Annotated in this window: 59 protein-coding genes and 1 tRNA gene (1 of these 60 running past the window's edge); 35 read left to right on the forward strand and 25 right to left on the reverse strand. The window is 42.2% G+C overall.

Annotated features, from left to right (window positions below):
• Positions 1 to 389 precede the first annotated feature (389 nt).
• Complete coding sequence (locus tag SKC37_RS05440) at positions 390 to 1115, forward strand: RluA family pseudouridine synthase (protein WP_377980516.1); 726 nt, start codon at positions 390 to 392, stop codon at positions 1113 to 1115.
• A 10-nt stretch (positions 1116 to 1125) separates the two neighbouring features.
• Here SKC37_RS05440 and SKC37_RS05445 read toward each other — a convergent pair whose 3' ends face one another.
• From SKC37_RS05445 to SKC37_RS05465, 5 genes are all read right to left on the reverse strand, one after another.
• Complete coding sequence (locus SKC37_RS05445) at positions 1126 to 1533, reverse strand: RrF2 family transcriptional regulator (RefSeq protein WP_130895317.1); 408 nt, start codon at positions 1531 to 1533, stop codon at positions 1126 to 1128.
• A 144-nt stretch (positions 1534 to 1677) separates the two neighbouring features.
• Positions 1678 to 2145: a 30S ribosomal protein S7 gene (gene rpsG, locus SKC37_RS05450; RefSeq protein WP_130895318.1), complete on the reverse strand. Its 468-nt coding sequence runs from the start codon at positions 2143 to 2145 to the stop codon at positions 1678 to 1680.
• Between the two features lie 70 nt (positions 2146 to 2215).
• The gene (gene rpsL / locus SKC37_RS05455) at positions 2216 to 2620 is read right to left on the reverse strand and encodes a 30S ribosomal protein S12 (protein ID WP_377980517.1); all 405 of its coding nucleotides are present in this window, start codon (positions 2618 to 2620) and stop codon (positions 2216 to 2218) included.
• Positions 2621 to 2760: 140 nt separating this feature from the next.
• Positions 2761 to 3951 carry a mannonate dehydratase gene (gene uxuA / locus SKC37_RS05460; protein WP_377980519.1) on the reverse strand — a complete coding sequence of 397 codons (1191 nt, stop codon included), beginning with the start codon at positions 3949 to 3951 and terminating at the stop codon, positions 2761 to 2763.
• Between the two features lie 184 nt (positions 3952 to 4135).
• Entirely contained in the window at positions 4136 to 5599 is a 1464-nt protein-coding gene (locus SKC37_RS05465; protein ID WP_377980521.1) for a DUF4301 family protein, read from the reverse strand.
• A 99-nt stretch (positions 5600 to 5698) separates the two neighbouring features.
• Between SKC37_RS05465 and SKC37_RS05470 the strand changes: the two genes are divergently transcribed.
• Positions 5699 to 7621, forward strand: a complete 1923-nt coding sequence (locus SKC37_RS05470) for a RecQ family ATP-dependent DNA helicase (protein WP_377980523.1) — start codon at positions 5699 to 5701, stop codon at positions 7619 to 7621.
• Here the strand turns inward: SKC37_RS05470 and lon are convergent.
• From lon to SKC37_RS05505, 7 genes are all read right to left on the reverse strand, one after another.
• A complete protein-coding gene (gene lon / locus SKC37_RS05475; protein WP_130895322.1) occupies positions 7582 to 10077 on the reverse strand; it encodes an endopeptidase La in 2496 nt (831 codons plus the stop codon). The two genes, SKC37_RS05470 and lon, sit on opposite strands and share 40 nt — an antisense overlap.
• A 79-nt stretch (positions 10078 to 10156) precedes the next feature.
• On the reverse strand, positions 10157 to 10636 hold the full coding sequence (locus SKC37_RS05480; protein ID WP_377980525.1) for a DUF6702 family protein: 480 nt from the start codon (positions 10634 to 10636) through the stop codon (positions 10157 to 10159).
• Positions 10637 to 12028: an RIP metalloprotease RseP gene (rseP, locus tag SKC37_RS05485; protein WP_377980526.1), complete on the reverse strand. Its 1392-nt coding sequence runs from the start codon at positions 12026 to 12028 to the stop codon at positions 10637 to 10639. It lies immediately after the preceding gene.
• A 6-nt stretch (positions 12029 to 12034) separates the two neighbouring features.
• A complete protein-coding gene (locus SKC37_RS05490) occupies positions 12035 to 13195 on the reverse strand; it encodes a 1-deoxy-D-xylulose-5-phosphate reductoisomerase (RefSeq protein WP_377980527.1) in 1161 nt (386 codons plus the stop codon).
• The gene (locus SKC37_RS05495) at positions 13192 to 13806 is read right to left on the reverse strand and encodes a rhomboid family intramembrane serine protease (RefSeq protein ID WP_377980528.1); all 615 of its coding nucleotides are present in this window, start codon (positions 13804 to 13806) and stop codon (positions 13192 to 13194) included. The genes SKC37_RS05490 and SKC37_RS05495 overlap by 4 nt, the downstream gene beginning before the upstream one ends.
• 17 nt (positions 13807 to 13823) lie before the next feature.
• Positions 13824 to 14801 (reverse strand): polyprenyl synthetase family protein, encoded by a 978-nt coding sequence (locus SKC37_RS05500; protein ID WP_377980529.1) that lies wholly within the window; start codon positions 14799 to 14801, stop codon positions 13824 to 13826.
• A 1-nt stretch (position 14802) separates the two neighbouring features.
• On the reverse strand, positions 14803 to 16017 hold the full coding sequence (locus SKC37_RS05505) for an NADH-quinone oxidoreductase subunit D (RefSeq protein ID WP_377980530.1): 1215 nt from the start codon (positions 16015 to 16017) through the stop codon (positions 14803 to 14805).
• Positions 16018 to 16151: 134 nt separating this feature from the next.
• Between SKC37_RS05505 and rpmG the strand changes: the two genes are divergently transcribed.
• From rpmG to ftsY, 3 genes are all read left to right on the forward strand, one after another.
• Positions 16152 to 16334, forward strand: a complete 183-nt coding sequence (gene rpmG / locus SKC37_RS05510; RefSeq protein WP_130895329.1) for a 50S ribosomal protein L33 — start codon at positions 16152 to 16154, stop codon at positions 16332 to 16334.
• A gap of 8 nt (positions 16335 to 16342) precedes the next feature.
• Positions 16343 to 16495, forward strand: coding sequence for a DUF4295 domain-containing protein (locus tag SKC37_RS05515; protein ID WP_109324168.1), 153 nt, complete (start codon positions 16343 to 16345; stop codon positions 16493 to 16495).
• Positions 16496 to 16595: 100 nt separating this feature from the next.
• On the forward strand, positions 16596 to 17573 hold the full coding sequence (gene ftsY, locus SKC37_RS05520) for a signal recognition particle-docking protein FtsY (RefSeq protein ID WP_377980531.1): 978 nt from the start codon (positions 16596 to 16598) through the stop codon (positions 17571 to 17573).
• Here the strand turns inward: ftsY and SKC37_RS05525 are convergent, their stop codons facing one another.
• Complete coding sequence (locus tag SKC37_RS05525) at positions 17574 to 19244, reverse strand: glutamine--tRNA ligase/YqeY domain fusion protein (RefSeq protein WP_377980532.1); 1671 nt, start codon at positions 19242 to 19244, stop codon at positions 17574 to 17576.
• Between the two features lie 92 nt (positions 19245 to 19336).
• Here SKC37_RS05525 and SKC37_RS05530 point away from each other — a divergent pair, with 92 nt between their 5' ends.
• A complete protein-coding gene (locus tag SKC37_RS05530; RefSeq protein ID WP_377980533.1) occupies positions 19337 to 20374 on the forward strand; it encodes a WD40/YVTN/BNR-like repeat-containing protein in 1038 nt (345 codons plus the stop codon).
• Here SKC37_RS05530 and der read toward each other — a convergent pair.
• Both der and era read right to left on the reverse strand, forming a co-directional pair.
• Complete coding sequence (gene der, locus SKC37_RS05535) at positions 20354 to 21676, reverse strand: ribosome biogenesis GTPase Der (RefSeq protein WP_377980534.1); 1323 nt, start codon at positions 21674 to 21676, stop codon at positions 20354 to 20356. The two genes, SKC37_RS05530 and der, sit on opposite strands and share 21 nt — an antisense overlap.
• A gap of 11 nt (positions 21677 to 21687) precedes the next feature.
• Positions 21688 to 22590, reverse strand: coding sequence for a GTPase Era (gene era, locus SKC37_RS05540; RefSeq protein WP_377981073.1), 903 nt, complete (start codon positions 22588 to 22590; stop codon positions 21688 to 21690).
• A gap of 107 nt (positions 22591 to 22697) precedes the next feature.
• On the opposite strand from era, the gene SKC37_RS05545 reads away from it, so the two are divergent.
• The 3 genes from SKC37_RS05545 (at position 22698) to SKC37_RS05555 (ending at position 23949) form a co-directional block, all read left to right on the forward strand.
• A tRNA-Met gene (locus SKC37_RS05545) sits at positions 22698 to 22770 on the forward strand.
• Between the two features lie 236 nt (positions 22771 to 23006).
• The gene (locus SKC37_RS05550; protein WP_377980535.1) at positions 23007 to 23462 is read left to right on the forward strand and encodes a hypothetical protein; all 456 of its coding nucleotides are present in this window, start codon (positions 23007 to 23009) and stop codon (positions 23460 to 23462) included.
• A 172-nt stretch (positions 23463 to 23634) separates the two neighbouring features.
• A complete protein-coding gene (locus SKC37_RS05555; RefSeq protein WP_377980537.1) occupies positions 23635 to 23949 on the forward strand; it encodes a LytR/AlgR family response regulator transcription factor in 315 nt (104 codons plus the stop codon).
• Positions 23950 to 23971: 22 nt separating this feature from the next.
• Here SKC37_RS05555 and SKC37_RS05560 read toward each other — a convergent pair whose 3' ends face one another.
• From SKC37_RS05560 to atpD, 6 genes are all read right to left on the reverse strand, one after another.
• Positions 23972 to 24568, reverse strand: coding sequence for a DUF5715 family protein (locus SKC37_RS05560; RefSeq protein ID WP_377980539.1), 597 nt, complete (start codon positions 24566 to 24568; stop codon positions 23972 to 23974).
• A gap of 101 nt (positions 24569 to 24669) precedes the next feature.
• The gene (locus SKC37_RS05565) at positions 24670 to 25569 is read right to left on the reverse strand and encodes an OmpA family protein (RefSeq protein WP_377980541.1); all 900 of its coding nucleotides are present in this window, start codon (positions 25567 to 25569) and stop codon (positions 24670 to 24672) included.
• Between the two features lie 75 nt (positions 25570 to 25644).
• Entirely contained in the window at positions 25645 to 26091 is a 447-nt protein-coding gene (locus tag SKC37_RS05570; RefSeq protein ID WP_377980543.1) for a MarR family winged helix-turn-helix transcriptional regulator, read from the reverse strand.
• A 100-nt stretch (positions 26092 to 26191) separates the two neighbouring features.
• A complete protein-coding gene (locus SKC37_RS05575; RefSeq protein WP_377980545.1) occupies positions 26192 to 26764 on the reverse strand; it encodes a hypothetical protein in 573 nt (190 codons plus the stop codon).
• Between the two features lie 7 nt (positions 26765 to 26771).
• A complete protein-coding gene (locus SKC37_RS05580; protein WP_130895339.1) occupies positions 26772 to 27002 on the reverse strand; it encodes a F0F1 ATP synthase subunit delta/epsilon in 231 nt (76 codons plus the stop codon).
• 8 nt (positions 27003 to 27010) lie between these two features.
• A complete protein-coding gene (atpD, locus tag SKC37_RS05585) occupies positions 27011 to 28528 on the reverse strand; it encodes a F0F1 ATP synthase subunit beta (protein ID WP_377980547.1) in 1518 nt (505 codons plus the stop codon).
• Between the two features lie 206 nt (positions 28529 to 28734).
• Here atpD and SKC37_RS05590 point away from each other — a divergent pair, with 206 nt between their 5' ends.
• From SKC37_RS05590 to SKC37_RS05625, 8 genes are all read left to right on the forward strand, one after another.
• On the forward strand, positions 28735 to 30837 hold the full coding sequence (locus SKC37_RS05590; RefSeq protein ID WP_377980548.1) for a tetratricopeptide repeat protein: 2103 nt from the start codon (positions 28735 to 28737) through the stop codon (positions 30835 to 30837).
• Between the two features lie 105 nt (positions 30838 to 30942).
• Positions 30943 to 31248, forward strand: coding sequence for a 30S ribosomal protein S10 (rpsJ, locus tag SKC37_RS05595; RefSeq protein WP_130895342.1), 306 nt, complete (start codon positions 30943 to 30945; stop codon positions 31246 to 31248).
• A 107-nt stretch (positions 31249 to 31355) separates the two neighbouring features.
• Positions 31356 to 31511: a 50S ribosomal protein L34 gene (rpmH, locus tag SKC37_RS05600; RefSeq protein WP_130895343.1), complete on the forward strand. Its 156-nt coding sequence runs from the start codon at positions 31356 to 31358 to the stop codon at positions 31509 to 31511.
• 62 nt (positions 31512 to 31573) lie between these two features.
• Positions 31574 to 31978 (forward strand): ribonuclease P protein component, encoded by a 405-nt coding sequence (locus SKC37_RS05605; RefSeq protein WP_377980550.1) that lies wholly within the window; start codon positions 31574 to 31576, stop codon positions 31976 to 31978.
• Positions 31962 to 33539, forward strand: a complete 1578-nt coding sequence (locus tag SKC37_RS05610; protein WP_377980552.1) for a S41 family peptidase — start codon at positions 31962 to 31964, stop codon at positions 33537 to 33539. The genes SKC37_RS05605 and SKC37_RS05610 overlap by 17 nt, the downstream gene beginning before the upstream one ends.
• Complete coding sequence (gene tsaB / locus SKC37_RS05615; RefSeq protein WP_377980553.1) at positions 33536 to 34210, forward strand: tRNA (adenosine(37)-N6)-threonylcarbamoyltransferase complex dimerization subunit type 1 TsaB; 675 nt, start codon at positions 33536 to 33538, stop codon at positions 34208 to 34210. Before SKC37_RS05610 ends, tsaB begins: the two co-directional genes overlap by 4 nt.
• A gap of 1 nt (position 34211) precedes the next feature.
• Positions 34212 to 34718, forward strand: coding sequence for a DUF2480 family protein (locus tag SKC37_RS05620; protein WP_377980554.1), 507 nt, complete (start codon positions 34212 to 34214; stop codon positions 34716 to 34718).
• Between the two features lie 14 nt (positions 34719 to 34732).
• Positions 34733 to 35620, forward strand: coding sequence for a fructosamine kinase family protein (locus tag SKC37_RS05625; protein WP_377980555.1), 888 nt, complete (start codon positions 34733 to 34735; stop codon positions 35618 to 35620).
• Here SKC37_RS05625 and SKC37_RS05630 read toward each other — a convergent pair.
• Complete coding sequence (locus SKC37_RS05630) at positions 35595 to 36896, reverse strand: 4-hydroxy-3-methylbut-2-enyl diphosphate reductase (RefSeq protein WP_377980556.1); 1302 nt, start codon at positions 36894 to 36896, stop codon at positions 35595 to 35597. The genes SKC37_RS05625 and SKC37_RS05630 overlap by 26 nt on opposite strands.
• A gap of 103 nt (positions 36897 to 36999) precedes the next feature.
• Here SKC37_RS05630 and SKC37_RS05635 point away from each other — a divergent pair, with 103 nt between their 5' ends.
• Genes SKC37_RS05635 through SKC37_RS05650 form a run of 4 tightly spaced genes read left to right on the forward strand, consistent with a single transcriptional unit; the run spans position 37000 to position 39055 of the window.
• Positions 37000 to 37365, forward strand: a complete 366-nt coding sequence (locus SKC37_RS05635) for a hypothetical protein (RefSeq protein ID WP_377980557.1) — start codon at positions 37000 to 37002, stop codon at positions 37363 to 37365.
• Complete coding sequence (locus SKC37_RS05640) at positions 37352 to 38116, forward strand: exodeoxyribonuclease III (RefSeq protein ID WP_377980558.1); 765 nt, start codon at positions 37352 to 37354, stop codon at positions 38114 to 38116. The genes SKC37_RS05635 and SKC37_RS05640 overlap by 14 nt, the downstream gene beginning before the upstream one ends.
• Before the next feature lie 4 nt (positions 38117 to 38120).
• On the forward strand, positions 38121 to 38423 hold the full coding sequence (locus tag SKC37_RS05645) for a (2Fe-2S) ferredoxin domain-containing protein (protein WP_377978433.1): 303 nt from the start codon (positions 38121 to 38123) through the stop codon (positions 38421 to 38423).
• Between the two features lie 8 nt (positions 38424 to 38431).
• A complete protein-coding gene (locus tag SKC37_RS05650; RefSeq protein ID WP_377980559.1) occupies positions 38432 to 39055 on the forward strand; it encodes a hypothetical protein in 624 nt (207 codons plus the stop codon).
• Here the strand turns inward: SKC37_RS05650 and SKC37_RS05655 are convergent.
• Positions 39038 to 39721 (reverse strand): YjjG family noncanonical pyrimidine nucleotidase, encoded by a 684-nt coding sequence (locus tag SKC37_RS05655; RefSeq protein WP_377980560.1) that lies wholly within the window; start codon positions 39719 to 39721, stop codon positions 39038 to 39040. The genes SKC37_RS05650 and SKC37_RS05655 overlap by 18 nt on opposite strands.
• 53 nt (positions 39722 to 39774) lie before the next feature.
• Between SKC37_RS05655 and SKC37_RS05660 the strand changes: the two genes are divergently transcribed.
• The 11 genes from SKC37_RS05660 (at position 39775) to SKC37_RS05710 (ending at position 52907) form a co-directional block, all read left to right on the forward strand.
• Complete coding sequence (locus SKC37_RS05660; RefSeq protein ID WP_377978436.1) at positions 39775 to 40584, forward strand: exonuclease domain-containing protein; 810 nt, start codon at positions 39775 to 39777, stop codon at positions 40582 to 40584.
• A gap of 105 nt (positions 40585 to 40689) precedes the next feature.
• Positions 40690 to 41019 (forward strand): NADH-quinone oxidoreductase subunit NuoK, encoded by a 330-nt coding sequence (nuoK, locus tag SKC37_RS05665; RefSeq protein ID WP_130895356.1) that lies wholly within the window; start codon positions 40690 to 40692, stop codon positions 41017 to 41019.
• Positions 41020 to 41046: 27 nt separating this feature from the next.
• A complete protein-coding gene (gene nuoL, locus SKC37_RS05670; RefSeq protein ID WP_377980561.1) occupies positions 41047 to 42930 on the forward strand; it encodes an NADH-quinone oxidoreductase subunit L in 1884 nt (627 codons plus the stop codon).
• Between the two features lie 18 nt (positions 42931 to 42948).
• Positions 42949 to 44394 carry a complex I subunit 4 family protein gene (locus tag SKC37_RS05675; protein WP_377980562.1) on the forward strand — a complete coding sequence of 482 codons (1446 nt, stop codon included), beginning with the start codon at positions 42949 to 42951 and terminating at the stop codon, positions 44392 to 44394.
• Positions 44395 to 44413: 19 nt separating this feature from the next.
• Positions 44414 to 45811, forward strand: coding sequence for an NADH-quinone oxidoreductase subunit N (locus SKC37_RS05680; protein ID WP_377980563.1), 1398 nt, complete (start codon positions 44414 to 44416; stop codon positions 45809 to 45811).
• A gap of 9 nt (positions 45812 to 45820) precedes the next feature.
• Positions 45821 to 46315: a GtrA family protein gene (locus tag SKC37_RS05685; RefSeq protein ID WP_377980564.1), complete on the forward strand. Its 495-nt coding sequence runs from the start codon at positions 45821 to 45823 to the stop codon at positions 46313 to 46315.
• 191 nt (positions 46316 to 46506) lie between these two features.
• A complete protein-coding gene (locus SKC37_RS05690) occupies positions 46507 to 46689 on the forward strand; it encodes a hypothetical protein (protein ID WP_377980565.1) in 183 nt (60 codons plus the stop codon).
• Positions 46690 to 46755: 66 nt separating this feature from the next.
• Entirely contained in the window at positions 46756 to 47370 is a 615-nt protein-coding gene (locus SKC37_RS05695) for a SprT-like domain-containing protein (RefSeq protein ID WP_377980566.1), read from the forward strand.
• Positions 47357 to 50485, forward strand: coding sequence for a type IX secretion system sortase PorU (gene porU, locus SKC37_RS05700; RefSeq protein WP_377980567.1), 3129 nt, complete (start codon positions 47357 to 47359; stop codon positions 50483 to 50485). The genes SKC37_RS05695 and porU overlap by 14 nt, the downstream gene beginning before the upstream one ends.
• Positions 50486 to 50488: 3 nt before the next feature.
• On the forward strand, positions 50489 to 51640 hold the full coding sequence (gene porV, locus SKC37_RS05705; RefSeq protein WP_377980568.1) for a type IX secretion system outer membrane channel protein PorV: 1152 nt from the start codon (positions 50489 to 50491) through the stop codon (positions 51638 to 51640).
• A 1-nt stretch (position 51641) separates the two neighbouring features.
• Positions 51642 to 52907 carry a M16 family metallopeptidase gene (locus tag SKC37_RS05710; RefSeq protein WP_377980569.1) on the forward strand — a complete coding sequence of 422 codons (1266 nt, stop codon included), beginning with the start codon at positions 51642 to 51644 and terminating at the stop codon, positions 52905 to 52907.
• 3 nt (positions 52908 to 52910) lie between these two features.
• Here SKC37_RS05710 and SKC37_RS05715 read toward each other — a convergent pair whose 3' ends face one another.
• A complete protein-coding gene (locus SKC37_RS05715; protein ID WP_377980570.1) occupies positions 52911 to 53819 on the reverse strand; it encodes a PfkB family carbohydrate kinase in 909 nt (302 codons plus the stop codon).
• 10 nt (positions 53820 to 53829) lie between these two features.
• A complete protein-coding gene (locus tag SKC37_RS05720) occupies positions 53830 to 55005 on the reverse strand; it encodes a hypothetical protein (RefSeq protein WP_377980571.1) in 1176 nt (391 codons plus the stop codon).
• Between the two features lie 128 nt (positions 55006 to 55133).
• On the opposite strand from SKC37_RS05720, the gene cysS reads away from it, so the two are divergent.
• The 3 genes in view from cysS to SKC37_RS05735 are tightly spaced (at most 4 nt apart) and all read left to right on the forward strand, a layout consistent with a single transcriptional unit that may run on beyond the window.
• Entirely contained in the window at positions 55134 to 56624 is a 1491-nt protein-coding gene (gene cysS / locus SKC37_RS05725; RefSeq protein WP_377980572.1) for a cysteine--tRNA ligase, read from the forward strand.
• Positions 56625 to 56628: 4 nt separating this feature from the next.
• Positions 56629 to 57375 carry a rhomboid family intramembrane serine protease gene (locus SKC37_RS05730; protein WP_377980573.1) on the forward strand — a complete coding sequence of 249 codons (747 nt, stop codon included), beginning with the start codon at positions 56629 to 56631 and terminating at the stop codon, positions 57373 to 57375.
• 1 nt (position 57376) lies between these two features.
• Positions 57377 to 57671, forward strand: the start of a protein-coding gene (locus tag SKC37_RS05735; protein WP_377980574.1) for a rhomboid family intramembrane serine protease. 560 nt of this gene lie beyond the right edge of the window; 295 of the gene's 855 nt are visible here — the first part of the coding sequence; its start codon is at positions 57377 to 57379; its stop codon lies beyond the right edge, outside the window.

The following is a 57671-nucleotide window of genomic DNA, read 5'->3' on the forward strand; positions in this document are numbered from 1 at the left end:
TTGTCATTATCCTTGTCTTGAATGCTACTATTTCGACACTGTGATTTAAACACAGTATCTCTTCTTTATTTCTATCAACACGTCAAAGAACTCTTGTACCTCCAATAAATCAAACAAAGCAACCCGCTCTGTCGTGAACTTAATCACCTGATCTACTCTCAGTCTTGCCCTAGAAACCTTTTGTTCCTAGCGATTGGGAGTGCAAAGATGTAGGATTATTTTATTATTAACAAATCATGAACAAAACTTTTTCAAGTATTTCTCGTAAATGACTGAAAATCAAGCGAGGAATTTTTAAAATATTTTGGCGTCATTCGCATATCGCGAAATAATCCTACCTTTGTGCGAGAATTAGGCGGAGATATTTTGGCCTATATAATTAACAGAACATGAAAGACTATCATATCGTATACGAAGACAATCACCTCCTGATCGTGAATAAACGGGCAGGAATTCTCGTACAGGGCGATAGTACTGGAGATGTGACGCTGACAGATGTCTTAAAAGACTATATCAAGGAAAAATACCAAAAACCTGGAGCAGTATTCTTACACCCCGTGCATCGCCTAGATCGTCCGGTCAGTGGTTTGGTGATTTTCGCCCGCACTTCGAAAGCCTTAGAACGAATGATGGAAATGTTCCGTAAACGGGATATCCAGAAAACGTATTGGGCAGTGACGCGCAAGAAGCCTTATCCAGAAAAAGGAAAGTTAACACATTGGTTGCTGAAGAACGAGGCAAAGAATACGACTACAGCCTATGATTACCCAGAGCACAAAGCCTTGAAGGCGGAGTTGAATTATAAGATTTTGGGAAAAATCAATCTGCATTATTTAGTAGAGGTAGAGCCTATAACGGGAAGACCACACCAAATTCGCGTACAATTAGCTTCCTTAAATTGCCCCATTCGAGGCGATATCAAATATGGTTACGATAAACCAAACGTAGATGCGAGCATTAATCTACATGCACGCCGTTTGTATTTCATCCATCCAATTAAGAAAACGCCGATTATCTGCAAAGCGTCTGTTCCGGAGAATCCATTCTGGGAAGAGTTTTTGGAATTAGATAACGACGAGTTCAAGATGAAAAACTTGGATCACTTATACGAATAAAAAAAGGAGCTTACATAAGCTCCTCTAGTGTCGTATTTTCTAAAACGGATAAGTTCGCATCTCGCCATTTTGTCAAGACCGTTCTCAGCTGACACGTTTCCTCGTCAGCACAGTCATCACATTTGCCATAGAAGTGAAGTGAAACACACAAAGCTGGTGCAATTGGGCCATCCACAATCCGAATGATTTTTGCAAAAGTAACTTCCGCTGGAGGAATGCGTAGGTAATAACCGCCGCCTTTCCCTTTTTGGGACTGTAAAATTCCGTGATTACGTAATTCCAATAAAATCGCTTCGAGGAATTTCTTCGGTATCTTCTCCGATTCCGCGATATGCGAAATCAATAAGGGGCCTTTCTCATAGGATTGCGCCAATACTTTTAAAGCCTTTAAAGCATATTTTGCCTTCTTCGAAATCATAGTGTTGTTGATTGTGAATCAAAGCTAAACAAAATTCAGGAATACTCCATTAGTCCGCTCGATTAAGTACTAGTTCCAGGACAAGTTTTCGGGCAAAAAAAAAGGCTAACTCGAGAGCTAGCCTTTTTACGTAATTCAAATGAATTAGAAACGGAAGTGAGAGAACGCTTTGTTCGCTTCTGCCATTCTGTGTGTATCATCTTTCTTCTTCACTGCTGCTCCCTCACCTTTCGATGCTGCAATGATTTCGTTCGCTAAGCGATCCATCATTGTTTTGTCACCACGCTTACGCGCGTAACCGATTAACCACTTCATTCCCAATGAAACTTTACGTTCAGCTCGTACTTCTGTTGGTACTTGGAAGTTTGCTCCACCTACGCGACGGCTCTTAACCTCCACGGATGGCATCACATTATTCAATGCTTTTTTCCAAGTTTCTAAACCGTTTTCTTTTGTACGCTCCTCTACTTTATCTAACGCATCATAAAAGATGGTAAATGCTGTAGATTTCTTTCCATCGTACATTAAGTTGTTTACAAACTTAGTTACTAATACATCCTTAAATTTAGGATCTGGCAATACGTAGCGCTTTTTTGGTTTCGCCTTTCTCATGTTGTTAGTTTTTTAAAATCGACCCAACCTTCTGCTTTAACGAAGCATACTGGATCTTTCTGTTAATAAATTATTTCTTTTTACCTGTTGGAGCTGCTTGACCTGGTTTAGGACGTTTAGCACCATACTTCGAACGAGACTGTAAACGACCAGTAACACCGGCTGTGTCTAAAGCTCCACGAATGATGTGATAACGTACACCTGGTAAGTCTTTTACACGACCACCACGGATCAATACGATCGAGTGCTCTTGTAAGTTGTGACCTTCACCTGGAATGTAGGCATTCACCTCTTTTTGGTTTGTTAAGCGAACACGAGCTACTTTACGCATCGCTGAGTTTGGTTTTTTAGGAGTAGTCGTGTATACACGAGTACAAACCCCTCTTCTTTGTGGACAAGAATCCAAAGCTGGTGACTTAGATTTCCAAGTCATTTGCTCACGTCCCTTGCGCACTAATTGCTGAATAGTTGGCATTTTGGAATAATTACCGTTTAAATTTTAAAATTCTTTTAATCCCTGCAAGCGCGTTAAACTCAATAAGATAGAGTTATCCCACACTAATGGGGGTGCAAAGTTAGCAATAAGATATAGAAATCAAAAGGGGAAAATGAAAATTATTTCAAAAACCCGCGGATTCCCATTTCCAAACCACGTAACTCCGCTAAACCGCGTAAACGACCGATGGCCGTGTAGCCTGGATTCGTCTTCTTTCCTTCTTGTAAATCATCTAGCATTCGATGCCCGTGATCTGGGCGGAATGGCAATCGGAAATCTCGGCGACCAGACGCAATGCGCTTGTCCTGCTCATTCACTAATCCTTTCATTACCCCGAACATATCCACATCCCCATCTAGATGGTCTGCTTCATGGAAATTGCCGTATTGATCGCGGCGCGTAGCCCGCAAGTGAATGAAGTTAATGCGGTGACCTAATCGCTCCACCATGCCCACTAAATCGTTGTCTTCTCTAACTCCGTAACTTCCCGTGCAGAAACACAATCCATTCACGTTGCTTTCGTAGGCATTTAATAATTGAACTGCATCGCTTTCTGTACTCACCACGCGTGGCAAGCCCAAAATTGGATACGGAGGATCATCTGGGTGAATCGATAAATTGACACCAGCCTCCTCGGCTTCTGGCGTGATCTCCCGAATGAAATCGTATAGATTTTCTCGCAATTCCTTCTCCCCTACTTCGGAATAAGTATCTAAAGCTTCTTGGAAAGACTTCAACGTGAAGCTCTCTTCAGAACCGGGTAAGCCGGCGATAATATTGCGGATTAATTTCTCTTGTTGTGCTTGAGTGGATGCATCGAACCATTTTTGAGCTCTTGCGATTTGCTCGACTGTGTAATGCTGCTCTGCACCTGGACGTTTTAATAAGAACAATTCAAAGGCACAGAATTCAGCTGCATCGAAGCGCAATCCTGTACTTCCATCTGGAAAACGAAAATCTAAATCCGTTCTTGTCCAGTCTAAAATGGGCATAAAATTATAACAAACCACGTCTAAACCCGCCTCGCCTACATTACGCAAAGACGTTTTGTAGTTTTCGATGTATTGCTTATAGTTACCTGAACGCGTTTTGATATCCTCGTGTACTGGAATACTTTCGATCACGGACCAGCTCAATCCAGCCGCTTCGATGATGGCTTTACGCTCTAAAATATCGGGCAACTCCCACACTTTTCCATTTGGAATTTGGTGTAGAGCACTCACAATACCCGTTGCGCCAGCTTGACGTACATCAGATAATTTCACGGGGTCATTTGGTCCAAACCACCTCCACGTTTGTTCTAAAGCCATAGTTTTTTTGTTTACTACCTAATTAAAGGCTTTGCACCCTCAATTTTACCTATTATAAGGCCAAATAAAAAACCTTGCCTGGAAACCGGGCAAGGTTTTTGTAATCAAGCATTTATATACTTCCTTTAAAATCTCTTTCTCAGGGGCGACAAAAATAGGGAGTTTTTTACAAACAAAAAATAGCCTAACCGTTTTGGTGTGCGGGCCTAACTAAATCTGTCACCGTTTTCACCGGGTTGAATGTTTCTAAAGGCACTTCCACAAAAAGGGTGTTCCAATCTGACATCGCTCCGTTCCAAAGTCCCGGCAATTCCATCGCCTTTAATTCTTTCCCGTCTTTGGTCTTATCTGTGATAAAACCCGTATTCATATCGCGATAGTTCAATAAGTTCAAACCGCGCGTAGCGCACACTAAATCCACTGGATTGAAGTGAGAGGCTTGGTGGAATTTGGCTTTTTGAGCTTCCTCTTTCATATCAATCTGTGCGGATTCCACGAGCTGCAGTGTGAAATTTCCTTTCGCATCTTGGCACCAGAATGGGCCTCCTCCCGGCTCTCCCGTATTTTTCACCACCCCACAAACGCGTGTAGGACGGGCTAAAATGGTGCGAATTATTGCTACTTTATCTGTTAGCGGTAAAGACGCAAAATCTGCCGCCGGCACAAAACCGAGATAGGTGGCCATCTCTTGTAAGGCCTCATTGATCGTAGTCTCTGACGGATTCTCTTGCAATTGCTTATCTAGGTGTTCGATTCCCTCCAAAATCCACAACAACAATCCCCCCAAAGCCTTTTTATATTCTATGGTCGGCTGTTTCAAGGTATCGGGCACCACATTATCAATATTTTTAATGAAGATCACATCAGCTTTCAGGTCATTCAAATTCTCCAATAGCGCTCCATGGCCAGCTGGTCTAAAGAGCAAGGATCCATCGGCTTCGCGGAACAGGGTATTGTCCGGATTTACGGCAATGGTATCTGTGGCAGGCTTTTGTTCCGAGAAAGTGATCTCGAATTGGATGCCGGTTTTCGCCTCCCATTTGGGAACGAGATTCTTCACTAAATCCTCGAAACCGCTGCGGTGTTCTGGGGAGACGGTGAAATGCAAGCGGGCTTTTTGACCGTTGGATGCATAAGCCGCTGCCTCCACCATGTGTTCCTCTAACGGGGTTCTAGCTCCATCTGGATAGGAATGAAAAGAAAGCAAGCCTTTGGGTTTTTGGCCATAATTCATTCCTGCGGAACCAAGTAACTTTTTAAGTATTTCCGCTGAGTCATCATTTGATTCTAGCAACTCTTTCAGCTCTGGATAAAAAGCAAAGTGATCCAGCTCATCGAAAAACTTGGTGCATTCTTTGTTTTCCTCGCCGGTTGACAAGCATTCGAATAGTGATTTAAACATCCGAGTAGCCGCTCCGGAGGCAGGAACCATCTTCAAAATGGAAAGCGCTGATTTTTGCTGATCAAAACGTACGATGAATTCCTGGAGTTGCTCTTCTGAAAACTGAAAAATTCCATTCCCGATCGAGGCGGATTTTTCCAAATTCATCCAAGGGAAGCCGGATTTAAAAAAATCAACTTGTTGATTCATTTCCGCAGGCGTAATTCCTCGTTTCGATAATTGAGCTAAATCCTTGTCTGATAACATATGCGCTTTCTTTTGTGTCTAAAAATAAGGATTTCTTCTCAGGAATTCCTAAAAATCCGGTGGAGGAGTTCATTCTTTTTTGGTAGATTTGTTTAGACGATGGCGGACATTCAGGACATATTGCAAAAATACTGGGGGCATTCGGCTTTCAGGCCCCTGCAAGAGGAGATTATTCACTCGGTGCTGGATGGCAAGGATACGCTGGCCTTACTGCCCACCGGTGGAGGAAAGTCCATTTGTTTTCAGGTGCCAGCCATCGCTTTGCCGGGAATTTGCATCGTCATCACGCCTTTGATTGCTTTGATGCAAGATCAGGTAGCGCAATTAAACCGCCGAGGTATTCCCGCGACAGCCCTTTTTTCTGGCCTGCGCAAACGTCAAATCGACATTTTATTAGATAACTGTATTTACGGCAATACGAAATTCCTCTATGTTTCTCCCGAACGCTTAAAAACGGATTTGTTCATCGAGCGAGCGAAGCAGATGAACATTAGTCTCTTGGTCATCGATGAGGCCCACTGTATTTCGCAATGGGGCCACGATTTTAGACCGCCTTATTTAGAGATTGCTGAGTTTCGCGCCTTAATTCCGAGCGTTCCGTGCATCGCGTTGACGGCCTCCGCGAACGAGGAAGTAAAACAAGAAATTCAAGAAAAGCTGCAATTCAAGAACGCAGCCGTATTCCAAAAAAGTTTCAGCCGCGCTAACCTCTCCTATTCCGTCCTCTATGAAGCGGACAAAGAAAAGAAGCTATGCACTATGTTGCAACGCGTTCCGGGTTCTTCGATCGTGTATGTACGAAATAGAAGACGGACGCAGGAAATCTCCGATATGCTTTCTAAAGCCGGCATTTCCAGCACTTTTTACCACGCCGGTCTTCCAAGTGAGGTCAGAAGCACGCGCCAAAAAGACTGGATCGAGGGTAAAATCGATTGCATCGTGGCGACCAATGCTTTCGGGATGGGAATCGACAAACCAGATGTTCGCCTGGTGGTTCACCTGGATTTACCCGATACCATCGAGGCGTATTACCAAGAAGCAGGCCGAGCGGGTCGAGACGAGAAAAAGGCCTACGCGGCCATTTTATACGAAGAAAAAGACATATTGGATTTAACCGCTCAATGGGAAAAATCATTTCCGACGGCGGAAACTATCAAACGCACTTACCAAGCCGTTTCTAATTATTTACAGGTTGCAGAAGGAAGTGGCGAATTACAAAGCTATGATTTCGATTGGATGGATTTGTGCAAGCGCTTTAACTTGCCTAGCTCTCAGACCTATTTTGCCTTAAAGACATTAGAAGCAGAAGGTTTACTTTTATTAAACGAGGCCTTTCAAAATCCCTCCAAAATTCGCTTCATCGTCAGCTCCACCGAACTATACGACTTTCAAATTAGAAACGAGAAATTCGAATCTTTCCTAAAAGGGCTGCTTCGTATTTATGGTGGCAATTTATATACCCAATTCGTCAGTATCTCTGAGGCGGACTTTGCTCACCAGATAAAGATTCCTCCCGCAGAGGTAGAACGCAATTTAGCTTTATTGGAGAAGTTCGAATTAATCGAATACGATAAACAGAATGGCCTGCCTAAATTGGTCTTTTTGACGCCCCGGGCGAACATCGAAAACCTACCCATCATCTGGGCTGAATACCTACGAAAAAAGGAACGGTCCAAGAAAAAGATTGATGCGATGATTCATTATGTGAAACATCCGGAGGCGTGTAGAACGCTTTTGATTACCTCGTATTTTGGAGAGTCTTTAAAGACCTCTTGCGGGGTATGCGACCATTGTTTGCAGCGGAAAAAAGAAGCCTCCGGGAAAAATATCCCCGAAGGCCTCGAAACAGAACGCAAATTGATTCTGACTTATTTAAAAAACGGACCCTTATCCGTTCAAGATCTAGTGGAATGCCTCCGACCTTTGGCTTCGACTGAGGCGCTTCGCATTATTCAATTCAGTCTTGAATTAGGCGAAATTCATTATAATGCCGCGGACGAACTTGCTATGGGTTCTGCCTGAAAAACAAATTTCACTGGATTCTTCACCTGCTCTTTTAAAAGTGCTAAAGCCAATACTTCTTTCGCGTCGTCCACGTAATGGAAGCTCAAATCCGAAATATAATGGGCCTCGATTTCTTCCACATCTTTGCGGTTCTTCGAGCACATGATAATCTCTCTTATCCCCGCTCTTTTCGCCGCTAAAATTTTCTCCTTGATTCCACCGACAGGCAAAACTTTACCGCGAAGCGTAATCTCGCCTGTCATCGCTAGTTTCGATTTCACCTTGCGCTGTGTTAAAGCTGAAGCGATCGCCGTTAACATCGTGATACCCGCAGATGGACCATCCTTGGGTACCGCTCCAGCTGGAACGTGAATGTGTAAATTGTATTGGTCAAAAATACGGTAATCAATGCCGTATTCATCCGAATGTGCCTTTAAGAAACTTAATGCCGCCATAGCGGATTCCTTCATCACATCACCTAATTGACCCGAAAGTGTCAAGACGCCTTTCCCTCGGTTCAATAAGGTTTCAATAAATAAGATATCTCCACCAACCGGTGTCCAGGCTAGCCCAGTTACGACTCCAGCGTATTCGTTGTTTTCATACGTATCCTTATCAAAGTGCTCTTGACCCAATAATTTCACGACATCCGTCGCCGTTATTTTATGAGGATAGTCTTGATCCATCGCAATGGATTTCGTGATCTTGCGCACCACGCGACCGATTTCTTGTTCTAATTTACGAACACCTGACTCGCGGGTATATCCCTCGATGACTTTTTGGATAGCACCATCATTCATCGCAAATTCCGCTTTCTCTAAACCATGCTCTTTCTTCTGCTTAGGCAATAAGTGCTTCTTCGCGATTTGGACTTTCTCCTCCATCGTGTAGCCACTCACTTCGATAATCTCCATCCGATCGCGCAAAGCAGGATGAATCGTATCTAAATTATTCGCCGTTGCAATGAACATCACGCGAGATAGATCGTAATCACACTCCAAGTAATTATCCATGAAGCTACTGTTTTGTTCAGGATCTAACACCTCTAATAAGGCAGACGACGGATCGCCACGGTGGTCCGAACCTACTTTATCAATCTCATCTAAAATGAAAACGGGATTAGAAGACCCAGCTTTTTTAATGCTTTGTATCACCTTTCCCGGCATAGCGCCCACATAGGTTTTTCTGTGACCTCTGATTTCGGCCTCATCCCGCAGTCCTCCTAAGGCCATACGGACGTATTTACGTCCCAAAGCTTTGGCAATCGAACGACCCAAAGACGTCTTACCCACACCTGGAGGGCCATAAAGGCATAAAATAGGCGCTTTCATATCCCCTTTCATCTTCAATACCGCTAAGTATTCGATGATCCGTTCTTTTACTTTTTCTAAGCCAAAATGATCCGCATCCAACACCTTCTTCGCCTTCACCAGATCGAAATTATCTTTTGTGTATTCACCCCAAGGCAAATCAGCAATCAATTCCACGTAATTCATCAACATCGGATATTCCCCTGACATCGAATTCGTACGTTGTAATTTCGAGAGTTCTTTTTGGAAGAAATCATTTACTTCTTTCGACCATTTCTTCTTCGCTCCTTTCGCACGCAGGCCGTCCAATTCTTGCTCCGGACTCTCCACGCCTAATTCTTCCTGCAATACTTTAATCTGCTGGCGAATGTAGTAGTCGCGTTGTTGCTGGTCAATGTCACTGGAAGCCTTGCTCTGAATCTCACGCTTCAACTCCAGATGCTGGATGTCTTTCAACATGTGCTCCAGCAAATGTGTAGCTTGCTCAATCCCATCCAAGGTTTCTAACAAAGCCTGCTTTTCTTTCAATTCCGCATTGATATTCGAAGAAAGGAAGTGCACTAAAAAAGCAGAGGATTCGATGTTATCTAAGGCGATTTGCGCCTCACGAGGAATCTCTGGATTCAGGTTTAATATCTTCAAAGCACACTCTTTCAGCGTGGAAACGAGTGCCTTATTTTCCTTATTTAATTTCTTAGGGAACGTGTCCTCGATATAGGAAACACGCGCTAACAGATTCGGCTCCGTTTTGATGTATTCGCTTACTTCAAAACGCTTGCGGCCTTGGACGATGATCGTTGTGTTTCCTCCTGGAAGAACGAACATCTTCACGATGTGTGCTACCGTTCCGATTTTGTACAAATCATCTGGCGTAGGCTCGTCTTTGGAATTATTAGCTTGTACTAAAACACCGATCGTGCGATCGCCCTTGTAAGCTTTCTTCACAAGGCGAACGGATTTTTGGCGAGAGACCGTAATCGGAATCACCATACCCGGAAACAAAACGATATTGCGAATGGGAAGGATAGGCAATTGGTCTGACAAAACGCCCATTTTGTCATCATTGTCCATCCCTTCTGACCCGATCGGGATCAATTCTATATTTTCAAAATCAGACATCTCTGAAAGCTGTAAATGCTTAAAAAGGTCATTTGGATTATTCATACCACATTTTTAAATTCTGCTCCACTTGAGCGGACGATATTAATCAATTTTTATGCCAAACGTCAAGATGGCAGTATGATTATCTTGATAATTGTTGTACCTCTTGGCTTTTTCGAAAAAGGTAGGATTTCTTCGTGCCTTGAAATGACCAGGAAACGAGGTTCGTTTGGTCTTCAAATTCGTCTAAAAATAGCGAGTTCTCAAGGTAAGATCCTGCTAAGTCTGACGAGGTAGGAATTTCAATATAGACCCAAATTGCCTCTTGTTGCTGCTCCGTCCCGAGCCATCGGTATGGAGTCGTAATTTGTTTACCTGCATGAAATCGAAAATGCTTGCGAAGATAGGCATCTAAGACCTTTTCGGAAGCAACATCACCAGGAATCATTCGGTACTTTTTACCCAAGTTCGAGCTGAGCGTTTGCTCTAGATCATCGTGGAAAAGGCGAATGCTAATTTCCCAGCTTTGCTCTTTGGCATTATAACTCATCTCAGTCACCGAACTATGAAAAGGATGCAGTTCTGGAAAAAGTAGGCTAAAAAATAATACCAGCAGTTTCAACTAGAAAAAGGCTTTGAATATATCATTCCCAAACGTGTAGGCCATCAAGGCTAGCAAGATAATCATACCCACTTGCTGTGCTTTTTCCAATACTTTTTCAGATGCGGGCTTTCCTGTAATCATTTCATAAATTAAGAAGATCGCATGTCCACCATCCAAGGCAGGAATAGGCAAGATATTCATGAAGGCCAAAGCCATCGATAACAAACCTGTTAGCATCCAGAAACGATTCCAATCCCACACACCGCCGAACATTTGGGCAATTCCGATAGGACCACTTAGTGCTTTAGATGCTGAAACATCCCCCGACGCGATTTTCTTGAAACCTTTGATATTATCCGAAATCACCGAAAATGCACGACCCGTTCCGATACTCGCTGCTTCACCAAAAGAATAATCTTCGTGTGTTGTTTTGATTAACATCTCTGGAATAAATCCGATTTGACCTGATGAAGCCACCTGCATCGACAAGGTATCAGCTACGCCTCCGCGCAAGATGCCCAAACGAATCTGTTTGCCCGCCTCTTTAGTCAATAACTCTTTTACCTCGTGGTAGAAATGCACTGGACTCGCGTTTACGGAGGTTATCACATCGCCTTTTTTCAATCCTGCCGCATAAGCTGGCAATAATTCGGCTGGTTTGGAGGAAGAGAATTTATCCATAATACCAGGCTCTTCCGGCGCTGCTACTTCTGCTACTTTGAACGCAGCCATCGGTTCGATGAAAGCAGCCTTCTTATCGCTTAACTTTTCGATGAAGTTCGATGGGATTTTAATCTCCACCGTTTGATTTCCACGCTGTACGGTATAAGACGAATTTTCCCCTAATAATACATCTGAAGCACGCAAATCAGATAACTGCTTGTAATCAGCTCCATTGACGCGAATGATTTTATCCCCCGTTTTTAAGCCAATTTGCTTGCCTAAATCTAAGGCCACAATACCATTCTTGTTTAATTCCTCTTTCGAAATGAAGTTGTTTCCATTCGAATAGGTCAAACAAACGAAGATAACAACACCCGTAATAATATTGACGATAACACCACCTAGCATCACGATTAGGCGCTGCCAAGCGGGTTTTGCGCGGAATTCCCAGGGCTCTGGGTCTTTCGCTAGAGTCGCTGCATCTTGCGTTTCATCAATCATTCCAGCGATGGAAACGTAACCACCTAAAGGGAACCAGCCTAAACCATATTCTGTATCCCCTACTTTCTTTTTGAATAAAGCGAAGTTTAAAAGCGTCGGAATCGGAAACATGAAGTCGAAGAAGAGATAGAACTTTTCGACGCGCATCTTAAACCATTTGGCGGTAATAAAATGTCCAAACTCATGCAATGTTACTAAAATTGACAACCCTAAAATCAATTGCCCTGCCATCACTAAACCTTCCATAATTCGCTATTTTCTATTTTTATTTACCCATTCTTGGGCTAACTCTCTACTTAATTTATCACTTTCAATGTAATCCTCTAATGTTGGATTTGCGACAAAAGTTCCCTGATTCATACAATATTCGTTCAAATCTGACATGGCTAAAAAACCAATTTGATCTTCCAAAAAGGCCGCCACTGCCACCTCATTCGCCGCATTTAATAAACAGGCTTGGTTTCCTCCATTATCTAAAGCCTGAAAAGCAAGCCCTAAATTACGGAAAGTCTGCGTATCTGCCTGCTCAAATGTCAAGGATGGATACTGTCTAAAATCAAAACGGGGGAAACTCGCATTCATTCGATTCGGATAACCTAATGCAAACTGAATGGGCAATTTCATATCTGGCAAACCTAGCTGTGCCTTGATCGATCCATCGGTAAACTGCACTAAAGAGTGTACAATGGATTGGGGATGTACAACTACTTCGATTTCTGAGGGTTTTACGTCAAATAACCAAGCTGCCTCGATCACCTCCAAACCCTTATTCATCAAACTAGCCGAATCAATGGTGATCTTCGCGCCCATCGACCAATTCGGATGTTTCAACGCTTGTGCCCGCGTTACCTGGGCTAATTGCTCCCGGCTAAAACCTCTAAAAGGCCCACCAGAAGCCGTTAAAATCACTTTTTCAATCGGGTTGTGCGATTCTCCCACCAGGCATTGGAAAATGGCCGAATGTTCTGAATCAACGGGCAAAATGGGCACACCCATCTCCCGAGCAAGGGGCATAATCAGCGCTCCTGCCACGACTAAAGTTTCTTTATTCGCTAAGGCAATTGGCTTTCCTGCTTTAATAGCTTTCACGGTAGGCAAAAGGCCTGCGTAACCTACTAAAGCTGTCAAAACAATATCGACAGAATCGAGGGTAACAACTTCTTCTAGAGCTTGAGCACCACTATGTACTTGGATTTCAGTTCCTGATAAAGCTGCTTTAACCTCCGCATATTTCGCTGCATTACCAATGACAACATGAGCCGGTTTCCAGGCTAAGGCTTGTGTAATGAGAAGATCGGCCTGGTTTTGGGCGGTTAAGACCTCAACAGAAAACTCGGACGGATGCTCCGCAATCACCTCCAAGGCTTGTGTCCCAATGGAACCCGTACTACCTAAAATCGCAATTCTTTTCATCGCAGCAAGGACATTATTTGTTCCACAAAACTGATCCACACTTTCGGATACAACAAGGTCATCGCCATAATCCCAAACAAGCCTCCATATAAATGAGCACTATGATTTACAAAATCACGACTGCGTTTATCCATTTCTATAGAGTACCAAGTAAATAATCCAGCATAAATGATCCCCGGGATTTTAAGAACGCCAAAAAGATAAATTGGCTCTAACGGGAAAAACAAAATGCCGGCAAAAATCACCGCAGAAACTGCGCCAGAAGCACCTAAAGAGTTATAGTTGGGATTATTTTTATGTTTATTAAATGTGGGAAAATCAGCTGCGACAATAGCTAAAACATAAAAAAGAATATAGAGTTCCGATGCAAATGTGGGGAATAGCTGATTAAATATCCGTTCTAATTGAACCCCAAAAAAGAAGAAAGAGAATAGGTTAAAAAACAAGTGGGTGAAATCCGCATGGATAAATCCCGAGCTCACAAAACGCCAATATTCGTTACGGTGTTGAATCCGGTATGGATTCATGAGCATTTTACCCATCAAGTCTGGCTTTTGCCAAGCCACCAGGGAAATGATAATCGTTAGTGCGATAAGTAAAATCGAGACCATATAAGAACAAAACTACGTTAAACTTCTCGATCAACCAACCCACTCATAAACTTTACCAAGGCTGATTTTTGCTCATCGGAAATGGCTAAAGATTGAATTTCCGTAAAGGCTGCATCGAAATAGGAGGCGATGACCGCTTCCGTTTCCGCTTTCAGCCCCAAAGAATCATAGATCGCCGTGACCGCTTGTACTTTTTCCGACGCGTCATATTCCGTAGCTGCTACCCATTTTTCTAAGTCCTCAAGCGTGGAACCCGTCGCTTTTTCGAATGCTTTTATCAGTAAATAGGTTTTTTTATTGGCCAAAATATCTCCGCCCGGTTGCTTCCCAAATTTTTCTGGATCGCCATACACATCTAATAAATCATCCTTTAATTGAAATCCGAGACCGATGGTTTCGCCGATGAGGTATAAGGAATTTGAAACCTCAGCAGGCGCTGAAGCGAGTAAACCACCCATTTCCATCGAAAAGCCAATCAAGACCGACGTTTTCAAGCGAATCATTTCGATATATTCTTCCACTGTCACATCGTCACGACTTTCAAAATTCATATCGAATTGCTGCCCCTCGCACACTTCTGCGGCGATACGGGATAGTCGACCTAATAAATGTTGAAAAGCCTCTAAGCTCAAGCCTTGTACCTTATTCAAGTATTGGTAAGCATTCACCAGCATCACGTCACCGGATAAAATGGCGATATTATCGTTCCATTTTTCGTGGACCGTTTGCTTGCCACGACGTAGAGGAGCTTTGTCCATGATGTCATCGTGCATCAAGGTGAAATTGTGGAAAATTTCGACCGATAATGCCGCAGGAACTTGTTTTTCCCAGTCGGATTTGAACAGGGAATAAGTCAATAAACAAAGAACAGGGCGAATCCGCTTGCCTCCTAAACTTAGGAGGTAATGGATGGGGTCGTAAAGTTCGCTAGGGTTTTGGCCTATATCTAAACGACTGATTTCCTCTTCGAGGGCTGCTAAAAATGCTTTGTTCATCTTATCTATCTACTTCGCCCATCACTAAATCCAAGGATCCGATAATGGCTACTAAATCTGCTAAATACGTTCCTTTGGCCAAATAAGGCAACACGGAAAGGTGGTGGAAAGAGCAAGCGCGCACTTTCAAGCGTTGTGGAATATCCGAGCGACCATCGGTACGAATATAGAAACCGAGTTCTCCTTTCGGATTTTCAGCTCTCACATAGGCATCCATCGCTTTAGGACGGATTTTTTTAGGGACCAAAGCCTGAGGATCAAACTCCCGCGTCCTTTTCTCATCCCCTAGTAAGGCCACGATACATTGTTCTATAATCCGTAGCGATTCCTCGCATTCGCGAATCCTGACATGATTTCGATCCCAGCAATCGCCTACCATACCCATCGCACCCTCTCCTACCGGAATATCGAAATCTAATTCCGGATACACCGAATAGGCATCGATGCGGCGCAGATCAAAAGGCAAGCCAGAACCCCGCAACACCGGACCGGTACATCCATAATTAATTGCCGAATTCAGAGGTAAAACGCCTACATTCGCGGTTCTCTTAATGAATATACTATTATCTTCTACTAATTGTTTTACTTCTTTAATGGTGTTCTTGATAACCGGCACTAATTCCTGAACCTTTTCTTCAAAGCCCAAAGGCAAATCATAGAACAATCCTCCCACCCACACATAATTATACAACATGCGTGCACCTGATAGCCATTCTAACAGCCGTTGAATGTCTTCGCGATCCCGCATTAACCACAAGAAAGGGGTATAAGCACCAATATCCAGACCATAGGTCCCAATCGCCACAAAGTGCGAGGCAATCCGGTTTAATTCTGCTACGAGGACACGAATGTATTCAATGCGTTTGGGCAATTTTCCCGTCAAATCCAGCATCTTTTCCACCGCCATCACATAGGCATGCTCCGAGTTCATGGCCGCCATATAGTCCAAACGATCCACGTAGGGAATGATTTGGTTAAAAGGCAAAGCCTCCGCATGCTTCTCGAAACAACGGTGTAAATACCCTAAATGCGGAACAACTTCTTTGATCCATTCCCCATCCGAAATCACTTCTAAACGAAGGACCCCGTGGGTCGAAGGGTGTTGAGGTCCCAACGAAATGATCATTTCCTCCGATTTCAGATCCTCTAACCGAAATTTATTCGGGTCAGAATTCTCGAAATTTTCTGGAAGAAATTGGTACTGGATGGGATTCATTAAGCAAAAATGGTAAATCTAACGGGTAAAAATAAATTTTTCTATCTATTTTTAGCAAAGGCTTTGGGAAAAAAAGAAATTCTTCTACCTTTGCATTCCGTTTCGAGCAGAGGCGGATAAAAGATTTATCTATTATGGCAAAGAAAGGAAATCGCATTCAAGTTATCTTAGAATGCACTGAGCACAAAGAAACTGGTTTACCAGGCATGTCTCGTTACATCACTACGAAAAATCGTAAAAACACAACAGCACGTATTGAGTTAAGAAAATACAATCCTGTTTTGAAAAAAGTTACTTTACATAAAGAAATTAAATAGGTTGACCCATGGCTAAGAAAGTAGTTGCAACTCTGAAGAAAGAAGGCGGCGTTAAGTACGCTAAGATCATTAAGGCGGTTAAGAATCCTACAACAGGAGCTTATACGTTCAAAGAAGAAATCATCCTTCAAGATGAAGTTAACGCTGCATTGAAAAACTAATTTTTCAATACCCGTTTACCTATCTTTAAAAAATTGAAGTCCCTTCTTGGAGGGACTTTTTTTATTTTCATTACCTTCGTATCGAAATACAACACACCCCATGGGATTATTCGATTTTTTTAAAAAGAAACCAGAACCGCAGCAGCAAGAAGAAATTCAAGCATTAGAGCAAGGTTTAGAGAAAACTTCGTCCGGATTATTCTCTAAAATCGGCCGTGCGGTGGTGGGAAAATCGAAAGTAGATGAGGAGGTTTTAGATGAATTAGAGGAGATTTTATTAACATCAGATGTGGGTGTAGCTACCACATTGAAGATTATTGAGCGTATCGAGCGCCGTGTTGAACGCGATAAATACGTTTCAACAGAAGAATTAGACAAGGTATTACGGGAAGAAGTGGCAGCCCTTTTAGAGGAAAACCAATCATCTTCTTTAGAGAACGCCTTTGCTGAACCAAAGCAAAAGCCCTATGTCATCATGGTGGTGGGCGTAAATGGAGTGGGTAAAACCACGACCATTGGCAAGTTAGCCTCTCAATTTCACCAAAATGGATTAAAGGTCGTATTAGGCGCCGCAGATACTTTCCGTGCTGCAGCAGTAGATCAATTGAAGCTATGGGGTGAACGCGTAGGCATTCCGGTGATTGATCACGGAATGAATACGGATCCTGCAGCTGTGGCTTATGATGCCGTAAAACAAGCGGTGGATATGAATGCGGATATCGTGATAATCGATACGGCAGGTCGTTTGCATACTAAGGTCAACTTGATGACCGAACTAGGTAAAATCAAACGCGTCATTCAAAAATTCATCCCAGAAGCACCACATGAAGTGATGCTTGTTTTGGACGGATCAACAGGCCAAAATGCGTTTATCCAAGCCCAAGAGTTCACTAAAGTAACAGAGATTACCTCCTTAGCGATTACAAAACTAGATGGCACGGCTAAAGGTGGGGTAGTGATCGGTATTTCAGATCAGTTCAAGATTCCAGTTAAATACATTGGAGTGGGGGAAAAAATCTCCGATCTCCAAGTATTCAACAAGACCACGTTCGTGGATTCGCTTTTCGCGAAGAAATAATTATTTAGCCTTTTCTTTTGCCCAGGTATCTTTTAAGGTAACCGTGCGGTTAAATACGAGCTTTTCCGAAGTAGAATCCGGATCTAAGCTATAATAACCCTTGCGGATAAACTGTAAGGCTTGGCCCTCTTTCGCTGCTTTCAGCCCTGGCTCCACATAGACTTTAGGTACAATTTGAAGTGATTCAGGATTGATAAATTTCAAGAAATCATCACCTAATTCAGACGCATCTTCCACGATCAATAAGCGGTCAAAGTTACGAACCTCCGCTTCTACTGCATGAGCCACGGATACCCAGTGAATCGTTCCTTTCACGGAAACACCACTCGTATCTTGCCCAGACTTACTTTCTGGAATATATTCTGCATGCACTTCCGTCACATTGCCAGCCGAATCCGTTTTGAAATCCGTACACGTCACGATATAAGCTCCTTTCAAACGCACCTGCAATCCTACGCCTAAACGGAAAAATTTCTTAGGCGGATCGATCATGAAATCATCGCGCTCAATGTATAATTCATTGGAGAATGGAACCGAACGCTTCGTGATTACCTCGGCTTCTGGATTATTTTCAATCTGCAAATCTTCCGTTTTATCGGCTGGATAGTTCGTGATTACTAATTTAATCGGATCTAAGACGGCCATCACGCGATCAGCAGACTTATTTAAATCCTCGCGAATACAGAATTCCAACAAGCTTAAATCGATCAAATTATCACGCTTCGCTACTCCGATACGCTCGCAGAAATTGCGAATAGATGCAGGTGTAAAACCACGTCTACGTAAACCTGAAATTGTAGGCATACGGGGATCATCCCAGCCATTCACCACTTTTTCGTTCACTAACTGCAATAATTTTCGCTTGCTCATCACCGTGTGGGACAAGTTCAAACGTGCGAATTCATATTGATGAGATGGGAAAATCCCTAATTTATCTAAAAACCAATCGTATAATGGACGGTGAACGTCGAATTCTAGAGTACAAATAGAATGGGTGATTTCTTCGATGGAATCACTTTGTCCGTGAGCAAAATCGTACATCGGATAGATGCACCATTTGTCTCCAGAACGGTGGTGTTTCACATGGCGAATGCGATACATCAACGGATCACGCATGTGCATGTTCGGATGCGCCATGTCAATTTTTGCTCTTAGCACCTTCTCGCCGTCCGCATATTTTCCCGCGCGCATGTCACGGAATAAGGTCAAATTCTCTTCTACACTGCGGTTTCTGAAAGGACTGTGCGTACCCGGTGTGGTAGGCGTTCCTTTTTGGGCTGCGATCTCTGCTGCCGTCGAATCATCTACATAGGCAAAGGAAAGCGTGATTAACTTCTCTGCGAATTGGTATAAATCTTCGAAATAATCTGACGTATATAATTCATTTGCCCAAGTAAATCCTAACCAGGAAACATCCTTCTTAATCGATTCCACATATTCTGTTTCCTCTGTCACCGGATTTGTATCATCAAAACGCAAATTCGTCCCTCCGCCAAAACGCTGAGCCAACCCAAAATTCAAGCAAATACTCTTCGCGTGACCGATGTGCAAATAGCCATTCGGCTCAGGTGGAAAACGAGTCAGAATACCTTGTGCGTATTTTCCAGACGCGATGCCTTCCTGAACGATTTCTTCTAAGAAATTAAGTGATTTGGGTTTTAATTCTTCCATGTATAATTCCGTGTCGACGAATAAATTTGAGCTGTAAGGTTCAAAAATAAACATTATTTGCCAAAATCCGTAATTTGCAGACCGATATACCTATGAGAAAACACATCCTACTCTTCGCCCTCCTATTTTTAGGCGCTTTCCAAAGCTTCGGCCAATGGAAATCGCTCAACTTAGACACGAAAGCCTCCTTTAGAGCCATTCGATCCTACGGTTCACACATTTGGATAGGCGGAACCCGTGGAACCGTCATTCACTCAAGTGACGGAGGCGAACACTTTATGATTTCACAAGTTCCAGAAGCTGATTCTTTAGACTTCCGAGACCTAGCGATACTCGACGAAAATACCGTCTTATTGATGAGCGCTGGCCCGGCAGAGAATGGCGCAGCCAAGATTTTCCGCACAGAGAATGGAGGAAAAAGCTGGAAATTAGCCTTCCAAATCAAGGAGAAAGGCTATTTCTTTGATGCCATTCTTTGGGAGGGCAACCAAGGATTGGTTTTGTCCGATCCTGCGGGCCCATTCTATGGCTTAATTCGCATACGCGATAAAGGACGCAACTACGAAGTATTGAACCCTATGAATCATCCAGCCTTGCAACAAGGGGAAGCTGCCTTTGCAGCCAGTGGATCTAGTTTACAAAAAACAAAAAAGGGCTATTATATCGTAACCGGAGGCGGCGAAAAAGCAAGGGTCATGTACGGTAAGGATGCGCTACATTGGGAAAGCATTTTTGCGGAAATACCTGGCGGCGAAGGAACCGGTTTTTTTGGTCTAGGTGTTCGCAATCCGAAGAACTTATGGATCGCTGGTGGAAATTATTCCCGCATTAAAGAGGGGCCCGTACCAGTTTTAGAAAGTAAAGATGGCGGGATGACTTGGTCTCCAGTCGCTGGTGCACCTGGGTATTATGTCGAAAAAATGCTGTGGGCAGCGCCGTATTGGATTATATCTGGGCCGGCAGAGAGCTCGGCTTTTGACCCTATGAAGAAGCGTTGGATTAGTTTAGGTAAAAGTCCCTACCACAACATTTGTCAGGTGGGGGATCGGATCTACGGTGTAGGTGGAAGAGGCCAAATCGGTTTCATTAGCCTCTCCCAAATACAGCAACTATTTCTTTCTAAAGAATAAAGAAATAGGCGTTCCTTCTAAATCGAATGCTTTACGCATCTGGTTTTCTAAGTAACGCTCGTAACTTTCCTTGATATACTGCGGTAAATTGCAGAAGAAAATGAACGTCGGATACGGGGTGGAAACCTGCGTACAGTATTTAATCTTAATGTACTTTCCTTTCCAAGCGGGTGGCGGATAACTCGCGATCACATCTAGCATCACATCGTTCAATTTCGACGTTGAAATCTTCTGTGTACGGTTTTCGTACACTTTAAGCATTAATTCTAACGCTTGGAAGATACGCTTCTTCTCCATGACCGAAGTAAAGATCACTGGCATATAATTCAACGGTGCCATACGTTCCTTAATCGCTTTCTCTAATTGAATCGCAGTATTCGTGTCTTTCGCCACTAAATCCCACTTATTAATCATCAATACAATTCCTTTCTTCGCCTTGTCCGCCATGCTGACAATGTTCATATCCTGCGCCTCTAATCCGGTTAATGGATCAATGGTCGTCGCATCGATGATGATTATCGCCACATCGCATTCCTCTAAAGCTTTCATCGAACGCAAAACAGAGTAATACTCGATGTTATCGTCGATACGTGCTTTTCGGCGAATACCAGCCGTATCTGTGATGATGAAATCTTTCCCAAACATCGTGTAGTGATTTTGAATCGCATCCCGCGTGGTTCCAGCCTCATCCGTTACAATTGACCGATCTTTACCTAGGATAGCATTCAAAAAAGAGGACTTTCCTACGTTTGGACGACCTAAGATCGCCACGCGTGGAATGCCTAATTCTGGATTTTCGATTCCTTCATCCTTGAAATGAGAAACCATCGCATCGAGCATATCACCTGTACCACTTCCACTTTCAGCGGCAATCGCAAAGGGATCACCTAAACCTAATTCGTAAAATTCAGCTGCAGCATAAGCCTTCTCGTGTGTATCGGCTTTGTTCGCGATCAAAATAACGGGTTTCTTAGAACGACGTAAAACGTTCGCAAAATCCTTATCTAAATCCGTTAAACCCGTAGAACAATCTACCACGAACAATAATACCGCCGATTCTTCAATGGCTAATTCTACCTGCTCGCGTATTGCTCCTTCAAATTTATCTTCGGATCCATGCACGTATCCTCCCGTATCAATCACGGTGAAGAAACGTCCTGTCCATTGACCGTAACCATAATGGCGGTCGCGCGTCACCCCAGACATGTTGTCCATGATAGCCTTCTTTTGTTCGATCAAGCGATTGAACAAAGTAGATTTCCCTACATTGGGACGCCCCACAATTGCAATAATATTTGACATTCTATGTTAAATTAATCGAGTGAATACCCGAATGAACGCAGCTTGTCGGTCTTCGCACGCCAATCAGGCTCCACTTTGACAAACTGCTCTAAAAATACTTTTTTACCAAAAAACTTCTCCAAATCCTCTCTTGCCTGAATTCCCACTTTCTTGATATTTTCACCTTTATGCCCAATGATGATCGCACGCTGCGATACCCTTTCGACATAAATCTCCGTAGCGATACGTAAAATGGTAGGCTCTTCTTTAAAAGAAGTCACCACTACCTCACACGAATAAGGAATCTCTTTTTTATAATTCAAGAAAATCTTCTCTCTAACAATCTCAGAGGCAAAGAACTTTTCTGGCTTATCTGTCAGCTCCTCCTTATCAAAAAAGGGTGGATGAACAGGTAAATGCTCCATGAGATGGCTAAAGATTTGGTCCAAATGAACCGATTCTAACGCCGAAATAGGGATAATCGGCTTACCAGGAAAAATTCCCTGCCAATACGCGACTTTCTCCTCTAACTTCTCCATGGTCACTAAATCGATCTTGTTTAATAAAACAAGAATAGGTGTATCCGTAAAATCTTTCCAATTGGTCAAAAAGTCCAAATCTTCAAATTCGTCAAACACATCCGTCACATACAACACTACATCCGCATCCTCTAAAGAGCTTTTCACGAACTGCATCATGGATTTATGCAATTCATATTTTGGCAATAAAACACCAGGCGTATCTGAGTAAACAATCTGATATTCAGTACCCTTATGCTCTCCATTCAACATCCCCAAAATCCGGTGACGTGTCGTCTGCGCTTTCGAGCTCACAATCGAAAGTCGCTCCCCCACTAATGCATTCATCAGCGTACTCTTACCCACGTTGGGTTTTCCAATAATGCTGATAAAGCCTGCTTTGTGTTCTGGGGTCATAGAAATGTAACGTATAATCTGCCTCAAAAAGGATAGGCAAGAATAATTTCTACAAAGATACTTGTTTTTTCCCAAAGAAACGTGCATCTTTGCACTCCCAATTATATCGCGGGGTGGAGCAGTTGGTAGCTCGTTGGGCTCATAACCCAAAGGTCGTCAGTTCGAGTCTGGCCCCCGCTACAAGAATTTCAAAACGGTTGTACTCAAAAAGTATAACCGTTTTGTTTTTTATCATTACTCCCAAATCAAAAAAATTATCGGATTCCAGAGCAAAGTCTTATTACCGCAATTAATAGACACAGCATTTATTTAACGGAATTTTGGCAATTAACGACGAGATTTGCCTCTTTTTAAATTTTTTAAAAAATTGAAAGTTTTGATTTTAATCTTTATTATTGAACTCTAAACAAACAATTATGAAAAAAATCGCAGGAATTTTACTCATCATCTCATCTTCATTGGCATTAATCAGTCAATTGGTTAATTTGCCCGAACAATTCAACTATTTAAGTGGCTTTCAACTATTTGCCTCGCTACTAATTTGGCCTTTGCAAACAATTTCATTGTTATTACTAGGCATCTATTTAGTAAGTGACAACAATTCTACCATTCCAGTTCAGAGTGGATCTAGTTTTAATCAAGATTTTAATCCAGAAAATTCAAATCCCTATGACGTTCCATCTACCGGATTGAATATCATCTCATTTTTAATCCCATTGGTAGGATTAATTGTTTACCTAACAGAAAAAGACAAATCTCCTATCAAGGCCAGTTCAGCTGGAAAATCTGCTCTCTGGGGCGTGGGAGTTTCTTTTGTATTAGTCATCATCTCCGTTATCATTTCGATTTCAATTATTAACAGCCTAAATTAACCTGGCGAATTATTGTCAGGTGTTACATCAAAAGAGGTCTTACAAAGGCCTCTTTTTTTATGCCACAAAATTGATCTTATTTGACCGCTAAATAAATACCAATACCGCTAAATAATTCCTTCAACAAGGTTCAGCTCAAATACACTAGGTTTACAATCGTAAATACGTGCTCATGAGAAAACACCTGAAAATTCCCGGAATAGATCAATGCCCAGTTGATGACATCGTTAGCATAGAGGGTAAAGGGAATTATACTACTATCTTTTTAAAGAACGGCCAAACACCCACGATGGCTAAAACATTAAAGAAGTTTGAATCTCAATTACGCCTTGGCACATTCATTCGTATTCACAAGTCCTATTTAGTGAACAAAGTAAATATCACAGGACATGACTTAAACGATACCAAAACTGTCAAGACCATCCTAAACCAAGCACTACCAGTTTCTCGTAGAAAACTAGATTTAGTCAGAGGCCAATTAGCCTAAATAATTGCCAAAATAGTTTCGATTAATTAACGGTAATGTGCAAACAACCGTTTCTTTCAAACTTAACGTAGCATTGATTCAACTGGTTGTACTTGTGTAAAATTTTCACAAACAGTTCCACTTGACGTTTATTTTTTTTACCAAACTTCCTGTAGTTAACATCGAATGTTTTCCCTTTTAGGTGGGCACTTTCTCCAATCGCATTCGCATTGTTTTTTCGCAATCTGGCTACGCTTTCAAGCGTGCGTGTACCACTAGATAGTTCGATTGGAATAGCTGTCAGCTGTCGACTCCTACAACTGTCTTCGTATTCTTGGCTTAACTTACGAACAAAATCGCGACACTTAGGTAGAACAAAGGGTTTTGAATAAGGCATCTGACTAATATGTAATGCATCACTCGCCTTTAGTTTAACTAACACACCCTTATCCAATAAGTTGATTAAGCCTTTATCATTTCGCTGAGGCACTATACCCTCCTTTTGATATGCCTTATTATGCTGACTAATTCCATCTGTAAATAAGATAGCGCAATTAGGACAAATTCCATTATTTACATATTGCCCGTAAGTATACTGTAGATAATAATACCGAACTACTCTTTTAATATCCTTAAACAAGAATACAAAGAGCACAAAAAAAACAGCTAGGACCAGAAAATATAATTTTTTGAATTTAATTATATTCACTGGCCCTAGCTGTTGACTACTTAACTTAAATCTTATTTGGCTTGTGGCGCCATTAAGCTAAAGAATTGATCTAATTTAGGCGTTACAATAATCTCCGTACGGCGATTTTGCTTACGTCCTTTGGCAGTTTTGTTCGCTGATTGTGGCTCAAATTCTCCACGACCACCCGCTGTTAAACGCTCTGGATCTACATCGAATTTAGTTTGCAATACACGAACTACCGATGTAGCACGCTTAGCAGATAAATCCCAGTTGTCTTGGATACACTCAGTAGAGATGGGTTGTGAATCAGTATGACCTTCTACCAATACGTCTAACTCTTTGTGATCATTTAAGACTTTCGCCACCTTTGCTAACACAGCCACTGCTTTAGCATTAACTACGGCACTACCTGATGCAAACATCAAGTTATCTGAGATCGAGATATACACTACCCCTTTCTTCACTTCCACCGTTACATCTTCATCATTCACATCTGCTAATGAACGCTTCAAGTTCATTACAAGAGATAAATTCATTGAATCTTTACGTTGGATAGATGAGTTCAAATCTTTGATGTATTTCCCTTGCTCGTTTAAGGCATCTAAAGACTTGCGAATACTTTCCGCACCTGATTTATTGATAACTGAAAGATCAGATAAACGATCTAATAAGTTGGTATTCGTTTTCTTGAAGTAATCTAATTGCTCTTGCAATGTTTTCAATTGACCATTCTTCGCTTCTAAATCAGTATCTCTCTTTTTCAATTCACCTTGAAGGCTTGCCGTTAAAGATTGGCAATCTGATAAATCAGCTTTGGCTTTAGACACAGTCGAAGCACTAGAAGCCTGTAATTCAGTTAATTGTGATTCCAAATCCGCTAATTTCTTCTTTCCTACACAAGAGGTAAATAAAAAAGGCATCATTGCGAATACTAAAATTAGTTTTTTCATAACGCAGTGTTTGTTTAATTATCAAGCAAAAATAAGGATCTCCTTTAATATACGTATCCCGAAATACGTTTTTTTCTAGATTGTTTTTAAAATTTCTCCGGCGTCCTCCCCCAAAACCTGATTGACCGTACCCATCACATCAAAAAATACAGCCAATTTTTCTGGATCTATTCGATCATAAATCAACTTATTAAACGCTATGACCCCTTTGCGGGCTTGGTCCCGTTTTTTCTTTCCAATTTCCGTTAAAAATATCTTGACGACGCGCTTATCCTCATAATTAGCCGAACGCTCAATCCATTTCTTATCCTCTAAAGTCTTCAACATACGAGTCAAGGATCTAGCCTCTAAACCTAAAGCAGGGGCAATCTTGGTGGCGGGCGTACCGTCTTTGTCGATATGCAATAATACATAGCCAATCGCCATGGTCATATCAAATTGAGCGGCATAGGTATTATACATACGACTGATGGCATACCAGCCAGTCTTGATGTGAAAATCAATCGTTTCTTCTGCTTTCATAGAAATTCTGTTTGTATGCTAACATACGTTTGAGCAAAAATGGATCAAAAAAAAATAGGATGCAAGCATCCTATTTTCAAATTCCTATAAAAGCAATCGATTATTGTACTCGATTACCTTTCATTCTTTTCGAATTCACTTTTAAGCCATTTAAAGAAGACTTCATAATCATCAGGCGAACACGAGGTGTTTTGGTCACTGACTTAGTCAATCCTTCGTATTTCTCATTGTACACTAGGTATTTATTTCCTTCAAAGTTCAAATGAGAAATAGACGAGTTACCTGATTCATCTACCAGCTGATAGAAATACTCTCCGCGTTCCCCTAAAACAGGCGCAAAGATCAAACTATTTGATTCCTTAGCTGGATTATCAAAAGAGACATACAATTTACCTTCTACTTCTTTCAACAAGGCTCCCGGTGTCTGCTTCTCTAAACTAACTCGATTAATCGATTTTCCATTTTTGAAGACTAAAGCCCCTGCTTTCACATTGGCGTCCGTTGAACTCATCTCTCTTTCCAATACCAAACCATTATCATTGTAAAACTGAATCTTCTGCAAAGGGATGTTATTCTCTTTTACAGTAGCTAAAATCGAACCAGTCAAAAATTCTTGTTGAGAACAAGAACTAAACAAGGCGGTTGCAAACAATAAAATGGCCAGTTTTTTCATGAGAATGTTAGTTAACGCCTTCGGCTAAAACAAGAACTCGATTATTCAAAACTTCAACAACTCCTCCTTCGATTTGGAAGACCTCTTTATCAGCCGTTAATTCTCCTTTAGCTAAAGTAGAAACGATCGCTGCGTGGTCATTTAAAATTTGGAAGGAACCATTAACGCCAGGCAAAGTCACTACAGATGCTTCTGCAGAGAAAACTTTACGATCCGGTGTAATAATTTCTACAAACATATTTTTTTTTATTTAGCAGCCTCAGCTAATAATTTCTCTCCTTTTACCACTGCATCCTCAATAGTTCCTACTAAGTTGAAAGCAGCTTCTGGAAGGTGATCGTATCCACCATCGATGATCGCGTTGAATCCTTTGATCGTATCGTTGATGTCCACTAGAACGCCTTTTAAGCCTGTAAATTGTTCTGCCACAAAGAAAGGTTGTGACAAGAAACGTTGTACACGGCGAGCGCGAGAAACGACTAATTTATCTTCTTCAGATAATTCATCTAGACCTAAGATCGCAATGATATCCTGTAATTCTTTGTAACGTTGTAAGATTTCCTTCACACGTTGCGCCGTATCATAGTGAGAATCACCTAATACTTCTGCAGACAAAATACGAGATGATGAATCTAATGGATCCACCGCTGGGTAGATACCTAATTCAGCAATCTTACGAGATAATACCGTAGTAGCATCTAAGTGGGCAAACGTTGTTGCCGGAGCTGGATCCGTTAAGTCATCGGCAGGTACGTAAACTGCTTGTACCGATGTAATAGAACCACGCTTCGTAGAAGTGATACGCTCTTGCATCGCACCCATTTCTGTTGCTAAGGTTGGTTGGTAACCTACCGCAGATGGCATACGACCTAACAGGGCAGATACCTCAGAACCCGCTTGTGTAAAACGGAAGATGTTATCGATAAAGAATAGGATATCACGACCTTGACCTTCGCCATCGCCATCACGGAAGTGTTCCGCCACCGTTAATCCTGATAAAGCTACACGTGCACGTGCTCCTGGAGGCTCGTTCATTTGACCGAACACTAAAGTTGCTTGAGACTTCGCTAATTCCGTGTTATCTACTTTAGAAAGATCCCACTCACCCGCTTCCATCGCGTGCTTAAATTCCTCGCCATACTTGATAACGCCTGATTCAATCATCTCACGTAATAAGTCGTTACCCTCACGAGTACGCTCACCTACACCTGCGAATACCGAAAGACCTTCGTATGCTTTGGCAATATTATTAATCAACTCCATGATCAATACGGTTTTACCTACACCGGCACCACCGAATAAACCAATTTTACCACCCTTTACATAAGGGGCTAACAAGTCGATAACCTTAATTCCTGTGAATAAAACCTCAGTTGTTGTCGCTAATTCATCAAATTTAGGCGCAGCACGGTGGATAGGCAATCCTTTGTCAGACTTAGGTTGAGCAATACCATCGATGGCATCACCTACTACGTTAAACAAACGACCTTTAATTCCCTCACCTGTCGGCATCGTCATAGGCGTACCTTTATCGATTACCTCTTGTCCACGTTGAAGACCTTCCGTTCCTTCCATCGCAATTGTTCTCACGCGATCTTCTCCTAAGTGCTGTTGCACCTCAAGAACAAGCGTTTGACCATTTGATTTCGTTACTGAAAGAGCATTCAAGATCGCTGGTAAATGTGATCCTTCGCCTTCGAAGCTCACATCGACAACGGGTCCAATTACTTGCGCAACTTTTCCTTTGTTAACTGCGTTTGCCATTTGAATTTTAATTTGTTAGCTAAAAAACTACGATTTTGTATTAGTTCACGAATGCTAATACATTCGGACTGCAAAATTAGCCTCTTAATTCGAATTTACCAAAATAGAAATTAGTATTTTTCAACTATTTTTTGCCAAAATCAGGCAATTTCTTTGAATGAATCGTAGTTTATATGAAATTTAGGAATTCATTTTTGAACCAAAATATGCGCTTAGCTCTGCCCTCATTTTCGAAAAGCATTTTCTATGCCTGTTCAACCTTACTTTTGGTGGCTTTAGGGCTGTGGATACAGGGAGGTCAGGTCCTATTTAACTGGATAGAAGTCTCCGAGATGATCCCTTTTCAAAAGGTGGTGGATACGCAGGCGGGACAAGATCTTCACAGCACGGTTTATTTCATTCGCCAAAATTTCCAAATACAAGCCGCTACTCTGGAGCCCACACCCGAGATTATCGGATTTGTTTTAGCGACTATTGGCCTTTTCACGCTTCTTTTCTCTATTTTACCAGCTTGGCAGACTATGTTAGGAGCTGCTTTATGGTTTGGCATTGTTGCTTTCAGCCTATCTGATGCCTCCATTCCTGCCTTATCCCAAATTATCAGTGGACAGGTCTTCAGCCTCAGCCTATTAGCTCTTACTGGCCTATCCGTTTTGAGTTCGGGCTCGATACCTTCTTTATTACTAAGTTGGTCTCAAGGCTCAGATGTTGCCAGTTCGAAGAAAAATCGATTGATTTTAGGCTTGGTTTGGGGAGTTAATTTGCTGATTACTTTTGGCAATCAACGATTCGATCTAGGTATTCGCACCGCCATTCCTCCTTTCTTCTGGTGGCTACTTGCTACCGGAACATATGTGTACCAAAACAAGGAGAATAAAACCTTACTAGGAATAAGTATTTTGGCCCTATCCGCTCTATTGCCGCTGTTATGGCATGCGAATACGCCTGGTTTGCAGGCCTTAGAAAGCTGGAATTTGATCAATCAGGTAGTGATGGGCTTACTTTTTCCGCTCTTTATATTCCGAAATTTCGATTCTTTACTAGCCAAAAATCTACCTATCCATAAAGTCATTCACAAGGCCGCTTTGTTGCCACTGCATCTCATTCAAATAGGAGTGCTTATTTTGAGCGTGGGTGCTGTTTTTGCTTTCAATTCAGGTGCTTATCACCAAGGAATGGCGGCAAAAGAAAATTATGCCGGTGATGTGTCTGGATTTTTTGGCGATTCTCAAATGGCTGAAATTCATTATAAAAATGCTACGCTACATAGCCGTTTAAATCCGAAAAGTAATCAGAGCCTTGCCGCACTCGCACAACAAGCCGGCGACACCGAAGCATTTGCATATTATGTAGCTGCCAGCCAAAGTATTCACAAAGACCCCTCTCTCTCTATCGCGTTAGCTAATGTTTTTGCTGCAGAAAATCATCCCTTTGATGCCTTATTTACCTTGCAAAAAAGTGACCAAGCTGATCCGCGTGTCGCATCCCAATTAGCCTTGCAATATGAAAGACTAGCCATACCAGATTCTGCCGCTTACTTTTATGAAAAAGCGTATGAACTAGCCCCAGAAAACCCACTTTACAAAGCTAACAAGCTCTATTCAGACGTAGTTTATCGAAAACGGAAACCTGATTTTGATCCCTCTGAAGACCTAGCGATTCAAGCTAATCTTTTAGCAGCTGGAATTCCTACGGCACCAATGAACCCCACTTTTATTCCGAAAGCTGACTTGCGGGACTTGGTTTATCTATATAACGGATTATTCTTTTGGAAAGAAAAAGCACCCATATATGACCTTACAAGCTGGCAAAGATCACTTGGCGACATGTTCCCAGAATTAGAGCTATTAAAATCATGGCAAGTATATCACCACGCTAAACCACTCCTAGCCTTAAATCAATTGAATGTGTCTATCGCAGCGGACACGACCCAGGGTTCGGGCATGATAGGCATTTTGGCTTTTTGGAAATATGGAACGGCTTTTCCTGTGAAGACACCTGTAATTACTCGCCAGAACGCACTCAGCATGCTCGAAAAATACCCATTTCAAGTAAGCGTGTTACAACAGGCGCTTCCGCTTGTTTCTCCGAAAAAAGGATACGATGCAGCGCTGTCAGCTTTGCAATGGAACGAACAGAATCCTGCCTTTTATCCGATCTATGTACAACAGGCATTAAAAATGGGTGAAATTAGTTATGCGGATGAGGCAATGGAAAAACTCCGGAAATTGAATCCCACCCTTTACCAAGCCACGCAAGTGAGCTATTTAGCTGAAAAACAACACGCTCTAGAAAAAACTAAATTCTAAGGCTTGTATAATTAAGTGACATTCTGTACTTTTGCAGTCCTAATTAATTTAAGTAGCGGAGTAAATGGTTCTTTCGCTGCTTAATCATTTAAAGAACCATCTTATATGAATCAAAAAATTCGCATTAAGCTGAAGTCATTTGACCACTCATTGGTAGACAAATCAGCAGAGAAAATCGTTAAAGCGGTAAAAGCTACAGGAGCAGTTGTTTCTGGCCCTATCCCTCTTCCAACAAAAATTGAGAAATTCACTGTTTTACGTTCACCACACGTTAACAAGAAAGCACGTGAGCAATTCCAATTATGTACTTACAAGCGTCTAATCGACATCTTCTCTTCTTCTGCTAAAACAGTAGATGCTTTGATGAAATTAGAATTGCCTTCAGGAGTAGACGTAGAAATCAAGGTTTAAGGACCTGTCAGGTGAAGGCCTACCAGCTGAATCCATGATGAATAAATATTTTGTTTTACCTTTGCAAGCCCCAATCGAAATGATGGGCTGCTTTAACAAATAAAGAAATGAAAAGAACTTTTCAACCCTCTGTACGTAAGAGAAAAAACAAACACGGATTCCGTGAGCGTATGTCTACGGCAAACGGTCGTCGCGTATTGACAAACCGTCGTGCTAAAGGACGTCACAAGTTGACTGTTTCAGACGAAAAAAGAGGCAAATAAGCCATAGATCTTAGAAAAGAAGATTTCTGGTTTGCTATTGTTGTACACTTGGTATTCCTGCTTTGAAATTTACATTTTCTAAATCGGAGCGTCTAACGCACATTAAAATTATTGATTCCTTATTCGAAAAGGATAGTCGAATCGTTGAAGAACGATTTGTCTATCCTTTTCGTGTTTTATACATCCGCCAGAATCCTTTTGAAGCGGATTTGACGAACCCACAAATATTGATTTCGGTGCCCAAGCGTCGATTTTCGAAAGCCGTGGATCGAAATACGCTTAAGCGTCGCATCCGCGAGGCCTACCGCCTGAATAAACCCCATTTTCAAGTAGAAGGAAAAGCAAAACTTCCAGATGTATTGGCTTTTGTCTATATTGGTTCTACGATTGAACCATCCGATAAAATCCACAAGAAAATGGCCGCCATTTTAGACAAATTCACCCAACCGAATGAAGCAGCTAGTTAAAATAAGCCTTTTCGTATTTATGGGTATGGGCTTGTGGGCTTTTAGTCGGGCGGACCAATTATTTGACCTGGCCAAAAACCTGGACATTTACGCCAGCGTCATCAAAGAACTGAATCAATTCTACGTGAATCCAATCGACCCGAACAAGGTCGTTCAAAACTCCATCGATGGAATGCTGGATCAATTAGACCCATACACGGTCTATTATCCGGAAGAAGATTTGGACGAATTCACCACTCTCACCACCGGAAAATACGAAGGCATTGGCATCCGCGCCTCTTGGGTAGACAAAGGCTATTACATTACGTATGTAGACGAATCGAGTCCTGCCTTGCAAGCTGGATTGCAAATAGGCGATCAACTGCTTTCTATTAATGGTAATCAGATCACCGAAGAGTCCGACCCCGGTCTATTAATCAAAGGCCCTAAAGACAGTAAATTAGTCGCAGAAATTAAACGCGGGGATTCGCAGCTGACGTTGAGTGTCAACCGGTCTACCGTTCAAATCAAGAATGTGGGCTACGCGGGTATCATTCGTCCAGGCATCGGGTACATCGAATTAGAAGAATTCAATCAGTCAGCTACCAAAGAAATGAAAGCGGCTCTCGTTCAATTGAAGAAAGAGGGGATGAAGAAGTTGATATTGGATTTACGCAATAACCCGGGTGGCTTACTGACGCAGGCGGTAGATATTTGCAATCTCTTCTTAGACAAAGAAACACCCATCGTGAGCACGAAGGGCAAATTAAAAGAATGGAATGCAACCTACAAGGCGTTGAATCCGAGCTGGGATACGTCGATGCCCATCGTTGTTTTAATCAATCAAAACTCTGCATCAGCTGCCGAAATTGTGGCGGGCGTTCTGCAAGATTATGACCGAGGAACAATAGTGGGGCAACGGAGTTTTGGAAAGGGCCTCGTTCAGGTAACACGTGATTTACCTTATCGGGCAAAAATCAAGATTACCACCGCGAAATACTATATTCCGAGCGGTCGCTGCATTCAAGCGATCGATTATTCAGAAAACAAGGACACCACTAAGCGCGAATTCAAAACGCGCAATGGCAGAAAAGTCAATGCGGGTGGAGGAATCGAACCCGATGTGTTAGTGGGCAGACCGCAGGCGAACAGTTTAACTCAACAATTATTGAAAGAGCGGATCTTCTTCCAATATGCCCGCCTTTTCAAATTAAAACACCCCTCTATCTCGGCTGCTGCTAATTTCCATTTGACAGAACCTGAATTCGAACAATTTGTTCAATGGGTTAAGGCAAGTAAATTCATATACGAGAGTCCGTTAGAGAAACAGATGCGCGATGTGCTGAAAGAAACACAAAAAGATCCTTTGTATGTGAACTTGACGGCGACGCTGGAAAAAATCAAGCCGGAATGGGATTCTTCGATCGCGAAAGAGCTACAGGCAAACAAAAAAGTGATTTCGGCGTTATTAGAACAAGAAATAGTGCATCATTATTACCTGAAAAAAGGGATAAATGAATGGTCTTTTGAACACGATCCGAGCCTATTAAAGGGTGTGGAATTAATTACCAATTTGAAATGAGTCTTATCCTAAGTCTAGATACGTCGACCCAAAACTGTTCCGTTGCCCTCCACGAAAATGGGCAATTGATTACGCAGGAATTAGTGGATGAGGAGGGTTCTCATTCTAAATCGCTGACCCTTTTGATTGAAAAAGTGATGAAGACAGCAGGTCGCGCGCTAGCTGAACTATCCGCCGTGGCCGTTTCAAACGGACCCGGATCTTACACTGGCTTACGTATCGGTTTAGCGACGGCGAAAGGAATTTGCTTCGCTTTGGATAAGCCTTTGATCTGTTTACCGACCTTGCAGGTGTTAGCCTCCGCAGTCGAAGCGCCAGCAGGATCCTTACTTTTGCCTATGTTAGATGCACGCAGAATGGAAGTGTATGCGGCCGTTTATTCGTCAGATCTACTAGAGCTATCTCCACAAGAGGCGCACATTTTAACACCTGAATCTTTTCAAGCGTTTACGCCAGTGATCGCTTTGGGGAATGGATCTGCAAAATGGATAGAAAGTTGCACGCATCCCTCTATCAAGTTCCTAGATGGTCCTTTATTACCTGAGGCTCAATATATGGGAAAATTAGCGCACGAGGCATTTTTGAATCAAACATTCGAGAACCTCGTTACCAAAGAGCCCGATTATTTAAAGGAATATATGGGCACTAAACCAAAACTTAAATCCTTGTAAGATGGCAGAGGAAATCATCAACCGTGTAAACCAAAGTGGACTGACGCAAATCGATCTAGAAGATTTACGCGTTCCGGGTGAGCGTGTTTTCATCGACATCAAGGATCAATTGTTCCAAGGCATCGCCTTGCGCGAGAAGGATTTCAGAGAATTTATCAGTGGCCACGATTGGTCGAGCTATGCTGGGAAACATGTAGCGGTGGGTTGTAGCGAGGATGCCATTATCCCTACTTGGGCTTATATGTTATTAGGAGTACAGCTAACTCCGTTTGCAAAGACACTCGTATTCGGGAATCTAGCAGATTTAGAAAAAACTTTGTTTGAGCAGGCTTTGGCGAAGATAAAGCCGGAAGATTTTCAGGATGCCAAAATCGTTATCAAAGGTTGCTCGAAAGAATCCGTTCCTACCGAGGCCTATCTGAAAATCACTCAATTATTGCAACCGGTGGCGAAGAGCCTGTTTTTTGGAGAACCCTGCAGCACGGTTCCGCTTTTTAAAAGAAAATAAGGTAATTTTGTCCTATGTCCACGGAAACGCAAGCACAATACCAGTTTATTGATAAAATCATCCAGCATCATGTAGGGGAGAACTCCGAGGTGAAGGACTTAGAATTTTTCTACGGGGGTAATTTTAACTTGGCCGTGCGTGTGCAATTGAAAAATGCGGACGAATATTTCATCAAATGGAACCAAGGAGATCACCAAGGTTTCTTTGAGGCTGAGGCAAAAAACTTAGATTTAATTGGAAAAACTTCCTCCATTTCAGTACCGCGCGTAATAGGAACAGGTACGATGGAGGATAAAGAATACTTGATGATGGAATGTATTCCATCCGGAGAAAAGGCAACGAATTACTGGGTGGATTTTGGGGAGAAACTAGCTCGATTGCACAAAAATACGGCTGAAAACGGGCACGGACTCGACTATACAAATTACATCGGTGCTGCGCCACAAATCAATACTTGGAATGAAAATGGCATCGCCTTTTTCATTGAACATCGCTTGCGCAATCAGTTAGCCAGAGCGATATATGATCGTAAAATTGATGCTGACTTAGAGGCCAAATTTGAAACCTTGTTTGAAAAGTTACCCTCCCTTTTACCGAATGAAAAGTCAGCTTTAATTCACGGGGATCTTTGGTCCGGAAATGCAATGACGAATCCGCAAGGATTAATTACACTCGTGGATCCAGCCTGTTATTATGGATTTAGAGAAGCGGAACTTGCCTTTACTACCATGTTTGGTGGATTTGACGAGGCCTTTTATGAGGCATATCACGCGAATTTTCCGATTGAGAAAGGATTCCACAAACGCATTCCTTTGTACAATCTGTACCCACTCTTAGTACACGTGAATCTATTCGGCGAAGGTTACTTGCCTGCCGTTAAGAAGATTGTAGATTCGTATTAACCACTTCATCCACGTCCTTAGCACCCGGGAAAAACGAAACTAGCTTTCGCAAGATTTCTTCCATCACCGCATCCGGGCAGGAAGCTCCGCAGGTTAACAAAACCCGAACCTTTTCTTTTGTTGGGATAAACGCCTGACTAAGCTTTTCTTCTTTGACCACGTTATCAAAATGCAATACCTGGTCACCTGAAATTAATTTTTCCGCGTTCTTAATAAAATAGGTCGGTAATTTCTCGACACACAAATCGACTAAATGAGCTGTATTCGAAGAATTATAACCACCTGCGACAATGGCGAAATCTGCCTCCTCGGCTAATAAACCATAGGTAGCACTTTGGTTATCATTCGTGGCGTAACAGAGCGTATCGCGTGTATCTGCAAAATAATCCTTGATGTTTTCAGGCGATAATTGGAAGTGCAAGCGGATGATTTGACGTAAATAATCCACAATTTCTTGTGTATCCGTTGCCAACATCGTTGTCTGATTGACCACTCCAATGCGTTTTAAATCTTTCGCCGGATTAAACCCAGCTGAATATTGTCCATCAAATTCTACAAAAAACTCTTCCGGTGTTTTTTCTTCTTTAATATAAGCCGCTAAAGCAATCGCCTGCTTGATATCTTTGATAATCAAAGTCGGTGTCACAGATTGAGAATGCGAAAACGTAGCTTTCGTTTCCTCGTGACTAGGTTTTCCGTGCACAATCACCGTATAATCTTTTTTACCGATTGCATCCGCCCGATTCCACACCTTTTCCACAAAAGGACAGGTGGTATCATAAGCGTAGGGATCTATTCCGCGGGATTGCAAGATGGCTTGCGTCTCTAAAGTTGTTCCAAATGCAGGTACAATCACCACATCATTCGAGCTTAACTCTGACCAGTCCACAATTTGATTTCCGTGTGTGTCTTGAATAAAACGTACCCCACGATCCAATAAGTCCGCATTTACGGCAGGATTGTGAATCATTTCAGACAATAAGAAAATGCGTTTATCTGGATTTTGATCGATAATCTGGTAAGCTGTTTCTACGGCATTTTCTACTCCGTAGCAGAAACCAAAATGACGGGACAGCAACACCTCCACCGGACCGAAATCCAAGTGTGTAGGCGTGAAATCTTTCTTTAATTTATCTTGTACTCGACGAGCCTCTTTAATCCGACCGATCAAATTACTCTTAAATAAAGAGGGGATGGAAAAGGATTTCATTTTTTTAAAGGTTCGTTTATGGGGAGGTTGAGTAGTAAATGTACGCTTCTGTGCAATTGAATGCATTTTATAAACTGATTTTTTGGTTATTGGTTTTCAAAATTACGACATCTACGGCAATTAATCATTTTTTGTGGCTAATTTGCATCTCATTAAATTCAACCCCTTTATGGAATTCGAGCCGATAGTAGTAAAAGAAGAATGGGAGATGATTCTCGATTTTTTCGAAAACTCTTTTGGCAAGCGTCCCACTGAAATGGAACCGATCTTGTTGATGATCGGGGTACAGGAATTAGGTCAAGGTCACGCGCATTTTACCAAAGAACAAAAACAAGATCTCCTGCACATTGCCACCTGTAAAGTATTGAGCTATAGCGATTTTTACCGGTTGGACGGCTTAGATGAAGAAGGTTGGCCACATTGGGAAAATGTACAAGGAATTCCATCGCTGCCTTTGAAAGAGCAAGAAATCCTATTAAAAGCACACATCATTCATTATTTCAAAACCGAGGTATTCCCGAATGAAAATAATTAGTTATAACGTAAACGGCATTCGTGCCGCGATAACAAAAGGTTTCGTTTCTTGGCTTCAAGAAGAAAATCCAGATATTGTCTGCATTCAAGAATTGAAGGCGGAAGTAGAACAAGTAGACTTGAGCGAAATTTTCGCTTTGGGCTATGAGGTTTATTGGCATTCTGCTCAGAAAAAAGGCTATTCAGGTGTAGCAATCTTTAGTAAGATTAGACCAAATAACGTGTCAGTGGGTTGTGGTATCGATAAATACGACTCCGAGGGTCGCGTATTGCGCGCGGATTATGACGGATTTTCCGTGATGAGCGTTTATATGCCATCCGGCTCCAGCGGTGATGAAAGACAAGCCTTCAAAATGGACTGGTTAGGCGATTTTCAAAACTACATTAACGCCCTCAAAATTGAATTTCCGAATTTAGTCATTGCCGGCGATTACAATATTTGCCACAAAGCCATCGACATTCATAACCCGAAAGGCAACGCAAACAGTTCTGGTTTCTTGCCGGAAGAACGCGAATGGATGGATGGATTCGTGAGCCGCGGGTTTGTGGACTCCTTTAGAGCAATCAATGCAGAACCTCACCACTATAGCTGGTGGTCCTACCGCGCGGGAGCTCGTGGCAAAAACTTGGGCTGGCGAATTGATTATCAGATGGTATCTGAGGCTTTGGCAGAAAAAATCCAACACGCCTCTATCCTACCGGATGTGAAACATTCCGATCATTGCCCCATCGTTTTAATTCTTAATAGCTAATAATATGCACTTCGAAAAACACGTATTTATCTGCGCTAACGACAAAGATGCCCCTAAAAAATGTTGCGGTTCTAGTCACGGAATGGAATTAGTAGACGCTTTCCGCGCGAGCTATGCAGCCCAAGGTGGAACGGCTAAAATCCGCGTCCAGAAATCAGGATGCCTTGATTTCTGTGGAAAAGGACCTACGATGGTCGTGTATCCAGAAGGCGTTTTCTACGGCAATGTGCAGGTGGAAGATGTGGCAGAGATCACAAAATCGCATTTAATCGAAGACGAAATTGTGACTCGCCTCCAAATTCAATAAATTACGCCATGATTTACCGCTTATATCCCACGCTTTTAAATTCCTTTAACCTCTATGTGAGCCAATCCCGTGATGGAAATGGCAAAATCATCGTGGATGAAATCGAGCTAATCGATCGCATCAACCGCGTGCGTAAACCTACGACAAATGCGCAGCAAAAAGGGATTGATTTTGAACGAGCGGTAACTTTGGGTGAAAACGAAGAGGCATTTGCGGAGGGAATCATCGATCAAGCGCGTGAGTTATTGCCCGCCAAATACAAGACCCAGTTTTACGTAGAATCGCGCTACAAGAACGCGCAGATCTACGGATATATTGATGGCGTAGGTGATTCGGTGGCTTTTGACCTAAAAAGTACGGCCTATTACGAGCCAAATCGCTTTTTGACTAACCACCAAAACCTGTATTTATTAGGTCTACAGAAATACGGTATTGAGCGCCTAGACTACGTTATTACGGACTTCAAACAGGTGTATGTGGAATCTTACGATGTAAAAAATATCGATTTCAGTTTCCAATACGACCAGATCGAAAAGTTCATTTTGTTCTTAGAGGATAACAAGAAATTCATTCGAGATAAGAAGATTTTTGACCGTAAATCGAGCGATAATCAATTATCGATTTTCGAGTAAGCTCCTCAATTCATCCAAATGCTTGATTTCATGCGGCAAATCCGTTTCTGCCGAAAAAGGATTATAATGAATCGCTGGAATTCCCGCATTCAATGCTCCCCGGACATCAGCCTCCACGTGATCGCCAATCATCAGCGCCTCTCCAGGCTGAATACCTGCGCGTTCTAAAGCATATTCATAAAATAACGGATTCGGTTTCTTCGTCCCCACCTGCTGAGAGGTAATAATCTCTTGAAAAAAGGAGCGCATCCCCGCGCCTTCAATCTTCACGTATTGAATATCGTCAAAACCATTTGTCAGAATGTACAAGGGAAAATGGGCTGCTAAGTCTTGAATGACTTCAAAGGCACCTGGCATCAAATTCGTCTTTCGCGGTGCACGTTCGAGGTATTTATCGCCAAACTCTTCTGCAGGACCTTTGACGCCCAACTCTTGAAAAAAGCGCACAAAGCGCGTCTCCCTTAGTTCCGCCTGCGATATTTCGCCTGCCGCGTATTGGTCCCATAAACCATTATTGATTTTTTCAAAGCTGGCCCAGTAGCTTAAGGGCTCAATCGAAAGGCCGTATTCCGCGGCTAAATCAAGTAAAACTTCTTTTGCATTTAAGTCATGATCCCACAGCGTGTGATCCCAATCAAAAAAAAGTGCTTTCGGGCTAAAATTCATGTAACAAAGGTAATAATAACTTACCTTTGCTCTAGCCCATTTTAAAATATCCTATGGAACATCAATTACAACTAAAGAGACCTCTCGCATTTTTCGATTTAGAGACGACGGGGATACAGATTAACCGCGATCGCATTGTGGAAATTTCCATTGCCAAAGCGAATCTAGACGGAACCGTGGAGGTAAAAACGCGCCGCGTGAATCCAGGTATCCCAATTCCTTTAGAAGCTTCTTTAGTACATGGGATCTACGATGAAGATGTGAAAGACGAACCTACCTTTCGAATGGTAGCTCGCTCGCTTTCCACTTTTTTAGATGGTTGCGATCTTGCGGGCTTTAACTCCAACCGTTTCGATGTACCTATGCTGGTAGAGGAAATGCTACGCGCTGAGGTAGATTTCGATATGAAAAACAGAAAATTAGTGGATGCACAACGCATTTTCCATTTAATGGAGCCCCGTAATTTAACCGCTGCCTATCAGTTTTACTGCGGCAAAGAATTAATCGGAGCACACGGAGCTGAGGCAGATGTGTTAGCTACTTTAGAAGTATTAAATGCGCAGGTGAAACACTATGCGAACAAGGCGATTAAGGATGCGGATGGCAAGGAAGTTTTCCCTATTCAAAACGATATGGACAAGTTGCACGAACTAAGTGCCTCGAATTCAATTGACTACGCGAATAGAATGGCCTACAATAAAGACCGAGTGGCTTGCTTTAATTTTGGCAAACACATTGGTAGACCTGTGCTCGACGTATTGAAGTCTGACCCGTCTTATTACGACTGGATGATGAAGGGTGATTTTCCGATGGATACCAAGCGCAAACTGACCGAAATAAAATTGCAAGGTTTTCAGCGTTAAGGCATTTTTGATGTCGAGGCTATCAGATATTTTCGTATTTTTGCCTCGCATAAATGCATTTTTTGGACAGGCTTTTGCCTGAAGCCTTTGTTATTATTTAAGACTATGCAATCAATACCAGAAATTATCCGTACGATTCCATTAACCCATTACATTATGCTGAGCTCAGCTTTGTTTTGCATTGGTATTTTGGGCGTATTAACACGTAGAAATGCGATCATCGTTTTTATGGCGATCGAATTAATGCTAAATGCTGTTAACTTATTGTTAGCCGCCTTTTCTTCCTACTATTCTGACCCAGCAGGTCAAATTTTCGTATTCTTCATTATGGCCGTGGCCGCAGCAGAAGTGGCTGTTGGTTTAGCCATTATTGTGATGATTTACCGAAATATTCAAAGCATCGATATCGGTGTTCTTAACAAATTGAAAAACTAATTAAGCGCCTTATTCCGCCCAATTAATATGTCTTTACTATTCCTCATTCCACTATTACCCTTATTAGGCTTTGCTATTAATGGTTTAGCGTACCCGAAATTACCGAAGCAAATCGCGGGCATCATTGGAACTATTCCTCCCTTGGTTGCCTTCGCTTTATCACTTCAGTTGTTCTTGAATTTCGACGGTCAGGCACAAATTCTTCCCATCGCGGATTGGATTAAGGTAGGTTCTCTCGAGATTCCATTTGCTTTCCAAATCGATCAGTTGTCCATCTTAATGCTCCTTGTCATCACGGGAGTGGGCACCTTGATTCACGTGTATTCAATTGGGTATATGTCCCACGATGCTGGTTTTGGTAAGTTTTTTGCCTTCTTGAACCTGTTCGTGTTCTTTATGTTAATCCTCGTTTTAGGGGCTAACTTTACGGTTTTATTCATCGGATGGGAAGGCGTAGGTTTGTGTTCGTACTTGTTGATCGGGTTTTGGAACCAAAAGAATTCTTACGGTGACGCAGCGCGTAAGGCCTTTATTATGAACCGTATAGGTGATTTAGGTTTCTTAGTAGGGATCTTTTTATTGATCCAGGATTTCGGAACAACCGACTACCAAACGATTTTCACTGCTATTCAAAGTGGCGATTATACGACTGATTTAAGCATCATCGCTTTCTGTTTATTCATCGGTGCTATGGGTAAATCAGCTCAAATTCCTTTGTTTACTTGGCTTCCAGATGCGATGGCGGGTCCTACGCCGGTTTCGGCTTTGATTCACGCGGCGACTATGGTGACGGCGGGTATTTATATGGTGATTCGTGCGAATGCCTTGTTTGAGTTAAGCCCAGAAGTATTGCATTTTGTAGGTTGGATTGGTTTAGCAACGGCCTTGTTAGGCGCAGCGATTGGTCTTTTCCAAAACGATATCAAAAAAGTCCTTGCTTATTCTACGGTATCCCAGTTAGGGTACATGTTTATGGGCTTAGGCGCTTCAGCGTACACGGCGTCGTTCTTCCACGTGATGACACATGCGTTCTTTAAGGCCCTTCTTTTCTTAGGCGCTGGTTCTGTGATTCACGCGATGTCAGACGAACAAGATATTCGCCGTATGGGCGGGTTGAAATCGAAGATGCCTATCACGTTCATTACGTTTATGTTAGGAACGATTGCTATTGCGGGTATTCCTCCATTCGCCGGTTTCTTCTCTAAAGATGAAATATTAGCGAGCCTTTACCACCACGACCCTATTATGTGGGGCTTAGCGATTTTGGGTTCTGCTTTGACTTCCTTCTACATGTTCCGCGTATTCATTTTGACTTTCTATGGAGAGTTCAGAGGAACGGAAAAACAAGCGCATCATTTACACGAATCGCCTATCACGATGACATTACCGTTGATTATATTAGCGGTATTCTCTGTGGGTGGAGGTTTGATCAACCTACCTCACTTCGCAGGTGGAAATGAATTCTTAGCGCATTGGTTAGCGCCATTGTTGCCAGAATCCGGTGAAGCTGGAGAAGTTAATTTCTTGAGTTTAGAAGGTGGCGCACCACTATTAGCGGCATTCTTGCCAGCCTTCTTAGCGATCTACGTTTTTGGGATGCAGAAATCAGTACCATCTGAAGACACGGAGATTTCAGGCATCCAAAAGGTCATATACCACAAATTCTACATCGATGAATTATACGATATGCTATTTGTGAAGCCTATCGCGTTCTTATCGAACTTCTTCTTCCAAGTGATCGACTTCTTAGTGATCGACTTGTTCGTAGAGGGCTTAGGTCGTTTTGTAAAATATGCTTCGAGCGAGTTCCGCAGAGCTCAAACAGGAAACGTAGGCATCTACCTATTCTGCATGGTCGCGGCCATCGTTGTCATCTTATTTGTTAGTTTAAAAAGTACGATCCTTCCATAATCCGATCGCCACATAGCTATGTATCTACTATTTATACTTTTATTTCCGCTTTTGATTGGGTCAGCTTTGTTGATCTTCAAGCCAAAGAACGCGTTCGCTATTTCCCTAGCGGCATCCATTATTGAATTAGCGGCAACAGCCTTTGTATTAAAAGAAGCCAGCCTTAACCCAGTTTCCTTTTCTGCACCTTGGGTAGCGGAAGCAGGTTTATCTTTCTCTCTATATGTGGATGGAATCAGCGGCGTTTTAATCGGTCTATGTGCCTTATTAGTTCCTTTCATTATAGCGACCACAGCGAATACAGATCGCGCGAACAACTCCCAATACCAGGGTTTGATGTTAGCGATGCAAACGGCTTTAATGGGAGCGTTCTTAGCGAAAGATGCGTTCTTGTTTTACTTCTTTTTTGAAGCGTCCTTATTACCCATCTATTTCTTAGCAGCGATTTATGGCGGCGAAAACAAGAATGCGATAACGTTTAAGTTCTTTGTATACACCTTGTTTGGGTCTTTATTCTTCTTAATCGCCTTAGTGTACGTGTATTTACAAACACCGGGCGAGTTTCACTCAGCAGATATCGAGGTTTTATACCAAACTGCGAAAGGCTTAAGCGCTGATCAACAAGGATATTTATTTGCGGCTTTCTTCTTGGCATTTGCCATTAAGATGCCTGTTTTCCCATTCCACACGTGGCAACCGGATACCTATACCGTAGCTCCTGCACAAGGAACAATGTTACTTTCGGGTATTATGTTGAAGATGGGTACATACGGCGTGATTCGATTCGTATTACCTATGTTCCCATTAGGCGTAGCGACTTGGGGTTTAACAGCTTCTATACTTTCAGTGATTGGAGTTATTTATGGTTCCATTATTGCCATTCAACAAAAAGATGCAAAACGCTTATTAGCCTATTCTTCTTTCGCTCACGTAGGCCTGATGTCTGCTGGTATATTATCAGGAAGCATCGAAGGTATTCAAGGTGCCTTGTACCAAATGTTATCGCACGGAATCAACATCATTGGTTTATTCTTCGTGATTGAAATCATTGAGCGTAGAACAAAATCGAGAGAGATCGCACAATTAGGAGGTATCACCCAATTCTCGTATCCTTTGACGGTCACTTTTGTGATCTTGAGTTTAGGTTCAGTGGCTTTACCATTAACGAATGGTTTCATCGGGGAGTTCTTGTTATTGAAAAGTGTATTCGACCAAAATCTAGTTCTAGGCATCATCGCTGGGATCACCATCATCTTAGGTGCGGTATATACGTTGCGTTTGATTCAGAAATCGATGTTCGGAAATGTGTCACGTATCACGGCTGATTTTGCAGACTTAACGTTTGCAGAGAAAGCGGTGTTAATTCCATTGAGCGCCTTTGTTATTGTAGGCGGAATTTTCCCATCAACAGTTTTAGGTTTTAGTGAGCCAGCGGTTCAGCAATTAATCCAATGGTTCAAATAAAATAGTATTAAAAAGCATTATGACGGCTATCATTGCATTATCACTTCTAGGTATTTTAAATTTATTCTTGGGCTTTTGGCTTTCCAGAAAAACGATTCAAGCAGCAACGCTTTTGTTCTTAACAGGCAGTATGGTATTGACTGCTTTGGACTGGAATCATGAAATTTTGTGGTATGGACACATGTTCCACACCACGAATACGTCGATCAGCTTCAGTTTAATTATTCAATTAGCGGCCTTTATGGTGGTTAGTTTTTCGAAAGGCTTTGGCATCGACGAAGAGCATACCCATCCCGCAGAGTACTATGCGATTCTATTATTCTCTGTGGTAGGAGCCATCTTAATGGTTTCGTTCGATCACTTGATCATGTTCTTTGTGGGCTTAGAAATTTTATCCGTTGCCATGTATGTGTTGACGGGTTCAGATAAGCGTAATTTACGTTCGAACGAGGCAGCCTTGAAATACTTCCTAATGGGTTCTTTCGCTACCGGCATCTTGCTCTTCGGGATCACCTTAGTATACGGTGCAACGCGTTCTTTCTATCTAGCAAACATTGCGGTAGCCATCGCAAATACTCCGCCAGAATCTACTCCTGTGTTTTTATCAATCGGAGTATTATTGATTTTAGTCGGATTCTTATTTAAGATTTCAGCAGCGCCTTTCCACTTCTGGACTCCAGATGTGTACGAGGGAGCACCTACCATCTTCACGATGTTTATGTCGACGGTAGTAAAAGCAGCTAGTTTTGCGGCCTTGTTCCAATTGCTTTCTGGGCCATTCGGAACGATGTACGGTACCTGGGTATACCCCATTTACTACATCAGCATGCTGACTCTTTTAGTCGGAAATATCACAGCGGTCTACCAACAATCAGTGAAACGCATGCTGGCTTACTCGAGTATTTCGCACGCCGGTTATATGTTATTAACGGTTAGTGCAAATCAAACAACTACGCCATCTACTATTCTCTATTATTCATTATCCTATACCTTGGCTACCATTGTAGCGTTCGGTGTCGTGATGTTAGTAGCAGAATACCAAACAGGTCGCACAGAGAAACCAGAGAACTTCAGTTCGTTCGAGGGTCTAGCGAAACAAAATCCAGGTTTGGCTTTCTGCTTTACGATTGCGATGTTGTCCCTAGCGGGAATTCCGTTAACGGCTGGTTTTTGGGGTAAATTCTTCGTATTCTCTGACATCTTTACTAGACATGTCTACTATCCGGTTATTCTAGCCATTATCATGTCTGCAATCGGGGTTTATTACTACTTCAAAGGAATCATTGCAATCTACTTTAAAGAGGGAGATATCGAGCGTATCGAATTACCCGGTTTAGTGAAGTTTGCGATGTGGGCGTGTACTCTAGGCACTTTATTAGTAGGCGTTTACCCAAGCATCGTTAAAAACCTCTTTTAATTCTAGCCTTTGAGCGACAAGAAAGCAGCCCTCTTTAATCAGAAAGACTTATTCGCCTACTTCGTGGTGGCTGGATTAGGGGCTTGCGTTCAATTATTGGCTGGAGGATTAATTAAGGATTGGTTCCGCGTTTCTTATGAAGATTCGATTCTTCCTGCTTATTTCATTGCGCTGGTTGTCGGTTTTTTCCTGACTAAATTATTCGCCTTTAATGCCCGCCAAAGTAAGCAAACCAGACGCGAAATGTTTAAGTATGTCTTAGTGGCCAGCTTTTCAGGAGTCATCACGTGGTTATTCAGTACCATCCCCTATGAATTTATCCACAATCGCCATCCTGATATCTTTTTTCACATTCCTTACTCAGTAAAAAAGATAAATATCACACAAATAGGCACGACAATTCACGGGATGGGATATAGCTTTATCTCGAACTATATTCTTCACAAGACTTTTACCTTTAAGTCCAGCGGGTTTTATGATCGCTTCAAGGTCCTGTTAAAATAGGACTAATCTAATTTAGCCTAATTCACCTAGTCTAATTCTTAAGAAGTCTTAAGCCAAATATGAGCCATAAAGACACATTTTTCCAAAAAACACCCTATTACTTAAAAAAATCTTAAAAATTTATTTGCATTTATTTGTACTTATAAAATATTGCCGTAGATTTGTAGCTCAAACCTTAAACAAAATAAGAAATGAAAAAAGTATTCGCTTTAGCTTTCGTTGCTGCAATGGTAACTTTAGCATCTTGTGGTGAGAAAAAAACTGAAGGAACTGCTGATTCAACTGCAACTGCTGTTGATTCTGCTGCTGCTGCTCCAGCTGATTCAGCTTCTGCTGATTCTGCAACTGCTGCTCCTGCTGATTCAGCTAAATAATTTTAGCCCAATCACTCTAAAAAAGTCCTTCGCATGCGGAGGACTTTTTTTATGCTTACATGCTGGATGAAGAATAAAAAGATTGATTCCTTTTATGATCACTTCCCTCCCAAAGTAGCGGAATACTGCTTTCAACTTTGGCATGATTATTCTTTTACTTTTATTGTCAGTAAATCGCGAGATTCTAAATTAGGGGACTACCGCTTCAGCCCAGCCAAGGGCCACCAGGTTACCGTTAATCATAACCTCAATCCGTACGCCTTTTTAGTGACCTACATACATGAAGTGGCACATCTAACCACTTACTTAGCCCATAAGAACAAAGTGCTCCCACACGGGCAAGAATGGAAGAACGAGTTCTATCAAATATTTGAGCCTATATTAGACGAGGAGCTATTGCCAGCTGAACTCGTACAGGTTTTGAGAGCGTATTTAAAAAATCCTGCAGCCTCCTCTACTGGTTACCAGCCACTTGTTGATATATTAAAATCATTTGATGCAGAACCTCCAGCTGGAACCCCAGTGCATGAATTAGCGGAGGGGACGGCCTTTCAACTAAAAAACCTTTCCTTTATCAAAGGGAAACTTCGCCGAACACGTTACATTTGCAAAGAAATAAATTCCGGAAGGAATTACTTAGTTGCAAAGAATGCGCACGTGTTTCCGATTGAAAATTCTTAAAATTTACTTACTTCTGCTGTGGACAGTCAGTTACACGCACGCTCAAAATTCGGTTTTATCCACCGGACGCTGGATAAAAGTAGGTATCACGCAATCAGGCATCTATCAAATCACCCCCACTTGGTTAGCTACCCTAGGCATAAAATCCACTTCATTAGGTGTTTATGGACACGAGATTGGGGAGTTACCGCAAGCTATTTCAACGGCTAGACCCACCGATTTACAGCCGATCCCCTTTCTTAAACAAGGCGATAATGTGGTGTTTTGGGCGGAAAAATTCACTCACCACTACAGTGACACTACTTTTTATTTCATCCGATTGGATGATCCGGCACCTAAGCCCATCACAGAATTTGCAACAAACTCCTTGGTGAACGCCACTGCGTTAGATTATGGCTTAAGCCGTTTTCACTATGAGCCTGAAACCTATAACCTATTACAATCAGGAAGGGAGTGGCTAGGGGATGGATTTTTTGGCACGGTTAATCGAAGTATTCAATATCCCTTGCCAGACTATAAAACCGGACTATCGAGCCTTTTGACAGGTAGACTAGCCTCCGCCTCCATCGCCCCAGGGACCTTTAGTTTTAGTATTCCAGGCAATACAGTCGCCCCCATCACATTTCCTACTACCACGGGAGGACGCTATGACCAAAAAGCTTATCTGCAAAATTTCTCTGCAACCGTATACCCTGAGATTAAAGACCAAACTTGGACTTGGAATCTTACGTATACAAATTCAACAGGTGCCGGCTACCTGGACTACCTAGATCTAGCGTACCCCAGAAAATTCAATGCGTTGAATGAGAATCCGCACTATTACCTACCTAATAAGACCGATTCCTCTTTCAGCCTGTCCATTCAAAGTCTCCAGGCAAAACACCAAGTTTGGTTAAAACAAATAGGAAAAAGCTGGCAAAGCCTACGCCTGCTGTCACTTAATAACGTCACGGTTGGCGCAGAGTTACTGATTTTTGACCCGGCGAAAGCCGTAAATCCCTCAACAATTGAATTAGTTTCCAATCAAAACATCCGCGCTGATCCCGCCATAGATTTGGTCCTAATTGCTAGCCCATCCATCCTGCCGGCAGCGAAACTGTTGGCGTCCTATAAAAATGCTAAGGGGATTTCCGCTAAAGCATATTCCACACAAGAAATCTTTCATGAGTTCTCCGCTGGAAAACAAGATGTAACGGCTATTCGCGATTTTATTCGCGGGAAGAACCCCCGATATGTTCTGCTTATGGGAGATGCCACGGTTGATTATAAAGGGATCAATAAGGTAGCCACAGCTAAGGAACGTATCAATTACGTCCCTAGTTATGAGAGTCGAGAATCACTAGAACCCTTACAAACCTACGTTACGGATGACTATTACGGACTCATACTTGATAATCAAGGAGAATGGCTGGAGGGCAATGAGGCTTCGAATGAACCATTAACTGTAGGAATCGGTCGCATTCCGGTTCGCTCATTAGAAGAAGCCCATACCCTTGTCAACAAACTCATTAGCTATGAAAGCCAACAGTGGAAACAACCCTTTCGTTTTTCCTGGCTAGCAGACGATGGAGACGCGAATATTCATGTTCAAGATGCAGAAGATTTTGCGAGTTTAATTCCGGGAGCATTTCAAATCAACAAAACCTACCTAGATCAATTTCCACAAGAACTAACTAACGGATTTTATTCCTCTGCTAGTGGAAAAAAAGCTAGCTTGGCCTTATTTAACCAGGAAGCTGATTTTATTCATTTCTTAGGTCATGGCTCGGAATCCGCTTGGACAGATGAAAAAATCATTACAAACAATGAATTGCAAACACTCAAAAATAGTCGACACTTACCCTTATTGTTGACGGCCACCTGCCAGTTTGGTCGATTTGATGACCCGAATCAACTTTCCGGCGCGGAGGTCAGCCTGTTGTCGAATCAAGGTGGGGCCATTGGACTTATTTCGACCACGAGACCGGTATTCCAGAGCAGTAATTATTTGTTTGGTCAGGCATTTTATAGACAATTAACTAAACATTTAAATAATAAAGACTACCGCTTAGGTGATTTGTTCAAAGATGCTAAGAATGAAAGTCAATCCGGTGTCATCAACCGAAATATCACCCTGCTAGGCGATCCAACCTTAGCGCTACCCTGGAATCAACAAACACTGACCATTCGACTAGACACCTTAGCTTCTGGAATTATTCAAGGACAAACGACACCCAGTATTGATGGAGAAATTCAGCTGTATTATTATGGCAAAAACAGGCCGGCACAGACTTTGGGAACCAAAACCGATAAATTCAGCTACCTGATACCAGGCTCAATAGAGGGGATCAGTGCCGCCACCGTTCAAAAAGGAAAATTTAGACTAGCTAATCTACCTGCCGCACAGCTGAAATGGCGGGCTACCTCCCAGGATGGCACGGTATATGGCGGAGGAATGAGTAGTCAAGTAAAGGAAAGCGCGGAACCCAAAGAAACAAATGCCCCCCTGCTAGAAGCAAAATTGGTTAATGAAGCTGACACAAAAGCCTGCTCCCCCAATCCCCTGCTTTTCATTCGCCTATCAGATGCCAGCTCTCTGCGGTTTGTAGGACCTAAGGGAGAGGTGGCTTATTTTACAGTGAATGACACTTTGCAAATTCCAGTTGCCAGCTTATTTAGCCCTACATTAAATTCCAGCCAAGAGGGTTCGATTACGTATCCATTTGAATCACTTGCTCCTGGAAATTATAAAATATCACTTACTTGTTTTGACATACATACGAATCAGGGGAATTTAACGTTTGAGTTTACGGTTTCTGCTTCCGCTAAAGGTAATCGTGAACTTCAAATTTATCCTAACCCGATGACCGAACGAAGTTCATTCTCTTTTTTACAAGAGAAACGCTGGACGAGCTACTACTACAAACTAAAAATTTATAGTATCTTAGGGAAACAAATCGTAGAAAGAAAAGGGACGGTTCCAGGAAGCGACGCTGCGTACCAAAATTTCTCGATTGATTGGAGCGCTGAGGAGAAAAACCAATTAGATTTTATCAACTACTACCAACTAGAACTGACCTACGATACTGGCGCTCCATTCGCCAGCTTTAGCGGCAGGATTGGACATATTAAATAGCCCATGAAACAATTACTAGCCCTACTAATGATCACAATCGGATTTTCCGTGAGTGCACAAACAACCCTCGTTTCTGGCCAAATCAATGCTGGCAGAATTCCTACACCTACCCTCTTATTTTTAAACGTTGCACCAGATGCTCGCTCTGCGGCGATGGGCGATGCAGGAGTTGCCTTGTCGGTAGATGCGAATGCGATTCACTGGAATACCGCAAAATTAGCCACCACAGACAAAAAAATGGGCTTCTCTATGTCTTACACACCTTGGTTGCGCAATCTTGTAAACGATATGGCGCTCTACAATGTGGCAGGATATACAGTCTCGAAGAAGAATTTGGTTTTTGGATTCTCGGTTGATTATTTTGATCAAGGGATGTTCCAAGCAACTTTAGATAATGGAACGAGTGCGGGCAATTTCAATTCAAAAGAATTCGCCTTAGGCATTTCCCATGCTAGAAAATTATCCCCTGCATTATCATTAGGGATGAACTTAAAATATATCAATTCTAATTTATTAGGTAACTATCAAGGCAGCGGCGGATTAGGCAATGCCTTAAAGCCGGCAGAAACGGTAGCTGCAGATATTTCCGTGTTTTATTCGAAACCTACTATGGCTCCCTGGAAATATAGCTATGGATTAACGCTATCCAACATATCAGGTAAAGTAACGTATGGCGGAACGGAGAAAAACTTCATTCCTACCAATTTACGAATCGGTATGGCAGCAACACACGAAATAGATGATTTGAATAAATTAACATTTACGGTTGATTTAAATAAATTAATGGTTCCTACCCCACCGGCATACGAGAACGGCAAGATGATTGGAACGGATCCCGCAACAGTTTCGGCTATCGGCGGTATATTTGGGTCACTAGGAGATGCACCGGATGGGATTAGTGAAGAGATGAAAGAGGTAACTACTTCTGTGGGCGCCGAATATTTATTCAATAATGCCTTTGCTTTGAGAGCGGGTTATTTTCACGAAAGTGAGATGAAAGGAAATCGGAAATACTTTACTTTTGGTTTAGGATTTAAGATGGACCAAAAATATGGCTTAGACTTCGCCTACCTCGTTCCGAGTGGCCAAGGAAGTCCCTTAGCCAACACCTTACGTTTAACGCTCATTGCGGGCATAAATCAGCCTGTCAACTAATATGTTAGATCGTAGTATTGCCCCACCTGCCTATCCTGTAGAGAAAATTTCATTCCCCACTCCACGCCAAATTACGCTAAATAATGGCATCGAAGTTTGGATCATCTCTGCGGGAGAACAAGACGTTTTCAAGTTTGAGCTGAGTACAAAAGCCGGGACCATTCATAGTCCTTTGGCGGGATTAGCCGGAATGACTGCTTCATTAATGAAGCGTGGAACTATCTCTAGATCAGCGCAGGAGATTCATCAATCGTTTGACTTTTTTGGAGCCTTTTGGGATATTAAAGCGAGCCAAGATACTGGTTCTTTCACCGTTTACGGTCTAAATAAACACTTTAAATCGCTTATTCCGTTAGTGGCAGAGATTTTGCAAGAAGCTAATTTTCCCATCGAAGAAGTAGAGAAAGAGTTGGAGATTGAACGCCAGAAAACAAAGTTAAAATGGGAAAGAACTTCTTTTGCAGCTTATCAACAATTCTGCGCACAGCTGTATCCAAATGATCCCTATGGCAGAACTATTAGAGCTGACGATTTTGACAAATTAGATCAGCAGAAAATTGTTTCGCAATTTCAACATACGTGGAAATCACAAAAACCCATCATTTTTCTTTCCGGCAAAATTAGCGATGAGCAAATTGCCTTTTTAGATCAGACGCTTGGTCAACTAACATTCCCTGGCCAAGAAATGATTATTGCTCCCATCCAAATCGCCACAAAAGCACAACAATTCAGAGAAGAAAAAGAGGGTGCTGTGCAAAGCTCCATTCGATTTGGATTACATTCTATTACGCGTAATCACCCAGATTACTTCCGTTATAGCGTGATGAATACGGTCTTGGGTGGCTACTTCGGTTCTAGATTGCAAAAAAATATCCGAGAGGATAAAGGGTTTACCTATGGCATTTCCTCCATTGTATCACCAAGCCCACGTGGAGGTTATTGGCTAGTAGGAACTGATGTGAACGGGGAAAATGTCGATGCAACTTTGGCAGAAATCAAAAAAGAAATTACTATCCTCCAAAACGACCTAATACCTCTAGAGGAACTAGAAACTGTCAAAAGTTATTTGATGGGGAGTTTTAACGGAGAAATTACGGATGCCTTTGATATCGCCGCAAAAGTCCGCGTGATTCAGCTAAATGGACTAGCACCTGATTTTTATGATCAATTCCAGGACCAGGTACTAAAAATCCAGGCCCAGGATATTAGAGACATGGCCGCTAAATACCTGAACCTGGATTTGATGCACGAGGTGATCGTGGGGTAAGAATTAGAACGTAGCTAACACTCTAAATTCATTCACACGGCTCGCTAAATCAGCTTCCGTGATTTCGAATAAACGCTCTGTACCGAATTTCTCTACACAGAAAGAAGCCATCGCAGATCCGTGAACGATCGCGCGACGCATGTTTTCAAACGAAATATCGTCCGTCTTGGCTAGGTAACCGATAAATCCTCCTACGAACGTATCACCCGCGCCAGTCGGATCGAAAACATCCTCCAATGGAAGTGCAGGGCAATAGAACATGCGATCTCCTTGGAATAACAAGGCACCGTGCTCCCCTTTCTTAATAATCAAGGTCTTAGGTCCCATCGCCATAATCAGCTTAGCAGCGGTGCGAAGTGAATATTGCTCAGATAATTGACGCGCTTCTTCATCATTGATGCAAAGTACATCCACCATCGTCAACACGCGCTTCAAATCGTCCATCGCCACATCCATCCAGAAGTTCATGGTGTCCATTACGACTAACTTTGGACGTTTGTTCAAACCTTGAATCGCCTCAATTTGTACTTGGGGCGTCAAGTTTCCTAACATCAAATAATCACAATCTTGGTAAGACGCTGGGATCTCCGGCTTGAAATCAGCTAACACGTTCAATTCCGTCACTAAAGTGTCACGCGAATTCATGTTGTTGTGGTATTTACCTGCCCAAAAGAACGACTTCTCCCCTTTCTTGATTTGTAAACCGTCCAAATTGATGCCGCGAGACGTCAAGGTGTCCATGTATTCTTGTGGAAAATCATCTCCCACTACGGCTACCACGTTTACCTTTGGCAAAAAGAAAGCCGCAGATAAGGCAATGTATGTACAAGATCCACCGATGATTTTATCGGTCTTTCCATAGGGAGTTTCAAGGGCATCGAACGCAACGGTTCCAATAGATAATAAGCTCATAATAAATGTATTAACCTACTTTAGGACAACGACTAAAGGGTTGATTTGGATTGAAAAATGTACGGTATGTAATAAATGTTTTATCATTTGTGGCTCCTAATTGGGAGACAAAGCGAAGCATTTTAGGATTAAAGTCACCCACCCAGTTCATGTCCATGGTGGAATACGGATAGAAAGGATTCGTGCGAGCGACTTCGCGGAATCGTAAGGCGATAGCAGATTCGACCCCTTTGCCTTGGTGATCCGGAGTTACCCCAAAAATCACCCCACACGTACGGGTCAAGGTTCCTTTTAATTTCAACAACAGGAATTTAATCATGCCCCACCAATTCAATTTTCCATTTAGGTGTTTTACGATTTGGTTCAAATCGGGAATCACAATGAAGAACGCCACCGGCGTTCCGTCCGTCGTGTAGGCAAACCACAGTAATTGCTCATCGATGATAGGCTTCATGGTTTTTACAAGTTTTTGGGCTGATTCCGAACTCATCTCCTTTACACCAGGGAATTTCGCCCAAGCGGCATTGAAAATGAAACGAAAATCTTCAGCATATTTCGAGAGATTACTCTTCTCGATGTGTTGGAAAACGTAGTCTGGATTGTCAAAAATGCGTTGTGCTTTTTCTTCGATTCCCTGCGTCACATTCGCTCCAGCAATGGGCGAGACGAACACATATTGCTGAAAATAGTCTTGAAAACCATAGTTTTCGAAGAATTGAATATAATAAGGCTTCGTCCAAGGCATCTTGTAAGTGGGCTCAAACTCCCAACCTTTGACCATCAAACCCCAGAAACTATCGCGCTCCCCAAAATTAATCGGGCCATCCATCCCCTCCATTCCACGCTCCGCTAGCCAATTTTGACATGCCTCAAATAGCATAAACGCTGCTTTCTCGTCTTCGACACACTCAAAGAAACCCATTCCACCTACGGGAACTTCGCCCTCTTTCGTGTTTCGCTCATAAAAGGCGGCTACGCGACCGATGGCCTCTCCCGATTCCGAAAACAAAATCCAACGGATCGCCTCCCCTTGCTTGAAATGAGGATTCTTACGCGGATCGAACACCGATGAAATATCGTTATCTAAGGGACGAATCCAATTAGGATCGCTGGCATAGAGCTGAACCGGGAATTCCAAAAAGGTCTTTTTTAGTCGAGCGTCGTCTCCTACTTCTCTCAAAAACATGCGAATAACGTTAGAATGCGAAAAAACATACAAAGGTAATGAATTGCGTTTGGGTTTGGTGAATTAAAAGAATCCAATTAATTTTAATTCCTTATTATCCCCATTCGATCAGAAACGATCCGCTTACCATGCAGCCCTTAAAAATATACAATACCCTGAGTCGTGAAAAAGAACTTTTCACCCCGATACACGAAAATCATGTCGGACTTTATGTCTGCGGACCCACGGTATATAATTATGTTCACTTGGGGAATCTACGTACGTTTACGTCTTTTGACATCCTAAATCGCTATTTATTGCATATCGGCTACAAGGTGCGATATGTACGAAACATCACGGACGTAGGTCACTTAGTAGGTGACGGAGATGAGGGTGAAGATAAGATTGGGAAGATGGCCAAATTGGAAAAATTAGAGCCAATGGAAATCGTGCATCGCTTTACCCAAGATTTCCACCAAGTATTAGAAAAATTCAATGTCTTGCCTCCTAGCATCGAGCCTACGGCGACAGGACATATTGTGGAGCAAATAGAAACCACCAAGTCTTTAATTGAAAAAGGATTAGCCTATGAATCAAATGGTTCCGTCTATTTTGATATTGAGACCTATAATAAAAACGGCGGCAACTATGGCCATCTGTCTGGCCGCGTGATTGAAGACTTATTAACTGAAACACGTGACTTAGACGGTGTGGGTGAGAAGCGCAGTCCATTGGATTTTGCACTTTGGAAAAAAGCCGCACCGGAACATATCATGCGCTGGCCATCTCCTTGGGGAGAGGGTTTCCCAGGCTGGCACTTAGAGTGTACTTGCATGAGCCACAAATACTTAGGCGACACATTTGATATTCACGGCGGAGGAATGGATTTGAAATTCCCTCACCACGAATGTGAAATTGCACAGGCAAAAGGAGCTTATGATCGAGCTCCGGTACGCTACTGGATGCACACGAATATGTTAACGGTGAATGGCCAAAAAATGAGTAAATCCCTAGGAAACTCGTTTCTGCCGGCGGAGTTAATTGCCGGAAATCATCCGCTATTAGATCAGGCTTACAGCCCCATGACGGTGCGCTTCTTTATGTTGCAGTCACAATACCGTAGTACGTTGGACTTCTCCAACGATGCACTTAAAGCGGCCCAAAAAGGATACAAGAAGATCGCTAATGGATTGCGCATCATTAAAAAGTTAGCTTATCCTTCGGATATCAAAGCGAACCCAGATGCCGCTCAGGAAAAGGAGATTAATGACGCCATTCAAGGTTGTTACGACGGAATGAATGATGACTTGAATACGGCGGTCGCGATAGCACACTTGTTTACCTTGTTGAAGAAAATCAATTCGCTTTACACGGGGGGATTAGCCTTTGAATCCATTTCTGCTGAAACATTTTCGAATTTACAACGTTCATATATCAGCATTTTAGAGGACGTTCTTGGGATAATTGAAGAGGTCCCTGCTGAAATGAATGGTTTGACAGAGGAACTTCTTCAGCTGTATAAGGGTTTCAAGGAAAGTAGACAATATGACAAAGTGGACGAAATCCGTGGCGCCTTCAAATCAGCCGGATTATTGATTAAAGACATGAAAAACTCCATCGACTGGGGTTACGAAGAATAAGATTATGCTAAGAGATTTAACACCTACGGTAAAAAAGCTACTAATAGTCAATATTGTACTCTTTTTTGTATCAGCGTTTATTCCAAAGGATTTATTCGCATTGCATTTTATTCAATCGCCTAAATTCCACTATTTCCAGTTTATTACTTACATGTTTTTACATGGAAGCTTAATGCATTTGTTTTTCAATATGTTTGGGCTTTATATGTTTGGATCGATACTAGAGCGACTTTGGGGTGGCCCTCGTTTTTTGTTCTTTTTTATATTCTGTGGAATTGGAGGCGGAATCTTACATGAAGTTATTCTGTATTTTCACGATTTTAAAGCTATTAGAGACGCTTTAGAGGGGGTTATTTCAAACCCTAATTCCGAGTATTTGAAGAAATTTTTTGAAGACTTTAGTGGTGGAGCAGAAACTAACTTAGTGAATAATAACGTTACAGGCGCTATCGAGGTATATAAGAGCAAAATTTCCGCAGACGAATATACTATGGTTGGGGCATCAGGTGGTGTAGTAGGAGCTTTAATGGCTTATGCCTATATATTCCCTAATACAGAGATGTTTATTTTCCCCATTCCTATCCCATTGAAAGCCAAATACCTGGTGATGGTCCTTGCATTTTATGAACTATATGCAGGCAAAACTGCGATAGCAGGGGATAACGTGGCGCATTTTGCTCACTTAGGGGGAATGCTATTTGCAGTTATTTTATTGTTGATTTGGAGACAAAGACGCGACTTCTTCTATTGAAATGCGAAGTATTTCGACCGATATAAAAAACATCATTCAGCAGCCAGGACAAGGCTTGCTAAAAATCATTATAGCCAATGGGGTTATTTTTATACCAGTAATGATTGCTCAAGTAGGCCTAGAGATTGCTGGTAGATCGAATTTATTCAAAGCTGGCATTGCCCAAGTTTCGTTACCGTCCTCATTAAGCCTACTCATTCAAAGACCTTGGAGCCTGATTACTAATTTTTTCATACATTTCGACGTTTTCCACTTGGTTTTTAATATGCTCTTCCTCTATTTTTTTGGCACTATTA

The sequence above is a fragment of the Aquirufa esocilacus genome (genome assembly GCF_042715595.1).
Taxonomy (GTDB): Bacteria; Bacteroidota; Bacteroidia; order Cytophagales; family Spirosomataceae; genus Aquirufa; species Aquirufa esocilacus.

Excerpts from the sequence above, each read along its gene's own strand:
- SKC37_RS05640 (WP_377980558.1), top strand. The coding sequence starts at position 37,352 with ATGAAAATAATTAGTTATAACGTAAACGGCATTCGTGCCGCGATAACA.
- SKC37_RS05635 (WP_377980557.1), top strand. The coding sequence starts at position 37,000 with ATGGAATTCGAGCCGATAGTAGTAAAAGAAGAATGGGAGATGATTCTC.
- rpmH (WP_130895343.1), top strand. The coding sequence starts at position 31,356 with ATGAAAAGAACTTTTCAACCCTCTGTACGTAAGAGAAAAAACAAACAC.
- SKC37_RS05715 (WP_377980570.1), bottom strand. The coding sequence starts at position 53,819 with ATGAGCTTATTATCTATTGGAACCGTTGCGTTCGATGCCCTTGAAACT.
- SKC37_RS05550 (WP_377980535.1), top strand. The coding sequence starts at position 23,007 with ATGAAAAAAATCGCAGGAATTTTACTCATCATCTCATCTTCATTGGCA.
- SKC37_RS05490 (WP_377980527.1), bottom strand. The coding sequence starts at position 13,195 with ATGAAAAGAATTGCGATTTTAGGTAGTACGGGTTCCATTGGGACACAA.
- porV (WP_377980568.1), top strand. The coding sequence starts at position 50,489 with ATGAAACAATTACTAGCCCTACTAATGATCACAATCGGATTTTCCGTG.
- SKC37_RS05720 (WP_377980571.1), bottom strand. The coding sequence starts at position 55,005 with ATGTTTTTGAGAGAAGTAGGAGACGACGCTCGACTAAAAAAGACCTTT.
- SKC37_RS05575 (WP_377980545.1), bottom strand. The coding sequence starts at position 26,764 with ATGAAAAAACTGGCCATTTTATTGTTTGCAACCGCCTTGTTTAGTTCT.
- SKC37_RS05660 (WP_377978436.1), top strand. The coding sequence starts at position 39,775 with ATGGAACATCAATTACAACTAAAGAGACCTCTCGCATTTTTCGATTTA.
- SKC37_RS05565 (WP_377980541.1), bottom strand. The coding sequence starts at position 25,569 with ATGAAAAAACTAATTTTAGTATTCGCAATGATGCCTTTTTTATTTACC.
- SKC37_RS05590 (WP_377980548.1), top strand. The coding sequence starts at position 28,735 with ATGCGCTTAGCTCTGCCCTCATTTTCGAAAAGCATTTTCTATGCCTGT.
- rseP (WP_377980526.1), bottom strand. The coding sequence starts at position 12,028 with ATGGAAGGTTTAGTGATGGCAGGGCAATTGATTTTAGGGTTGTCAATT.
- SKC37_RS05525 (WP_377980532.1), bottom strand. The coding sequence starts at position 19,244 with ATGGAAGAATTAAAACCCAAATCACTTAATTTCTTAGAAGAAATCGTT.
- SKC37_RS05730 (WP_377980573.1), top strand. The coding sequence starts at position 56,629 with ATGCTAAGAGATTTAACACCTACGGTAAAAAAGCTACTAATAGTCAAT.
- SKC37_RS05620 (WP_377980554.1), top strand. The coding sequence starts at position 34,212 with ATGGCAGAGGAAATCATCAACCGTGTAAACCAAAGTGGACTGACGCAA.
- SKC37_RS05530 (WP_377980533.1), top strand. The coding sequence starts at position 19,337 with ATGAGAAAACACATCCTACTCTTCGCCCTCCTATTTTTAGGCGCTTTC.
- SKC37_RS05655 (WP_377980560.1), bottom strand. The coding sequence starts at position 39,721 with ATGAATTTTAGCCCGAAAGCACTTTTTTTTGATTGGGATCACACGCTG.
- SKC37_RS05515 (WP_109324168.1), top strand. The coding sequence starts at position 16,343 with ATGGCTAAGAAAGTAGTTGCAACTCTGAAGAAAGAAGGCGGCGTTAAG.
- SKC37_RS05505 (WP_377980530.1), bottom strand. The coding sequence starts at position 16,017 with ATGAATCCCATCCAGTACCAATTTCTTCCAGAAAATTTCGAGAATTCT.
- SKC37_RS05465 (WP_377980521.1), bottom strand. The coding sequence starts at position 5,599 with ATGTTATCAGACAAGGATTTAGCTCAATTATCGAAACGAGGAATTACG.
- nuoL (WP_377980561.1), top strand. The coding sequence starts at position 41,047 with ATGTCTTTACTATTCCTCATTCCACTATTACCCTTATTAGGCTTTGCT.
- rpsG (WP_130895318.1), bottom strand. The coding sequence starts at position 2,145 with ATGAGAAAGGCGAAACCAAAAAAGCGCTACGTATTGCCAGATCCTAAA.
- rpmG (WP_130895329.1), top strand. The coding sequence starts at position 16,152 with ATGGCAAAGAAAGGAAATCGCATTCAAGTTATCTTAGAATGCACTGAG.
- SKC37_RS05440 (WP_377980516.1), top strand. The coding sequence starts at position 390 with ATGAAAGACTATCATATCGTATACGAAGACAATCACCTCCTGATCGTG.
- era (WP_377981073.1), bottom strand. The coding sequence starts at position 22,590 with ATGACCCCAGAACACAAAGCAGGCTTTATCAGCATTATTGGAAAACCC.
- rpsL (WP_377980517.1), bottom strand. The coding sequence starts at position 2,620 with ATGCCAACTATTCAGCAATTAGTGCGCAAGGGACGTGAGCAAATGACT.
- SKC37_RS05570 (WP_377980543.1), bottom strand. The coding sequence starts at position 26,091 with ATGAAAGCAGAAGAAACGATTGATTTTCACATCAAGACTGGCTGGTAT.
- SKC37_RS05650 (WP_377980559.1), top strand. The coding sequence starts at position 38,432 with ATGATTTACCGCTTATATCCCACGCTTTTAAATTCCTTTAACCTCTAT.
- SKC37_RS05645 (WP_377978433.1), top strand. The coding sequence starts at position 38,121 with ATGCACTTCGAAAAACACGTATTTATCTGCGCTAACGACAAAGATGCC.
- SKC37_RS05610 (WP_377980552.1), top strand. The coding sequence starts at position 31,962 with ATGAAGCAGCTAGTTAAAATAAGCCTTTTCGTATTTATGGGTATGGGC.
- SKC37_RS05470 (WP_377980523.1), top strand. The coding sequence starts at position 5,699 with ATGGCGGACATTCAGGACATATTGCAAAAATACTGGGGGCATTCGGCT.
- SKC37_RS05680 (WP_377980563.1), top strand. The coding sequence starts at position 44,414 with ATGACGGCTATCATTGCATTATCACTTCTAGGTATTTTAAATTTATTC.
- cysS (WP_377980572.1), top strand. The coding sequence starts at position 55,134 with ATGCAGCCCTTAAAAATATACAATACCCTGAGTCGTGAAAAAGAACTT.
- rpsJ (WP_130895342.1), top strand. The coding sequence starts at position 30,943 with ATGAATCAAAAAATTCGCATTAAGCTGAAGTCATTTGACCACTCATTG.
- lon (WP_130895322.1), bottom strand. The coding sequence starts at position 10,077 with ATGAATAATCCAAATGACCTTTTTAAGCATTTACAGCTTTCAGAGATG.
- SKC37_RS05625 (WP_377980555.1), top strand. The coding sequence starts at position 34,733 with ATGTCCACGGAAACGCAAGCACAATACCAGTTTATTGATAAAATCATC.
- SKC37_RS05675 (WP_377980562.1), top strand. The coding sequence starts at position 42,949 with ATGTATCTACTATTTATACTTTTATTTCCGCTTTTGATTGGGTCAGCT.
- SKC37_RS05500 (WP_377980529.1), bottom strand. The coding sequence starts at position 14,801 with ATGAACAAAGCATTTTTAGCAGCCCTCGAAGAGGAAATCAGTCGTTTA.
- SKC37_RS05445 (WP_130895317.1), bottom strand. The coding sequence starts at position 1,533 with ATGATTTCGAAGAAGGCAAAATATGCTTTAAAGGCTTTAAAAGTATTG.
- ftsY (WP_377980531.1), top strand. The coding sequence starts at position 16,596 with ATGGGATTATTCGATTTTTTTAAAAAGAAACCAGAACCGCAGCAGCAA.
- SKC37_RS05710 (WP_377980569.1), top strand. The coding sequence starts at position 51,642 with ATGTTAGATCGTAGTATTGCCCCACCTGCCTATCCTGTAGAGAAAATT.
- SKC37_RS05695 (WP_377980566.1), top strand. The coding sequence starts at position 46,756 with ATGAAGAATAAAAAGATTGATTCCTTTTATGATCACTTCCCTCCCAAA.
- SKC37_RS05580 (WP_130895339.1), bottom strand. The coding sequence starts at position 27,002 with ATGTTTGTAGAAATTATTACACCGGATCGTAAAGTTTTCTCTGCAGAA.
- atpD (WP_377980547.1), bottom strand. The coding sequence starts at position 28,528 with ATGGCAAACGCAGTTAACAAAGGAAAAGTTGCGCAAGTAATTGGACCC.
- SKC37_RS05495 (WP_377980528.1), bottom strand. The coding sequence starts at position 13,806 with ATGGTCTCGATTTTACTTATCGCACTAACGATTATCATTTCCCTGGTG.
- SKC37_RS05630 (WP_377980556.1), bottom strand. The coding sequence starts at position 36,896 with ATGCATTCAATTGCACAGAAGCGTACATTTACTACTCAACCTCCCCAT.
- der (WP_377980534.1), bottom strand. The coding sequence starts at position 21,676 with ATGTCAAATATTATTGCAATTGTGGGGCGTCCCAATGTAGGGAAATCT.
- nuoK (WP_130895356.1), top strand. The coding sequence starts at position 40,690 with ATGCAATCAATACCAGAAATTATCCGTACGATTCCATTAACCCATTAC.
- uxuA (WP_377980519.1), bottom strand. The coding sequence starts at position 3,951 with ATGGCTTTAGAACAAACGTGGAGGTGGTTTGGACCAAATGACCCCGTG.
- tsaB (WP_377980553.1), top strand. The coding sequence starts at position 33,536 with ATGAGTCTTATCCTAAGTCTAGATACGTCGACCCAAAACTGTTCCGTT.
- SKC37_RS05555 (WP_377980537.1), top strand. The coding sequence starts at position 23,635 with ATGAGAAAACACCTGAAAATTCCCGGAATAGATCAATGCCCAGTTGAT.
- SKC37_RS05690 (WP_377980565.1), top strand. The coding sequence starts at position 46,507 with ATGAAAAAAGTATTCGCTTTAGCTTTCGTTGCTGCAATGGTAACTTTA.